The sequence below is a fragment of the Flavobacterium sp. LC2016-12 genome (genome assembly GCF_015351595.1).
Classification (GTDB): domain Bacteria; phylum Bacteroidota; class Bacteroidia; order Flavobacteriales; family Flavobacteriaceae; genus Flavobacterium.
The window spans coordinates 1-57671 of sequence record NZ_JADKPT010000002.1 but is presented as its reverse complement, the minus strand read 5'-3'; the positions used below and the strand labels follow the sequence as shown (position 1 = coordinate 57671).

Annotated in this window: 51 protein-coding genes and 3 tRNA genes (1 of these 54 running past the window's edge); 25 read left to right on the top strand and 29 right to left on the bottom strand. The window is 34.5% G+C overall.

Annotated features, from left to right (window positions below; all coding sequences use genetic code 11):
- Positions 1-1697, top strand: partial view of a DNA polymerase III subunit alpha gene (gene dnaE, locus IRZ99_RS04725; RefSeq protein ID WP_194656181.1) — the 3' portion only. The gene continues 2842 nt to the left of window position 1, outside the view; the window shows 1697 of its 4539 coding nt (coding positions 2843-4539); its start codon lies off the left edge, out of view; it ends in the stop codon at positions 1695-1697.
- A 177-nt stretch (positions 1698-1874) separates the two neighbouring features.
- Entirely contained in the window at positions 1875-2846 is a 972-nt protein-coding gene (locus IRZ99_RS04720) for an outer membrane beta-barrel protein (protein WP_194656180.1), read from the top strand.
- A gap of 183 nt (positions 2847-3029) precedes the next feature.
- Here the strand turns inward: IRZ99_RS04720 and IRZ99_RS04715 are convergent, their stop codons facing one another.
- The 4 genes from IRZ99_RS04715 to IRZ99_RS04700 all read right to left on the bottom strand — a co-directional run bounded on the left by IRZ99_RS04715 (position 3030) and on the right by IRZ99_RS04700 (position 9344).
- Positions 3030-4022: a Gfo/Idh/MocA family protein gene (locus IRZ99_RS04715; protein ID WP_194656179.1), complete on the bottom strand. Its 993-nt coding sequence runs from the start codon at positions 4020-4022 to the stop codon at positions 3030-3032.
- Between the two features lie 286 nt (positions 4023-4308).
- Positions 4309-6417 carry a prolyl oligopeptidase family protein gene (locus IRZ99_RS04710; RefSeq protein ID WP_194656178.1) on the bottom strand — a complete coding sequence of 703 codons (2109 nt, stop codon included), beginning with the start codon at positions 6415-6417 and terminating at the stop codon, positions 4309-4311.
- A gap of 211 nt (positions 6418-6628) precedes the next feature.
- Positions 6629-8836 carry a TonB-dependent receptor gene (locus tag IRZ99_RS04705; protein WP_194656177.1) on the bottom strand — a complete coding sequence of 736 codons (2208 nt, stop codon included), beginning with the start codon at positions 8834-8836 and terminating at the stop codon, positions 6629-6631.
- A gap of 154 nt (positions 8837-8990) precedes the next feature.
- Positions 8991-9344 (bottom strand): hypothetical protein, encoded by a 354-nt coding sequence (locus tag IRZ99_RS04700; protein ID WP_194656176.1) that lies wholly within the window; start codon positions 9342-9344, stop codon positions 8991-8993.
- A gap of 189 nt (positions 9345-9533) precedes the next feature.
- On the opposite strand from IRZ99_RS04700, the gene IRZ99_RS04695 reads away from it, so the two are divergent.
- Positions 9534-10271, top strand: a complete 738-nt coding sequence (locus IRZ99_RS04695) for a porin family protein (protein WP_370527654.1) — start codon at positions 9534-9536, stop codon at positions 10269-10271.
- Here the strand turns inward: IRZ99_RS04695 and IRZ99_RS04690 are convergent.
- Positions 10266-10871 (bottom strand): hypothetical protein, encoded by a 606-nt coding sequence (locus tag IRZ99_RS04690; protein ID WP_228519021.1) that lies wholly within the window; start codon positions 10869-10871, stop codon positions 10266-10268. The two genes, IRZ99_RS04695 and IRZ99_RS04690, sit on opposite strands and share 6 nt — an antisense overlap.
- 284 nt (positions 10872-11155) lie before the next feature.
- Here IRZ99_RS04690 and IRZ99_RS04685 point away from each other — a divergent pair, with 284 nt between their 5' ends.
- From IRZ99_RS04685 to IRZ99_RS04675, 3 genes are all read left to right on the top strand, one after another.
- The gene (locus tag IRZ99_RS04685; protein WP_194656175.1) at positions 11156-13627 is read left to right on the top strand and encodes a bifunctional UDP-N-acetylmuramoyl-tripeptide:D-alanyl-D-alanine ligase/alanine racemase; all 2472 of its coding nucleotides are present in this window, start codon (positions 11156-11158) and stop codon (positions 13625-13627) included.
- A gap of 67 nt (positions 13628-13694) precedes the next feature.
- The gene (gene mscL / locus IRZ99_RS04680) at positions 13695-14075 is read left to right on the top strand and encodes a large conductance mechanosensitive channel protein MscL (protein ID WP_074662737.1); all 381 of its coding nucleotides are present in this window, start codon (positions 13695-13697) and stop codon (positions 14073-14075) included.
- 174 nt (positions 14076-14249) lie between these two features.
- Positions 14250-15239 carry an aspartate-semialdehyde dehydrogenase gene (locus IRZ99_RS04675; RefSeq protein ID WP_194656174.1) on the top strand — a complete coding sequence of 330 codons (990 nt, stop codon included), beginning with the start codon at positions 14250-14252 and terminating at the stop codon, positions 15237-15239.
- A 134-nt stretch (positions 15240-15373) separates the two neighbouring features.
- Here IRZ99_RS04675 and IRZ99_RS04670 read toward each other — a convergent pair whose 3' ends face one another.
- The 7 genes from IRZ99_RS04670 to IRZ99_RS04640 all read right to left on the bottom strand — a co-directional run bounded on the left by IRZ99_RS04670 (position 15374) and on the right by IRZ99_RS04640 (position 22873).
- Positions 15374-15691, bottom strand: coding sequence for a 2Fe-2S iron-sulfur cluster-binding protein (locus IRZ99_RS04670; protein ID WP_007805184.1), 318 nt, complete (start codon positions 15689-15691; stop codon positions 15374-15376).
- A gap of 60 nt (positions 15692-15751) precedes the next feature.
- Positions 15752-16234 carry a hypothetical protein gene (locus IRZ99_RS04665; protein ID WP_194656173.1) on the bottom strand — a complete coding sequence of 161 codons (483 nt, stop codon included), beginning with the start codon at positions 16232-16234 and terminating at the stop codon, positions 15752-15754.
- A 214-nt stretch (positions 16235-16448) separates the two neighbouring features.
- Positions 16449-16688 carry a NifU family protein gene (locus tag IRZ99_RS04660; protein WP_072970266.1) on the bottom strand — a complete coding sequence of 80 codons (240 nt, stop codon included), beginning with the start codon at positions 16686-16688 and terminating at the stop codon, positions 16449-16451.
- A gap of 100 nt (positions 16689-16788) precedes the next feature.
- Positions 16789-17922 (bottom strand): Mrp/NBP35 family ATP-binding protein, encoded by a 1134-nt coding sequence (locus IRZ99_RS04655; protein ID WP_194656172.1) that lies wholly within the window; start codon positions 17920-17922, stop codon positions 16789-16791.
- Positions 17923-18192: 270 nt separating this feature from the next.
- Entirely contained in the window at positions 18193-20619 is a 2427-nt protein-coding gene (locus tag IRZ99_RS04650) for an ABC transporter permease (protein ID WP_194656171.1), read from the bottom strand.
- Between the two features lie 147 nt (positions 20620-20766).
- A complete protein-coding gene (locus IRZ99_RS04645; protein ID WP_194656170.1) occupies positions 20767-21474 on the bottom strand; it encodes an ABC transporter ATP-binding protein in 708 nt (235 codons plus the stop codon).
- Positions 21475-21628: 154 nt separating this feature from the next.
- On the bottom strand, positions 21629-22873 hold the full coding sequence (locus IRZ99_RS04640; protein ID WP_194656169.1) for an efflux RND transporter periplasmic adaptor subunit: 1245 nt from the start codon (positions 22871-22873) through the stop codon (positions 21629-21631).
- Between the two features lie 157 nt (positions 22874-23030).
- Here IRZ99_RS04640 and IRZ99_RS04635 point away from each other — a divergent pair, with 157 nt between their 5' ends.
- Both IRZ99_RS04635 and IRZ99_RS04630 read left to right on the top strand, forming a co-directional pair.
- Complete coding sequence (locus IRZ99_RS04635) at positions 23031-24377, top strand: sigma-54 dependent transcriptional regulator (protein ID WP_194656168.1); 1347 nt, start codon at positions 23031-23033, stop codon at positions 24375-24377.
- 157 nt (positions 24378-24534) lie between these two features.
- A complete protein-coding gene (locus IRZ99_RS04630; RefSeq protein ID WP_194656167.1) occupies positions 24535-25860 on the top strand; it encodes a PAS domain-containing sensor histidine kinase in 1326 nt (441 codons plus the stop codon).
- A gap of 141 nt (positions 25861-26001) precedes the next feature.
- On the opposite strand, the gene IRZ99_RS04625 is transcribed toward IRZ99_RS04630, so the two are convergent.
- From IRZ99_RS04625 to IRZ99_RS04605, 5 genes are all read right to left on the bottom strand, one after another.
- Complete coding sequence (locus IRZ99_RS04625; RefSeq protein ID WP_194656166.1) at positions 26002-26331, bottom strand: MGMT family protein; 330 nt, start codon at positions 26329-26331, stop codon at positions 26002-26004.
- Between the two features lie 285 nt (positions 26332-26616).
- On the bottom strand, positions 26617-27255 hold the full coding sequence (locus IRZ99_RS04620; protein ID WP_194656165.1) for a LysE family transporter: 639 nt from the start codon (positions 27253-27255) through the stop codon (positions 26617-26619).
- Positions 27256-27298: 43 nt separating this feature from the next.
- A complete protein-coding gene (gene trmB, locus IRZ99_RS04615; protein WP_194656506.1) occupies positions 27299-27976 on the bottom strand; it encodes a tRNA (guanosine(46)-N7)-methyltransferase TrmB in 678 nt (225 codons plus the stop codon).
- Between the two features lie 371 nt (positions 27977-28347).
- Complete coding sequence (locus IRZ99_RS04610; protein ID WP_194656164.1) at positions 28348-29730, bottom strand: ammonium transporter; 1383 nt, start codon at positions 29728-29730, stop codon at positions 28348-28350.
- A 262-nt stretch (positions 29731-29992) separates the two neighbouring features.
- A complete protein-coding gene (locus IRZ99_RS04605) occupies positions 29993-30484 on the bottom strand; it encodes a nuclear transport factor 2 family protein (RefSeq protein ID WP_194656163.1) in 492 nt (163 codons plus the stop codon).
- 360 nt (positions 30485-30844) lie between these two features.
- Between IRZ99_RS04605 and IRZ99_RS04600 the strand changes: the two genes are divergently transcribed.
- Entirely contained in the window at positions 30845-31513 is a 669-nt protein-coding gene (locus tag IRZ99_RS04600) for a hypothetical protein (protein WP_194656162.1), read from the top strand.
- A 385-nt stretch (positions 31514-31898) separates the two neighbouring features.
- Here IRZ99_RS04600 and IRZ99_RS04595 read toward each other — a convergent pair whose 3' ends face one another.
- From IRZ99_RS04595 to IRZ99_RS04570, 6 genes are all read right to left on the bottom strand, one after another.
- Positions 31899-32213 (bottom strand): HPF/RaiA family ribosome-associated protein, encoded by a 315-nt coding sequence (locus IRZ99_RS04595; protein WP_026982687.1) that lies wholly within the window; start codon positions 32211-32213, stop codon positions 31899-31901.
- 149 nt (positions 32214-32362) lie between these two features.
- On the bottom strand, positions 32363-32782 hold the full coding sequence (locus tag IRZ99_RS04590) for a very short patch repair endonuclease (RefSeq protein WP_194656161.1): 420 nt from the start codon (positions 32780-32782) through the stop codon (positions 32363-32365).
- Between the two features lie 45 nt (positions 32783-32827).
- Positions 32828-33931 (bottom strand): HpaII family restriction endonuclease, encoded by a 1104-nt coding sequence (locus IRZ99_RS04585; protein ID WP_194656160.1) that lies wholly within the window; start codon positions 33929-33931, stop codon positions 32828-32830.
- On the bottom strand, positions 33928-35187 hold the full coding sequence (locus IRZ99_RS04580) for a DNA cytosine methyltransferase (RefSeq protein WP_194656159.1): 1260 nt from the start codon (positions 35185-35187) through the stop codon (positions 33928-33930). The genes IRZ99_RS04585 and IRZ99_RS04580 overlap by 4 nt, the downstream gene beginning before the upstream one ends.
- Complete coding sequence (locus IRZ99_RS04575) at positions 35184-35405, bottom strand: helix-turn-helix domain-containing protein (RefSeq protein WP_026982691.1); 222 nt, start codon at positions 35403-35405, stop codon at positions 35184-35186. Before IRZ99_RS04575 ends, IRZ99_RS04580 begins: the two co-directional genes overlap by 4 nt.
- Positions 35406-35914: 509 nt before the next feature.
- The gene (locus IRZ99_RS04570; protein ID WP_194656158.1) at positions 35915-38380 is read right to left on the bottom strand and encodes an AsmA family protein; all 2466 of its coding nucleotides are present in this window, start codon (positions 38378-38380) and stop codon (positions 35915-35917) included.
- Positions 38381-38620: 240 nt separating this feature from the next.
- Between IRZ99_RS04570 and trxA the strand changes: the two genes are divergently transcribed.
- On the top strand, positions 38621-38938 hold the full coding sequence (gene trxA / locus IRZ99_RS04565) for a thioredoxin (protein ID WP_012023423.1): 318 nt from the start codon (positions 38621-38623) through the stop codon (positions 38936-38938).
- 210 nt (positions 38939-39148) lie between these two features.
- On the opposite strand, the gene IRZ99_RS04560 is transcribed toward trxA, so the two are convergent.
- Positions 39149-41248, bottom strand: coding sequence for a HAMP domain-containing sensor histidine kinase (locus IRZ99_RS04560; RefSeq protein WP_194656157.1), 2100 nt, complete (start codon positions 41246-41248; stop codon positions 39149-39151).
- Positions 41245-41952 carry a LytTR family DNA-binding domain-containing protein gene (locus tag IRZ99_RS04555; protein ID WP_194656156.1) on the bottom strand — a complete coding sequence of 236 codons (708 nt, stop codon included), beginning with the start codon at positions 41950-41952 and terminating at the stop codon, positions 41245-41247. Before IRZ99_RS04555 ends, IRZ99_RS04560 begins: the two co-directional genes overlap by 4 nt.
- A 192-nt stretch (positions 41953-42144) precedes the next feature.
- Here IRZ99_RS04555 and IRZ99_RS04550 point away from each other — a divergent pair, with 192 nt between their 5' ends.
- From IRZ99_RS04550 to IRZ99_RS04500, 11 genes are all read left to right on the top strand, one after another.
- Positions 42145-42690: a hypothetical protein gene (locus IRZ99_RS04550; protein ID WP_194656155.1), complete on the top strand. Its 546-nt coding sequence runs from the start codon at positions 42145-42147 to the stop codon at positions 42688-42690.
- Between the two features lie 53 nt (positions 42691-42743).
- Complete coding sequence (locus IRZ99_RS04545; RefSeq protein WP_194656154.1) at positions 42744-43337, top strand: DUF4082 domain-containing protein; 594 nt, start codon at positions 42744-42746, stop codon at positions 43335-43337.
- A gap of 338 nt (positions 43338-43675) precedes the next feature.
- On the top strand, positions 43676-43831 hold the full coding sequence (locus tag IRZ99_RS04540) for a hypothetical protein (protein ID WP_194656153.1): 156 nt from the start codon (positions 43676-43678) through the stop codon (positions 43829-43831).
- Between the two features lie 94 nt (positions 43832-43925).
- Positions 43926-44852 carry a DUF58 domain-containing protein gene (locus IRZ99_RS04535; RefSeq protein ID WP_194656152.1) on the top strand — a complete coding sequence of 309 codons (927 nt, stop codon included), beginning with the start codon at positions 43926-43928 and terminating at the stop codon, positions 44850-44852.
- 86 nt (positions 44853-44938) lie between these two features.
- Positions 44939-45012: transfer RNA gene (locus IRZ99_RS04530), tRNA-Asp, on the top strand.
- Between the two features lie 445 nt (positions 45013-45457).
- A tRNA-Asp gene (locus IRZ99_RS04525) sits at positions 45458-45531 on the top strand.
- Between the two features lie 179 nt (positions 45532-45710).
- On the top strand, positions 45711-46532 hold the full coding sequence (locus IRZ99_RS04520; RefSeq protein ID WP_194656151.1) for an AraC family transcriptional regulator: 822 nt from the start codon (positions 45711-45713) through the stop codon (positions 46530-46532).
- A 261-nt stretch (positions 46533-46793) separates the two neighbouring features.
- Entirely contained in the window at positions 46794-48152 is a 1359-nt protein-coding gene (locus IRZ99_RS04515) for a TolC family protein (protein WP_194656150.1), read from the top strand.
- A 146-nt stretch (positions 48153-48298) separates the two neighbouring features.
- On the top strand, positions 48299-49351 hold the full coding sequence (locus IRZ99_RS04510; protein ID WP_194656149.1) for an HlyD family secretion protein: 1053 nt from the start codon (positions 48299-48301) through the stop codon (positions 49349-49351).
- A gap of 1 nt (position 49352) precedes the next feature.
- Positions 49353-50936 carry an MFS transporter gene (locus tag IRZ99_RS04505; RefSeq protein ID WP_194656148.1) on the top strand — a complete coding sequence of 528 codons (1584 nt, stop codon included), beginning with the start codon at positions 49353-49355 and terminating at the stop codon, positions 50934-50936.
- Positions 50937-51214: 278 nt separating this feature from the next.
- Entirely contained in the window at positions 51215-51883 is a 669-nt protein-coding gene (locus IRZ99_RS04500; protein WP_194656147.1) for an HAD family phosphatase, read from the top strand.
- Between the two features lie 86 nt (positions 51884-51969).
- Here the strand turns inward: IRZ99_RS04500 and IRZ99_RS04495 are convergent, their stop codons facing one another.
- Complete coding sequence (locus IRZ99_RS04495; protein ID WP_228519019.1) at positions 51970-52545, bottom strand: DUF1080 domain-containing protein; 576 nt, start codon at positions 52543-52545, stop codon at positions 51970-51972.
- Between the two features lie 87 nt (positions 52546-52632).
- Positions 52633-53106 carry a YcxB family protein gene (locus IRZ99_RS04490; RefSeq protein ID WP_194656145.1) on the bottom strand — a complete coding sequence of 158 codons (474 nt, stop codon included), beginning with the start codon at positions 53104-53106 and terminating at the stop codon, positions 52633-52635.
- A 135-nt stretch (positions 53107-53241) separates the two neighbouring features.
- Here IRZ99_RS04490 and IRZ99_RS04485 point away from each other — a divergent pair, with 135 nt between their 5' ends.
- Positions 53242-53469: a hypothetical protein gene (locus IRZ99_RS04485; protein WP_194656144.1), complete on the top strand. Its 228-nt coding sequence runs from the start codon at positions 53242-53244 to the stop codon at positions 53467-53469.
- A 157-nt stretch (positions 53470-53626) separates the two neighbouring features.
- On the opposite strand, the gene IRZ99_RS04480 is transcribed toward IRZ99_RS04485, so the two are convergent.
- Entirely contained in the window at positions 53627-54151 is a 525-nt protein-coding gene (locus tag IRZ99_RS04480; protein WP_194656143.1) for a hypothetical protein, read from the bottom strand.
- 98 nt (positions 54152-54249) lie between these two features.
- Positions 54250-54331 (bottom strand) — tRNA-Leu (locus tag IRZ99_RS04475).
- A 108-nt stretch (positions 54332-54439) separates the two neighbouring features.
- Between IRZ99_RS04475 and IRZ99_RS04470 the strand changes: the two genes are divergently transcribed.
- The 3 genes from IRZ99_RS04470 to IRZ99_RS04460 all read left to right on the top strand — a co-directional run bounded on the left by IRZ99_RS04470 (position 54440) and on the right by IRZ99_RS04460 (position 57633).
- Positions 54440-55828 carry a dipeptidase gene (locus tag IRZ99_RS04470; RefSeq protein WP_194656142.1) on the top strand — a complete coding sequence of 463 codons (1389 nt, stop codon included), beginning with the start codon at positions 54440-54442 and terminating at the stop codon, positions 55826-55828.
- Positions 55829-56217: 389 nt separating this feature from the next.
- Positions 56218-56640, top strand: coding sequence for a hypothetical protein (locus IRZ99_RS04465; protein WP_194656141.1), 423 nt, complete (start codon positions 56218-56220; stop codon positions 56638-56640).
- Between the two features lie 21 nt (positions 56641-56661).
- On the top strand, positions 56662-57633 hold the full coding sequence (locus IRZ99_RS04460; protein ID WP_194656140.1) for a DUF6624 domain-containing protein: 972 nt from the start codon (positions 56662-56664) through the stop codon (positions 57631-57633).
- The last annotated feature ends 38 nt before the right edge of the window (positions 57634-57671 follow it).

Below are 57671 nucleotides of genomic sequence, written 5' to 3'. Positions count from 1 at the left end.
TTCCGTCTTTCGTTCGAAGAAAGAATGGTGATGAAGAAATCAAATACGATTTAGATGCCTGTGAAGAATATTTAGGAGAAACGTACGGAATTACAGTTTATCAGGAGCAAGTAATGCTTTTGTCGCAATCGCTGGCTGACTTTACAAAAGGTGAGGCCGACGTTTTGCGTAAAGCGATGGGTAAGAAACAAAAGGACGTACTGGATAAAATGAAGCCTAAGTTTGTGGAACAAGCATCGGCAAAAGGACATGATGCAAAGGTTTTAGAGAAAATCTGGAAAGACTGGGAAGCATTTGCGAGTTACGCCTTCAACAAATCACACTCGACTTGTTATGCCTGGATTGCATACCAAACCGCTTATTTAAAAGCGCATTATCCAGCGGAGTACATGGCTGCGGTACTTTCGAATAACATGAATGACATCAAGCAGGTTTCGTTTTTCATGGAAGAGTGTAAGCGTATGGGCTTACAGGTTTTAGGTCCGGATGTAAATGAATCGTATTATAAATTTACAGTAAACGACAGTTATGCTGTCCGTTTTGGAATGGGTGCTATCAAAGGTGTGGGTTCCGGAGCTGTAGCAACAATTGTGGAAAACAGAAAAGACGGAAGATATAAATCAATTTTTGATTTAGCGAAACGTATCGATTTACGTGCCGCCAATAAAAAAGCAATTGAAAACTTAGCTTTAGCAGGTGGTTTTGATTCCTTTGAAGGAACAACAAGAGCACAATATTTTCATGATGATGGTGATGGAATTACCTTTTATGAAAAGGCGATGCGTTATGGATCGAAGTTTCAGGAAAATGAAAACTCATCTCAGGTAAGTTTGTTTGGAGAAGCCAGCGAAGTTCAGATTGCCGAACCAGTTGTTCCTCCATGTGAAGACTGGAGTACCATGGAAAAATTGGCTAAAGAGAAAGAAGTTGTCGGAATTTATATTTCGGGACATCCTTTGGACGATTTTAGATTTGAGATGAAATACTTCTGCAACGCCCGATTGGAAGCGTTGAAAAGTATGAATGAATATGTGGGGAAAAATTTAAATTTTGCAGGAATCATCAATAACGTACAGCATCGTGTGGCCAAAAACGGAAAAGGCTGGGCGGTATTTAATTTAGAAGGATATGATGAAAGTTATGAGTTTAAGATTTTTGGTGAAGAATACTTGAAATTTAGACATTTCCTGATTCAGAATAACTTTGCTTATTTGAAAATTTTAATAAAAGATGGCTGGGTAAACCACGATACAGGTAAAAAGTCTGATCCAAGACTTACGTTTGTTGAGGTTCGACAATTACAGGATGTATTGGAGGCTTTTGCTAAAAAATTGATTCTGCTGTTGAATATTAAAGATTTACAAACTGATTTTATTCATACGCTGAGTCATTTATTTAATGCTTATAAAGGAGATAATTCGGTGACTTTTGAAATCATGGAATTAGAAAAAATAAAACGCTTAGTTGAGGTGGAAACCAATACTGATTTTGAAGAAACCGAAGAGGCTGTTTTTGTCGATGAAAGTGAAGATGCAGATTCGCCATTAGAGGAAACCAAAATTCAGGAAGTAAAAGAGGTTGAGGAAATTAAGGTAGTGACCAAGTTAACGATGCCAAGCAGAAGATTAAAAGTGAGAATTTCGACAGAGTTATTACAGGAATTAGAAAAACTTCAGATAAATTTTAAGCTGAATTAAATTTTAACAGTTAAATTTTAGAATTATGTAAAATTTTTATGTTAAAAATATGCATGCATAATACTTTTTTAGTAATATTGCCCCAAATTACAACGTTTTCGTTCCAAGTCTAACTTTGCAAACCAAAAAAATATGTTAAAATATTTTATGTTTGCATAAATTAATTAAATCAGAATTATGAAAAAGAACCTATTTTTATTAGGATTATTAGTTTGCTCTATGGCCACAATGGCGCAAACAGAAAAAGCAGATAAACCAGAAAGCTGGTACTTTAAATTAGGAGGATCTTATTTTAATCAAACTGCTTCGACAGAATTTCCAGAAGTTGGAGGTCAGGCACCAAACAGAGATGTTTATCAAGGTACTCTAACAAATAATAAATTGGTTTCAAGAGAAGGTATTACAGGTTCTTTTGGACAAGGTTTCAGATCTGGAATTACTGCTGGTTATCGTTTTTCTACACGTTTAGGAGTTGAGATGTCTGCTAACTACTATATTAGTAATAGCAAGACAATGGCTCAAACTACTGATAGACTTTATGGTTTTAACCCTGCAAATAACGTAGCTACTTACATTAGTTTCACAGCTGATGGGCAAATTAAGGCTTTTGATTTAGCACCAGCTATTGTAATGTTTTTAGGTGAGGCTCATGGTTTTGAACCTTACACTAAAGTTGGAGTTATTGTTCCAATTCACGGTACATTAGATATTAAAACGGATAGAGAATTAGTGTCTTATGTTGGTAATAACGTAGTAAGTACATCTAATATTTACTCTAAAGATGTAGTAAAACCAAATCCAACAATTGGATTTATGGCTGCTTTAGGTACATCTTATAAATTAGGAAAACACATTTCTGCTTTTGCTGAATTAGAATACCGTAACTTTACTGTACACGGAAAAACTAAAGAGACTACTGAATATACAGTGAATGGACAAGATGCTTTAGCAACTAGAACTACATCACAAATTCATACAAATTACCACGAAAAATTAGATGTAAATTCTAATAACCCTTTGTTTAATCCAAATACAACTACAGCAGATACGGCAGATACTACACGTCCTAATGATAAAATGGACGAATTAAGTTCTTATGTTGGAATCTCTGGTTTAGGTTTGACTTTAGGTCTTAAATACAGCCTATAATTCTAAAGAAATTTATAGTTTATAAAAAAAGGATATTCATTTGAATATCCTTTTTTTTTGTTTGTCCTCCTGAGGAACGAAGGATCACACAAGAAATTCCGCAAAGTGAGGTACCAATCTTTGTCGAGCTACTAGTGTGATCCTTCGTTCCTCAGGAGGACAATACTAGTCGACAAAATCATTCTATTTCGAATTCCTAAACTCCTTCAAAACTTCATCCATAACCCAAGTTGTTCTGGCTGCAGAAGTTCCTTTTGATGGATTTATGCCTTCATTACCTAAAAGTTCTGCAACTACAGTTTCTATAAGAGGTTGTTGAATATGCAAAGGATTTTCAATCGTAATACTTTCTTTTTCTCCGTTTGGATATTGAATATGAATAGGATCGTTCCCGAAAGTTGAAAAAGAAATCTTTCCTTTATTGCCCACAATTTCAGTATTGTCATAACGTTCGAAACTGGCGAAATTCCATAAGCCCGTTCCGTGAATTCCGTTTTCGAATAAAAAGGACATCGAAACCGAATCTTCGGCAGGATAAGCTTTAAGCTGAGAACTTGCGTAACCACGAACAGATTTGATCGGACCTAAAACAAAATCAAGAAAATCTAAAGTATGACAAGCTAAATCAACAAATATTCCGCCACCTGAAATATGCGGTAAAACTGTCCAGGGCAAATTAATTTCGTCATCATAACGCTGTTCAAAAGGATGGTATAAAACGCAATTTACATGTCTAACAGTTCCAATTTTATTCTGATCAATTAGCTCTTTTATTTTTAAGAATCTTGGTAAACTTCTTCTATAGTACGCTACAAATAATGGAACATTGTGCTCTTTACAAACTGTAATCATCTCGTTGCATTCTTCAAATGTCAAAGCCATTGGTTTTTCTACATAGACAGGTTTTCCTGCTTTGGCACACAAAATAGTGTATTCTTTATGAGAGGATGGAGGCGTAGCAATATACACGGCATCAACTTCAGGATCGTTGATTAAATCTATAGCATTAGAATACCATTTTGGAACATTATGACGTTTGGCATAATCTTCGGCAAGTTTGGCATCTCTTCGCATTACAGCAACCAATGCAGAGTTTGGAGTTTTTTGAAAGGCCGGGCCACTTTTAACTTCCGTTACATTTCCACAACCTATAATTCCCCATTTTATGATTTTCATCTTTCGGTTTTTTAGTTTTTCAAATTTAAGCGAAAAGGATTATTTAAAAAAGGTTCGCCACGAATTCACGAATTATTTTTTCACGCTCCCGATAGCTATCGGGATAAAAAGATTTAAGCAGATGCACACAGATTTTTTTTCTTTTAAAATCAAATTAATCTGCCTAAATCTGCAGAATCTGCGTGAAACAAATTCTAGGCAGTCTTGAAAAAAATAGCCACGAATTCACGAATTAAAATCAATATTAATTCGTGAATTCGTGGCTAAAAAAAACTTAAGCTTTACTTTATTTTTTCGGCAAAGCAGTAAAGTCCATATTGTAAAGCGTGAACGCCTGTACATCTACATTTTCCTGAATAGAGGCTGCAACCGATTTTCCTGCTCCGTGACCTGCTTTTACATCAATACGAATTAAAACTGGATTGTCTCCAGTTTGTTTGTCCTGTAATTCAGCAGCAAATTTAAAACTGTGTGCCGGGACAACACGGTCATCATGATCACCAGTTGTAACCATTGTTGCGGGATATTTAACTCCAGGTTTTACATTTTGAACAGGAGAATACCCTTTTAAATATTCGAACATTTCTTTATTGTCCTGAGCTGTTCCATAATCATAGGCCCATCCTGCACCAGCTGTAAAAGTATGGTAACGCAACATGTCCATAACACCCACTGCTGGCAATGCTACTTTCATTAAATCCGGACGTTGAGTCATTACGGCTCCAACTAATAAACCTCCGTTAGAACCTCCTCGAATCGCTAAGAAATCTGATGAGGTATATTTTTGAGCGATTAAGTATTCACCAGCCGCAATAAAATCATCAAACACATTTTGCTTTTGAAGTTTTGTTCCTGCATCATGCCATTTCTTTCCGTATTCACCACCACCTCTTAAATTAGCAACCGCATAAACGCCTCCATTTTCCATCCAGACAGCATTTGCAATACTGAAACTTGGTGTCAAACTAATATTAAATCCACCATAACCATAAAGAACCGTTGGATTTTTACCATTTAATTTTAATCCCTTTTTATAAGTAATAATCATTGGGATCTTAGTGCCGTCTTTTGAAGTATAGAAAACTTGTTTAGATTCATAATCTTCACTTTTGAAATCAACTACCGGTTTTTGATAAATTTCAGATTTGCCTGATTTTGGTTCTAATGAATAAATTGTTCCCGGTGTCGTGTAGTTTGTAAAACTATAGTATAAAGTTTTTTCGTGTTTTTTTCCTCCAAACCCACCTGCAGTTCCTACTGACGGTAGTTTAATCTCGCGAACTAATTTTCCATTATAATCGTATTGTTGTACGAATGAAACCGCATCTTTAGTATAGTTGGCAAAAAAGTATCCACCACCCGTTGAAGGCGATAAAATGTTTTGTGTTTCTTTGATGAAATCTTTCCAGTTTTCCGGTTTAGGATTACTCACATCAACCGTTACAACACGTTTGTTAGGAGCATTTAAATCGGTTTCAATAAACAATTTGCTTCCTTCATTTTCGATAATGGTGTTATCACTGTTGAAGTTGTCTATAATAGTTACAATTGGACTGTTTGCAACTGTTAAGTCTTTGATGTATAATTCGTTTCCATAAGTAGAATTTGAAGCTGAAATCACTAAGTAACGATCATCTTCCGTTACATATCCACCAACATATCTTCTTTTTTGATCTGCTCCAAAAATAAGTTTGTCGTCTTTTTGCGAAGTTCCCAATTTATGAAAATACAATTTATGCTGATCTGTTTTAGCAGACAATTCGCTTCCTTTTGGTTTATCATAACTTGAATAATAAAACCCTTCATTACCATGCCATGAAATGCCGCTGAATTTTATATCGATTAAAGTATCTTCTAAAACTTTCTTAGAAATAGCATCAATAATAATTACTTTTCTCCAGTCACTTCCGCCTTCAGAAATGGCGTAAGCCGCTTTTGATCCATCTTTAGAAAAATCCATTCCACCAAGTGAAGTTGTTCCGTCTTTAGAAAAAGTATTCGGATCTAAAAAAACTTCTTCTTTTCCATCAGAACCTTTTCTGTAGATTACCGATTGATTCTGAAGTCCGTTATTTTTAGAATAATAAGTATATTTTCCTTCTGTAGAAGGAGCGCTTATTTTTTCATAATTCCAAAGTGTTTCCATTCGTTTTTTAAGTTCATCACGAAACGGAATTTTATCCAAATAGCTATAAGTAACTTTGTTTTCAGCTTGTACCCAGGCTCCGGTTTCGGCAGATTTATCATCTTCAAGCCAGCGATATGGATCACTTACTTTAGTGTCAAAATAGACATCGACAGTTTCACCTTTTTTTGTTTCCGGATATTGAATTTTATTTTGTCCAAATGAAATTCCTGCAGTTGTAATTGCCATTATAAGAAATGTTTTTTTCATTGTTTAAGTTTAGCGGTTGTAACAAAAATAGTGGTTTTTGTGTTATAGAAAGTGATTTAACCACAAAGAGCGCAAAGATTTTTCCTATGCTTGGTTTTGTAAAAACACAAAGTTCACAAAGCTTTGTGTTGATTCTAACTTTGTGAACTTTGTGTTTTCTAAAGATGTTTTTAAATAAAAATCTTTGTGCACTTTGTGGTTAATCTAGCTGCTACAGATTAAAGTTAACGCCCAAAACGATGTTTCTTCCAATATTAGGAATACCGTCTGTTTTTAATCTTGAAAGGTGTGCAATGTATTCTTTATCAAATAAATTGTTTCCGTTCAGGTTAACATCAAAAGCAGTTTTACCCAATTTTACCGTTCCTCCAAAACCTAAGTTTACTAAAGTATAACCTTTTGAAGCCGTTTCAAAACCACTCACATTGTCTTGGTTAAAAGTTGAAGAAACGTTTAAAGTTGCAAAACCTTCCTGAAACCAATCTTTAATTTTGAATTCGGTTCTAATGGTATTATTCCAATTATTAGCCGGAATTAAAGGCAAATAATCTTTATTGTCTTTTTTACCTGTTACAGTTTCAAAACTTGTCTCAAAATGCAACCAGTCTAAGGGATGCGGGTGAAAGTGCAATCCGGCTTCACCACCAAACAATTGTGCGTTATCCTGTACATAGGCAAAAACGTCATTATCATCGATAACATCTCCGGTTGGCGAAGTGTAGATGTAGTTGTTTACGTGGTTGTAAAACCCGTTTACGAAGAACTCAAAATGCGAATTTTTATATTCTAAGTTTAAATCGGTCTGAACGTTTTGCTCTGTTTTTAAATTCGGATTTCCAATTTCATAACGATTGGTTCCTTCATGAACTCCGTTTGAAGTTAATTCGGCTAAATTGGGCGCTCTAAATCCTGTTGCAACATTCAATCGAAGTGTTAAAGGCTCAGCTAATTTGGTTTTATATCCTAACGATGCATTAAAGCTGTCGAAAGATCTGTCTAAAGCTTCAAAATAACCTTCTTCACCTGAAATTCCGTGTTCTTCAGAAGTTATATTTCTATTGTCAAAACGCAATCCGGCTTGTAAAACACTGTTGTTCCATTCGTAATTCGCCGTTCCAAAAACACCAAAATCATTTGTAGTGGCATCCGGAATCAAAAATTCTTCACCAAAATTAGTGTTGGTCTGATGCATTCCCTGAACACCCAAAATCGTTTCAATTTTGCCCATTTTTGGGAAATGATACTTCGCGTTGTAATTGAAAGTATTCAGTTTCATTCTTAAAGAAGCGTCATTGCTGTCTTCAAATTCGCTTCTGTCATTGGCGATATAGCCTAAATCAACATCTAATTTTGAGTTTTCAAAAAAGATCACATTGTTTAAACTTAACAAATGATTGAAAATTCCCTGTCTTGGAAATAGGGTGTTTTTACTTGAAGACTGCTCTCCAATTCCGTCTTCTGGAATTCCAAGATCTAACTTATTGTAGTTGTATCTTAAAACACTGGAAAAACTTGAATTGCTATATCCGATTCCGGTTTTAAAATCGGTTTCGTTATAACGAGAATTTGTTACGCGGTCGCCATCGGCAATTTTATAATCGGAGTGCGTATTGAAACTTCCTCGCGCTAAAAATTTCCAATTGTCTGTAGATGTTTTTAATCCAATTGATGAGTTGCTTCCTTCTGTATTAGTGAAATATTTTTGACTGAAATTAGCTTTGAAAGTTCCAGCATCGGCAAATTTTTCAGGATTGAAATACAACACACCGCCCAAAGCATCAGAGCCGTATAACAAGGAAGCTGGTCCTTTAATAACTTCAACACTTTCAATTCCGGCATCGTTTAATCCTAATCCATGTTCGTCTCCAAACTGTTGATTTTCGATACGAACACCTTGAGAGTAAACCAAAACACGATTACCGCTCAAACCTCGAATAACCGGTTTTCCGATAGAAGTTCCGGTTGAAATCTGAGAAACTCCCGGAATGGTTGCCAAACCTTCAATCAAAGTTGAAGTTCCTTTTTGCTGTAATGTTTTGATGCTTTCATGCTCAATTTTCATTACGTTTTGCGATTGCAATTTATTAAAAGGGGTTGAAACTACAACTTCATCCATTTCTAAAATAGATTCTAAAAGTGTAATATCAAGTGTGTTTTCTTTTACTAATTTGGCAATGGTTTGATTCTGATTAGCATATCCAACATAAGAAAATGCAAGACGAAGACTTCCGTTCGGAAGATTTTTCAGTTCGTATTTCCCGTTTTCATCTGTTGTAGTTCCTTTATGTAATTCAGGAGCATAAACGGATACTCCTGGTAATGGTTGATTTTGAGCATCGGTTACAATACCTGAAACCGAATTTTGTGCAGAAAGTATGCCTGAAAACCCTAAAATAAGGGCTAATATGATTTTTTTCATTTGAAAATGATGCTATAGTTTAATTGAATTTTCTTGAGAATAAAAACAGAAATCAAAGCAAACTTGCCAATCCTGATAAGTATCAAGATGGAAAATTTATTTTTCGTCGAATTTTATAATTAAGAATTTGGTTTTATTTCGAGTATTTCGAAATCTAAGAAACTATAGCTGCGGGTGGGCCACGTAATAAATAAGCACTTCGTGAAAATGAAAAAACACTCTCAGGAATGGTAAAGAAATAAGGAATTTCTTTATGAAAAGTGCGAAACTGAAAAGCAAAATCTTCAGGAAGAATATAACTTCCAAAAGCAAAATGACAAACGTAACACAAATCATAATTATGATGCTGATGCGTTATTTCGCCACTTGGATCACTATAATCGTGATGACATTGTTTTTCTGAAAGTTGCTTTACAATATGCTCATAACTGTGTATCGACTGAAACAATATTGAGAACAATATTGTCAGCGCGAAAGAAACACTTAATATGAGCTGCTTTTTTTTCATGCAGGACAAAGGTATAAAAGAGCAATGAAAAATTGACTCATTTTTCGGATTCTGTTGCTGATTTGTTGAAAATAGTGCAACAAATAGTTTTATTCGTCGTGAAAAAGAGAATAATTACTTTCAAATGGTATCCTGAACTGGCATTATATTATATTTGTGTGAAATAAATCTACTTTAAAAAACGTTTATTTGAGAACCACTTTAAAACCAAAATACAATATGCGATTCCTTTTAAGTTGTTTGTTTTTAATTTCGTTTTTCAATGCTTTTTCGCAGGAAGAAGTGAAACCTGAAATAAAACCAGTGGTTAAAATTGATTCCTTATATCGTGAAGATCAGTTTTATTTTACGATAACTTATAATATGTTAGTTCAGGGACCTCCAGGCTTAAAACAAGATAAATTTTCTGCTGGATTTTCAGGAGGTTTTCTACGTGATTTTCCCATCAATGAAAAAAGAACTTTTGCAATAGCACCTGGTTTAGGAATAAGCTATCAGAATTACTATCAAAATCTAACCATTTCAACAGCTACGGACGGATCATTACTTTATGGTGTTAACAGCTACGACGAATTTGTTTCGAATAGATTTCGACAATATTCAGTTGATTTACCAATAGAATTCAGATGGCGAAACTCAACTTTTGAAAGTACTAAATTCTGGAGAATTTATACCGGAATAAAATTCAGTTATGTTTTTGCGGCTAAGTCAGTTCTAAAAGACGGAGAGAACACTTATAAAATAAAGAATAATCCAGACTTGAATGATTTTCAATACGGAGCTTACATTTCCGCGGGATATAATACGTGGAATATTTATGCCTATTATGGTTTAAATCCGTTGTATAAATCTTCTGTAAAAACTATAAACGGAGAAAGTGTCAATATGAGAACATTAAACCTTGGACTGATTTTTTATATTCTATAGCCACAAATATAAAAATAATAACTGCGGTAAAACGCCCAGTAATAAACCTATCATTAATTCTTTGGGCGTGTGCGCTTCCATTTCTAATCTTGAAGAAGCCACAACTCCGGTCATTAAAATTAGAAAAGCACCCCAATAAGGATTTTGCATTTGTAAATGAATGTTTAAACCAATCACAAAAATGGTCAATCCGCTGATGGCCATAACATGCAGACTTGCCTTTATTTTAAAAAGGGAACATATCAAAGCTAAAATTGTACTGAATAACGCACCAAGAAAAAAGAAATGAAGTTCAGGATAACGTGCAATTACAATACTTCTTTTTACGAGAAGAATATATAAAAAACACTGTAAAATAAGCGGAATTTTACGTTGCGATGTTTCAGGAACCATCACAGAATTTACGTGTCCAGTTGAACGAAGCAACAAGAAAAACAAGACCGGAACCAAAAAAGTTATAATAAGAATCTGGAACAACACATAATATTTCTCCTGATTGGTAAAAATATCTCCCTTGCAAAATAGATAAAACAAGGTAGCATATATCGAAATAAAAATCGGATGCAGGATATAGGAGAATAGTGGAAGTATCTTTTTCAAAACGCTATATTTTGTGGTATTCAACAAATATAATAATGTTTTTTACTGCGAAATATATAAATTTTCACAAATTATCTTTAAAATATTTTAAGGCTGTGTGAAAAACAATTCAAGCTTTAGTAACTGATTTTTTTATGAAGGTGCCAAAAAATAATTCGTGGAAATTTGTGCAATTCGTGGCAAACCTTTTTCTTTTTTTACTTTCCTTCAAATCCAATAATTAGTGAAATTTTGTGAATTTCGTGGCAAACCTTTTTCTAAATTTGACAAAAGAAACTTTCTAAATGAGCATAAATTTAAAAAACCTTATTTCAGTTCTGGATGCCAAATGGATTGGTCCTGATACTGATGTTTTTATTGATCATATTTCTATCGACAGCCGCTCGTTGCAAAACGGATCAAAAACATTATTTTTTGCCTTATCTGGTGCTAATAATGATGCTCATTTATATATTTCGGAGTTGATAGAAAAAGGTGTTCAGAATTTTGTAGTGCACCACATTCCCAAAAATAGTGAAGGGAAAGCCAATTTTTTGGTGGTAAAAAACACGCTCAAAGCTTTGCAGCAATTTGCAAGTTATTATCGTGATCTTTTCGATTTCCCTGTAATAGGATTAACAGGGAGTAACGGAAAAACGATTGTAAAAGAATGGCTTAATTTTTTATTAAGCCCCGATTATAATATTATAAGAAGCCCGAAAAGTTATAATTCTCAGGTTGGCGTTCCGCTTTCTGTAATTGCCATTAATGAAAAACATAATTTGGGTATTTTCGAGGCCGGAATTTCGACGGTGAATGAAATGGGTAAGCTCGAAAATATCATCAAGCCTACAATTGGTGTTTTAACCAATATTGGTCCTGCACATGATGAAGGTTTTGAAAAGTTAGAACAGAAAATCAAAGAGAAGTTATTGCTTTTCAAAAAATCTAAAGTTATTATTTATCAAAAAAATGAGCTTGTTGATCTATGCTTAAAAGTATTTTCTAAAGAATATCCAGTAAATGAAAGAGCTCTTTTTTCCTGGAGTTTTAGTGATAGTACTGCCGATGTTTTTATTCTCGAAAAGGAAAGTAGAAACGAAAGAACAACTGTTCAGTATCAGTTCCAGAATGAATTTTTCGATTTAGAAATTCCGTTTAGTGATTCGGCTTCGGTTGAAAACACGATTTCTTGTTTATTGGTTCTGCTTTATTTTAATTACGATTTTGATACGATACAGAAACGTATCAAAATGCTGTACCCGGTTGAAATGCGTTTAGAGGTAAAGAACGGAATCAATAATTGCAGTATAATTGATGATAGTTACAGTTCCGATTTTCAGTCGCTTAAAATTGCTTTGGATTTTCTGGAAAGTCAGCAAAAGAAGAACGCAACAAAAACCGTTATTTTATCTGATATTTTCCAAAGCGGATTTTCAAATGAAGAATTGTATTCTAAAGTGGCGCAACTTATCGCTGATAATAAAGTCAATCGGGTAATTGGAATTGGAAAGACAATCACATCTTTTGTAACCAAATTTCCAAACATTGTCACATTTGAAAACACAGCCGAATTTATTTCGAAGTTTGAAAGTTTAAATTTCAATAACGAGACAATCCTGATTAAAGGTGCAAGATCGTTTCAGTTTGAAGAAATTGTTTCTTTGCTTGAAGAAAAAACCCATGAAACGGTTCTGGAAATTAACTTAGATTCCATTAGTCATAATCTGAATTTCTTTAAAGCGAAACTAAATCCTGAAGTAAAAATCATGGTTATGGTGAAAGCTTTTGGATACGGAAACGGAGGTTTGGAAATTGCAAAATTACTGGAACATCATAAAGTAGATTATTTAGGTGTGGCTTTCGCCGACGAGGGAATCTCTTTGAAAAATGGCGGCATTAAATTGCCAATTATGGTTTTGAATCCGGAATCGACCAGTTTTCCTTCGATTATTCAATATCAGTTAGAACCTGAAATTTACAGCATTAAAGGATTAAATGCCTTTTTGAAAATTGCACGCGAAAAGAATCTGAAGGATTTTCCCATTCACATAAAACTAGATACAGGAATGCATCGTTTGGGTTTTGAAGAAAATACACTAGATGAATTAATTGCAACTTTAAAAGGAAATACGACAGTAAAAGTTAAAAGTGTTTTATCGCATTTGGCAACAAGTGACGAGATGAAACATTATGATTTTGTAATTTCTCAGATAAATTTATTCGAAAAATTGTCTTCAAAATTAATTTCAGAATTAAATATTAATCCAATTCGTCATATTTTGAATACATCCGGAATTAGCAATTTTCCAAATGCACAATATAATATGGTACGATTGGGAATTGGTTTGTATGGCGTTTCCAATGATCCATCGGAACAAAAATATTTAGAAAACGTAAGTACTTTAAAATCGATTATTTCTCAGGTTAGAACAATTCCTGGAGGCGACAGTGTTGGTTATGGCCGTCGTTTTATGGCTGAGAAAGAAACAAAAATTGCCACAATTCCAATTGGATATGCTGACGGAATTTCGAGATTATGGGGAAATCAGGTTGGTTTTGTTACTATTAAAAATCAAAAAGCATTTATCGTTGGAAGTGTTTGTATGGATATGCTAATGGTAGATGTAAGTGAAATTGATTGTAAAGAAGGAGATTCGGTTATAATCTTCGGCGACAGCCCAACGGTAATAGAAATGGCAGAGGCTTTAAAAACGATTCCTTATGAAATTTTGACTAGTATTTCGCAACGTGTAAAAAGGGTATTTTTCCGATAGTTTACTGGGATTTTAAAGAAAATTACGTATTTTCGATATCTATTAATCACTACTAAAATATACAATTATGGGATTTTTTTCAGAATTTAAGGAATTTGCAATGAAAGGCAACGTGGTTGATCTGGCTGTCGGTGTAATCATTGGAGCTGCTTTTGGTAAAATTGTAAGCTCATTTATCGAAAATGTAATTACGCCCTTGCTATTGAAACCAGCTTTAGATGCCGCGCATTTATCTACCATTGAAGAATTAACCGCTTTTGGAGGAGTAAAATATGGTCTGTTCCTTTCGGCTGTGATTAACTTTATAATTGTGGCTTTTGTATTGTTCTTAATTATTAAAGGAATAAATAAAGTGAAGAAGAAAGACGAAGTTGTTGCACCACCAGCCGGACCAACACAAGAAGAATTGCTTACACAAATTAGAGATCTATTAAAAAATAAACAATAATATACTATACCGCTACACTAAGTCTAATTTAACCGTTCCTTAACTGGGGCGGTTTTTTTTATATTTGTTTAATTTGTAACATTTTGTTATTTTTTGTGAAGCGTCTTGTTTTCACTTTTATTATGTATACTTTTGCATTATAATTTAGATTTAATTCATACTAAAAATATAAAAATGAGAATAGCGGTTGTAGGTGCCACTGGTATGGTTGGCGAAGTAATGCTGAAAGTTTTGGCGGAAAGAAATTTTCCGGTTACAGAATTAATTCCTGTTGCATCTGAAAGATCAGTAGGAAAAGAAATTGAATATAAAGGAACAAAATATAAGGTTGTAGGAATGCAAACAGCAGTTGATATGAAAGCTGATATTGCCGTTTTCTCTGCCGGAGGTGATACTTCATTAGAATGGGCACCAAAATTTGCTGCAGCCGGAACTACTGTTATTGATAATTCTTCTGCGTGGAGAATGGATCCTACAAAAAAATTAGTAGTGCCAGAAATCAATGCTTCAACATTGACTAAAGAAGATAAAATTATTGCAAACCCAAATTGCTCAACTATTCAGATGGTATTGGCATTGGCACCTTTGCATAAAAAATACAACATTAGAAGAATCATAGTTTCTACTTACCAATCTATCACCGGAACTGGTGTAAAAGCAGTAAGACAATTAGAAAATGAGTATGCAGGAATTCAGGGAGAAATGGCTTATAAATACCCAATTCATAGAAATGCGATTCCACACTGCGATAGTTTTGAAGAAAACGGATATACTAAAGAAGAAATGAAATTAGTTCGTGAAACTCAAAAAATTCTTGGTGATAACACGATCAGAGTAACTGCTACTGCAGTGCGTGTTCCTGTTGTTGGAGGACATAGTGAAGCAGTTAATGTGGAGTTTACCAATGATTTTGATGTAAACGAAGTTCGTGAAATTTTACACAATACTGATGGAGTAGTAGTGCAGGATAATTTAGACACTTTCACTTATCCAATGCCACTTTATGCTGAAGGTAAAAATGATGTTTTTGTTGGAAGAATCCGTCGTGACGAAAGCCAGGAAAATACATTAAATATGTGGATTGTTGCTGATAACCTAAGAAAAGGAGCAGCTACAAACACAATCCAAATTGCTGAGTATTTAATTGCAGCAGGTTTGGTATAAACTAGAGATTAAAGAAAATTGTTATAAAGGGAAGGCCGTAATTGCAGCAATGTAATTACGGCTTTTTTGATGCTTTTTATCAGTACAATATTGTCATAAAAAAAGCGAGAATCTGAATTCTCGCTTTTTTATTTTTAATATTCTGGAGCCAGTTCTAATTCCAGTCCTTCTAATTCTGTAGTAATTGGGATCTGACAGCCTAAACGACTATTAGATTTAACATAAAATGCCTCCGAAAGCATGGCTTCTTCATCATCGCCCATTTCTGGTAATGCAACATCATTTAGAACATAACACTGACAAGAAGCACACATGGCCATTCCGCCACAGGTTCCTTCAACAGGAAGTTCGTATGCCTTGCATAACTCCATTATATTCATTGCCATATCAGTTGGAGCTTGTAACTCGTGTATAACTCCTTCTCGATCTTTAATCTTTATTAATACATCCATTTTAATTATTTGGAATTTTCTGATTTAGGATTTAATAACGTGAATAAATCCTGTATTGTTTTAACTAGCTGATTTAAGGCTAAATGCGTATTCTCTTCTGTTACCTTCTTTCAGGCGCATTTTTACCCCGATGATATTGCCGCCTTTTTCTAAAACAGTAACAACTGCCATAACAGAATAATAATCTTTATCTGATTGAAAAATTAATGTTCCTTCGTAAGTAGAGTTTAAAACTCCTTGCTTATCTGTTTGTGCAGATACTTTTCTTGGATGAGCAAACTCAGCAGCACTATAAGTGGCTTTATTTGAGAATTTTGCTTTTCCTTCGCAAAAATCATACAAAAAGTCATAGTTTCCAACTCTAAAAGTACCTTCTTCACCAGCTCCGGTTGTTGAAAAAACAACTTGTCCTGAATATTGAAAGTCAGTCCACTCTTCAGATTCGTTTAACCACGCTTTATCTGCAATTAGGGTTTGGCCTTGTTGAGCATAATTTACAGAAACAAAAAACAGTAATAATAAAAGAGCGTAATAATTCTTCATAAATTTAAGATTTAGGGTTATGTTACAAATTTAAGTTAAATCTGTAAGAATTAGTTAACTAAAACTCTTAAATCTTTATGTTGTTTTTTATTAATTTCGCAATATTACATGCTGTTTTGTATGTTTTGTTTACAATTTGTAAAGTAAACATGCAAACGAACTATTATTCTTGTTAATAGTTCACAGGTGTAAAGGCGCGAAAAACGCTGCTTTATTACATTATGTTTACCACAGTTTCGATTTGTGGAGCATACTTTTTTATTGTTGTTTCAACACCTGCTTTTAGTGTCATTTGATTTACGCTACAGCTAATACATGCTCCTTCAAGACGAACTTTTACGTGTTTGTCATCTTCGATTGAGATTAGTGAAATATCTCCTCCATCAGAATTTAAAAACGGTCTAATTTCATCTAGAGCCAATAATACGTTACTTGTTAATTCTTCTGTTGTCATAATTTTATGTGTCAATTAAACAATGTGCCAATTAGAAAATGAGATAATTAGATAATTTTCTAATTGGCACATTTTCTAATTTTCTCATTATCTCAATTATCTATTTTTTCTTTACTGCTGAACATCCTGCCATAGTTGTAATTTTAATGGCTTCTGTTGCTGGTAAACTATCGTTTCTGTTTACTGTTTCTTGTACTACATTTCTTGTAATTTCTTCAAAAATAGTTTCAATTACAGAAGCTGTTTGTAAAGCTGCCGGACGACCGTAATCTCCTGCCTCACGAATGGATTGTACAATTGGAACTTCTCCTAAAAATGGAACATTTAAATCTTCAGCAAGGTTTTTAGCTCCTTCCTGTCCAAAGATATAGTATTTATTGTCAGGTAATTCTTCCGGTGTAAAGTACGCCATATTTTCAATAATACCCAAAACAGGAACATTTATGTTGTCCTGCATGAACATGGCAACTCCTTTTTTAGCATCTGCAAGTGCCACGGCCTGAGGTGTACTAACTACAACAGCTCCGGTAATTGGCAATGATTGCATGATAGAAAGGTGAATATCTCCAGTTCCCGGAGGTAAATCGATTAGCATGAAATCTAATTCTCCCCAATCTGCATCAAAGATCATTTGGTTTAATGCTTTTGCAGCCATAGGTCCTCTCCAGATTACTGCCTGACTAGGTGCTGTAAAAAATCCAATAGAAAGTATTTTGATTTCAAAGCTTTCAACTGGTTTCATTTTTGATTTTCCGTCAACGGTAATCGAAATTGGCTTTTCGTTTTCAACGTCAAACATAATTGGCATTGAAGGTCCGTAAATATCAGCGTCTAAAACTCCAACAGCAAAACCCATTTTGGCAAGTGTTACGGCAAGGTTTGCAGTAACTGTAGATTTTCCAACACCACCTTTACCAGAGGCAACGGCAATAATATTTTTGATTCCCGGAATTGCTTTTCCTTTTATTTCATTAGGATTTTCCTTCGCTTCAACTTTAATGTTTACTTTAACTTTCGCATCAGGAGATACCAATTCGTGAATTGTTTTTTTGATATCATCTTCCGCTCTTTTTTTAATGTGCATTGCCGGTGTATGCAATAATAAATCTACCACAACTTCATCACCAAAAGTAATAACGTTGGCAACAGCACCGCTTTCAACCATATTTTTTCCTTCTCCAGCTATGGTGATTGTTTCCAGAGCTTTAAGAATTTCTTTTCTATCTAATTTCATTTTTAATGTAGGTGTTTCTATTGGAGAAACGTATTTAAGCACTATGTTTATTTAAACTCGTTTCAGACTGCAAAGATAACAGATTATGTTCGGATTTCTGCCCTTTTTGAATCGTATTTATTGATATCGAAATTATTCAAAATGATACTATTGCGCTTTTTTCGCCCTTTATTAAAGTTTGTATAGCCAGCCAATTTAATTTTAGAAGAAAAAGAAACCCTCCAGATTAATTGAATCTGGAGGGTTTCTTAAAAAAAATGGTCTACAAGTTTATTCGTATTTTAAATATTTTAAAATGTCTATTTTGGTTACCTGATAGGCTTTTGCCAAAACAATCATTAAAGTCAAAATCAATAAAGAAACTAGTGCAACACTAAACGGCACAACCGAAACATTAATTCTGAAAGCAAAATTCTCCAACCATTTTTGCAATAAAATATAAGCTGGAACAATTCCGATTAAGAATCCCATCAGGCAAAAAATAACATATTGTTTTGATAATTCTTTAAGCAAAATATCTGTTTCTGCACCTAATGTTTTTCTGATGGCAATTTCTTTCAATCTTCTTTCCATCGAAAATGATGCCAAAGCAAACAATCCAAAAATGGCAATAATGATAACTACAAGATTCAAAATAAAGAAAACATCTTTTTGTTTTACCTGTTCTTCATAGGTTTTGGCAAAACCTTTATTTACAAATTCATAATCAAAAGGATAATCCGGATTTACATTTTTCTCCCAATAACTTTTTAATTGAGCCAGCGTTTCACTTAAATTGTTTGGAGAAACTTTTACATAAACATTCTGAAAATTGTTCCATTTTAAAGTTTTCGTATTAATGAAAACCATTGGAGGTACTTTGCTTTGAAATCCCGTAATGTGAAAATCCTTTACAATTCCGACAACCTTAAATTTTAAATTTCCTTTTTCATTTCCCCAGCCAGAACTTATTATAGTATTAATGGGATTTTTTAAGTTTAATGTTTTAGCCAGAGTTTCGTTAATCAGCCAGTTGTTGATTGTGTCTGAAGCAAATTTTGGTGACAAATCGCGACCTTCGACAATCTTAATTTTCATCATTTCCAAAAAGCCAAAATCCATTTCAACATTTCGAGGCTGTACAAAAATGCCATTATGTGTAAGACCAGAGCTGGAATTGGTGCTGTTCCCAAAAGTACCTGCAAAGGTAGACACCTCCTGAACTCCTGATATCTTTAGGACTTCTTGTTTTGTGGTTTGATATTTTTGTCCTTTTGTTTTGTAATCCGGATAGTTAAATGGAATTCGGATAACCTGATCTCCGCTGAACCCCAAATCTTTATTCATCATATAATCAACCTGAGAATTGACAATCAAAGCTCCAATGATAAAGAATGCTGCAATTCCGAATTGAAAGATAAGCATCGAATTCCGAATCCAAATACCGCTTTTGCTTCTTGAAAAATTGCCTTTTAGTACTTTTAAAGTTTCAAAATTTGAAATATAAATAGCTGGGAATATACCCGCAAGAATAATTACTAATCCAAATATAAAAATAAGCTGCAGGTAAAATTCGCCGCCATTCATAGTCAAAGATTTCTTTAAAAAGTTATTATAGTAAGGCAATGAAAGTTCTACGATGGCTAAGGCAAATACAATAGCCAGAACTACAATAATAGCTGTTTCAAAAATAAACTGACTGATAATCTGGTTTTTTGAAGCACCTACAATTTTACGAACACCCACTTCTTTAGCCCGTTTTATGGCAGAAGCCGTTGCCAGATTAATATAGTTTACCAGTGATAGAACCAGAATTAAAATGGATAATCCTGCCATTATATATAGAAGCTGTAAGTTCCCTCTGCCTTCAGGAGTCGATTGTCCGGAAGCTTTTGTACCATGAAGGCGAATTGTTTTCAGCTGATCGAGAATAATTTTAATTTCACCATTTTCTTTGATGTATTGCTCTGGAGTCTGGCCACTTTCTTTAGCATCTTTTAAAGTTCTGTTTACATAATTTACGTTATGCATTTTCTTTAAAACTACCGCAATATCACTGTTCTTTTTGGTTTTAATCATCAAACCATAATTAAAGTTTCCCCATTGGTTTTGATCGCCTTCACGAACTACCCCTCCAAAAACATAATTAGGTTCGACAGTAGATGGTTTTATCAAACGGTAAACCGCTTTTACCGTATAAGATTGATTTTCATAGTTAATAGCTTTTCCAATCGGATCTTGATCGTTGAAAAGTAATTTTGCCTGATCTTCTGAAATGGCAACGCTGTTTTTCTCTTTCAAAATGTCTTTTTTCGAACCTTTTATAATTGGAAAAGGGAAAAAATCGAAAAAGTTATTGTCAGATACCGTGATCTTTTTGTCTATTAATTTTTTATTTTGGTATTTAATTACAGATTCGTTGTACCAAATATTCATAAAGCAAATTTGCTCAATTTCAGGAATTGTTTCTTTACAGGTATTCCCAAAAGGGATAGAACTTGTTCCCCAAGTGTCGCCAGTTGCACCTATTACATTAAGTACCTGATATACATTTTCTTTTTCAGGATTCCATTGATCGTATGCGTGTTCGTTATTCCAATATATAATGGCGAAAATAACGCCGGCAATTCCGATGCTTAATCCTAAAACATTTAAAAACGAAAACAGTTTGCTTTGCTTTAAATGATAAATAAATATTTTAAACCAGTTAAAAATCATGGTGTATTTTTTATAGTTGTTGTTAGTTTTCCTTAAAGATCTAAAAAGGTTTTTTAACCTTGTAGTTTTTAGATCATTGCTAATATTTGACAAACCAATCCAATTAGGATTGTGATTGCAGTTACAATAAATTTTATCATCTTGAAATTATTTAGCGTCCATAAAAACATCCACATTTCTCTGGTTTAATCGTTCAGAGAATATCACACCATCTTTCATATGAATCGTTTTTTGCGAAAACGAAGCATCATAATCAGAGTGGGTTACCATCAAAATTGTCGCGCCTTTTGCGTGCAAATCCGTTAAAAGTTCCATTACCTCATTTCCATTTTTACTGTCCAGGTTTCCGGTTGGCTCATCGGCTAAAATGATTTTTGGGTCGTTTACCAAAGCTCTTGCAACCGCAACTCTTTGTTGTTGACCTCCCGAAAGCTGTTGCGGATAATGTTTCAAACGATGAGAAATATTCAATTTCTCGGCAATAGCCTCAATTTTTTGTTTTCTGTCTGATGCTTTTACGTTGTTGTAAAGCAAAGGCAATTCGATATTATCGTAAACCGAAAGTTCGTCGATCAGGTTAAAATTTTGGAAAATGAATCCGATGTTTTCTTTACGAACCTGCGCTCTTCCTTTTTCTTTTAGACCGATCATTTCCTGATCTAATAATTTATAACTTCCGTCATTAGCGCTGTCTAAAAGCCCGATGATATTTAGTAAAGTCGATTTTCCACAACCTGAAGGTCCCATGATAGTTAAAAAATCACCTTTTTTAATTTCTAAAGAAATACCGCTTAAGGCTGATGTTTCTACTTCTTCTGTTCTAAAAACTTTGGTTAAATTTTGAATTGTTATCATAATGGTAAAGGTGTTAAAAATGTTATTATTCGTTTTTTGATTGATGATTTTAATTGATGATTGAAACTCTTTATTAATTGTGAATTGTGAATTGTGAATTGTGAATTGTAAGTTGTGAGTTGTGAGGTTTGAAACCTGAAACTTGAAACCTTTTTTATTGAGAACTAATCGACAACTCCTCAACATCCTTATAATCCGTGTAAGAAGAAGTAATCACTGATTCGCCTTCTTTTAGTCCTTCCAGAATTTCATAATACGAAGGATTTTCCCTTCCTAATTTGATGTTTCTTCTTTCGGCTTTATTTCCTTTTACTACAAAAATCCATTTTCCCGCCGTTTCCTGATTGAAGCTTCCTTTTGGAACTACTAGCGTTTTGTTTTTCTCTGATAAAATCAGTTTTACGCCAAAACTAAGTCCGTCTTGCAAAACGATTTCTTCTTTAGAAGTGAAAGCCAGTTCCACTGTAAAGTGCCCGCTTTTTACTTCCGGAATTACTTTAGTCACCAATACTTCCAATGTTTTTCCTTTAAATTCTACCTGACCTTTTAAGCCTTCACGAACTTTTTCCAAATAGAATTCGTCAACATCGGCAGCCAATTTGTAGCCTTTTTTCGAATCGATTTTTCCAATGCTTTCTCCTGCCTGGAATGTTTTTCCCAAAACAGGTTCAAAGGAAGTTAATCGTCCAGTTTCCGGAGCTGTAATCAAAAAGTTCTTTTTGTTATTTCTTAAAATATCCAAACTTTTTTCCATCGTTTGAATCGAGCGATTGATTTGTGAAATCTGAATTTGATTGGTTTGTTTTTCTTTTTGAATACTTTGTTGAATGGTTCTTTTGCGCTCTTCCTGAAAACGTAAACTTTCTTTGAATGTATTCCAGTCGTTTTTCGAGATTACTTCTTTTTCGTATAATCTCGCATTCATATCGTATAATCTTTTGGCGTCGTTATAATCGTGATCGATCAAAACCAAATCTTTATTTAAATTTAATTCCTGATTTCTGATGTTCAGTTTTCCGGTATTCAAATTATTGATTTGCTCAATAATTGCTGTTTCCTGAGTCAGATAATTCAGTTCTGTATTCGGATTGTACAAGCGGGCTAAAGATTGCCCTTGGGTTACCATTGCGCCATTCTCCACAAAAATCTCTTTTACAGATCCTCCTTCTGTAACGTTCACAAGCATTACGTTCAAAGGTTCAACTTTGGCTTGAAAAACCACAAAATCTTCAAAAAAGGCTTTTTCGATTTTTTGAATTGATAGTTCTTCGGCTTTTACATTTAAACTTCTTTTAGTGTTAAACGAAAAAAAGATGATGACAGCCAAAGCTAAAAAAACTCCAATTGCTATTGTGAGATATCTAAATTTTCTATTTTTACGAGGAATTACTTTGTCCATTTTATAAATAATTTGTTGATTACCAATAGGTAAATACTGTGCCACAAAATTTATTATTTGTAAAGCCTTGATTTTAAAGAAGCTTTAAAAACCATTCAAAAAAAGGAGTGTTCGATAATGAACAGTTGACCGTTCGAAATCGGACAAAAAAAGACAGATGCGAAAAAAATTAGCCCAAATATTAATTGTTGACGATCAGGAAGAAATTCTTTTTTCGGCAAAAATGATTCTCAAAAAACATTTTGAAACCATTTTTACGACAAATAATCCTAAAAAAATCATTTCTCTTTTAAGCGAAAATGAAATAAATGTGGTTTTATTGGACATGAATTACCGAATTGGTTTTGAAGATGGAAGAGAGGGAATTCATTGGCTAAAAGAAATTAAAACACTTTCGCCTCAAACGATTGTGATTTTAATGACGGCCTTTGGTAAAATTGAAACCGCTGTTGAAGGGATAAAAATTGGTGCTTTTGATTATGTTTTAAAACCCTGGCACAACGAAAAACTACTGGAAACTATTGATAAGGCTGTCGCCGAAAGCAGAAAAAACATTAAAAAACCGGTAGTCGAAAAAACCGAAAAAAGATATTTTGTCGGCACTTCCCAAAAAATAAAACAAGCCTATTCTATTGCTGAGAGAGTGGCCAAAACCGACGCCAACGTTTTAATTTTAGGTGAAAACGGAACCGGAAAATATGTTTTTGCCGAGTTTATTCATCAACATTCTGAACGAAAAAATCAACCTTTTGTTCATGTTGATTTAGGTTCTTTGAGTGATAATTTATTTGAAAGCGAACTTTTTGGATACGCAAAAGGTGCTTTTACTGATGCCAAAGTTGATACGCCGGGAAGATTCGAAATGGCTTCTGGTGGAACTATTTTTCTCGATGAAATCGGCAATATTCCATTGCATTTGCAAGCCAAATTATTACACGTTTTACAAACTAAAACTGTAACGCGTTTGGGAGAAAGCAAACCAAGACCTCTAAATGTCCGCATTATTTCGGCCACAAACAGCGATATTAAAGCCGAAGTAAAAAACAAAACTTTCCGTGAAGATTTGTTGTACCGCATCAATACAATGGAAATTCAGTTGCCATCCTTGCGAGAACGAAAAGATGATATTGTTCCGATGGCTAATTTTATCCTTGATCAGATTGCCGAAAAATACAATCAGGAAAACTGGCAATTTGAAGAAAATGCCGGCCCGTATTTAGAAAAATATCCATGGAAGGGAAACGTCCGCGAAATGGAAAACAAGATCGAACGCGCTTTGATTTTAGCCGATAATAATACGATTACAGTTCACGACTTAGATATTTTAGATTTTGAAGAAGTTCAGGAAAATGATGAAAATCCTCTTTCTGAAATGGAAAAAACCGCGATCGAAAAAGCCTTATTCAAACATCATGGCAACATCAGCAAAACTGCCGAAGAATTAGGTTTGTCAAGAGCCGCTTTATATAGAAGAATAGAGAAATACGATTTGAAAAATACTTAAGCACTGGGTTGATTTTACCGCAAAGAGCGCGAAGTGTTTTTTTTCGGTGCGTTTACTGTGAACTATATTAAGTTCGCAAAGCTTTGTGTTGCGAACTTTGCGTAAACCCTTTGCGACCTTTACGGTTAAATTTATAAGCATTATTAAGAAAAAATAAATGAAAAATTGGAAGTTTTATAACGCCTTATTTGTGAGAGTCTTGTTTGTCATGACGCTCTTCTTCTTTTGCGTTTTTCTGATCTATAAAATGTTTTATTACAATGCCATTTTATTCGGACTTTTTGCTGTTGTAATGTTGTTCGAAATGTATTTTTTCGTAAAAAACCAATTACTGTTTTACGACAGAACATTGCTTTCGATACTTCAAAAAGACTTCTCGACCAATTTCCCCGAAGAGAATAAAAAAGAGAATTTCGAAAGCTTATACCTTTTGTACGATGCTTTAAAAATTCAGCAGCAGGAACAGACCTCAAAAGAATTAGTCTATCAATCGATCTTAAATAGTATAGATACCGGCGCTCTGATTTTAGAAAAAGAGAATGACGAATGGAATATCTTTTTGATGAACGATTGTTTTTCTAATTTATTCAAAGTGCCAAAAGTGAGTCATTGGAGTTACTTAAAAAACTATTTGCCATCGCTTTGCAACGAAATCGAAAAGTCTGATTTTGCCGAATTAAAGTCGGCTATTTCGATAAAAATTGAAGATCAGGATCTGCAGACTTTTATGCTTCAAACATCGCTTACTAAAACCTATAATAAAGAATATTTTATTATTTTATTGGATAGTATTCAGCGTGTCATTGAGAAAAAGGAAAAAGAAGCCTGGATCAATTTGATGAAGATTATCTCGCATGAATTAATGAATTCCTTAACGCCAATACGCGCACTTTCGCAGAATTTACTCCAAATTGTCGATCAGGAAAAACTGGAAGAAGATGATTTTGAAGACATCAAAAGCAGTATTTCGACAATCATAAACAGGAGCGATCATTTACAGGTTTTTGTGGAGAACTACAGAAAACTGGCCATGCTTCCAACGCCAACGAAAGTGATGACGCCAATCAACGCGCTTTTTGATGATTGCCTCCGAATCATGAATCCGATTTTAAAAGCAGAAAATATTGAATTGATTAACGATATAAACAGTTCCCGTTCGATTTTGATTGATAAAAATCAGATGGAGCAGGTGATTATCAATTTGATTACGAATAGTATTTATGCCTTAAAAGAGAAACAGGAAAAGAAAATGTTTCTCTCCAGTTATACCGAAAACAATCGTTTCTTCATCACGATTTCGGATAACGGAAAAGGAATTGATTCTGAAATTCGAGACAAAGTTTTTCTACCCTTTTTCACTACCAGAAAGGACGGCGCCGGAATTGGTTTAACACTTTCTAAAAACATCATTGAAGCCCACGGAGGTTATCTAAGCTATCAAACTGATGAAGATAAAACAAGTTTTGTTATTTGTTTGATTTAGGATTTTTTCTTTCCTGCAAGGTTTTCAAAACCTTGTAGGTATCAGTATTAACGGGTTAACTTTTAATTGATAATGATAAAGAATGTAAACCTACAAGGTTTTGAAAACCTTGCAGGAAGTTCTAAAATGAACTTATATCACTTATATGGTGGAAACATCCGGCGTCCAAAAGTGTTTATCTAAATCTATAATTTGATTGTCCACGACTTCAATACCCTCGCTTTCTAAAAGCTGCTGCATTAAATTCGTTCCGTCAAAATGGTGTTTTCCGGTTAAGAGTCCTTTTCTATTGACAACACGATGCGCCGGAACATCATCCCTATTATGACAGGCATTCATCGCCCAGCCGACCATTCGGGCAGAGCGCGCGGTTCCTAAAGCCTTTGCAATAGCACCATAAGAAGTCACTTTTCCGTACGGAATTTGTCTGGCGATCTCATAAACTCTTTCAAAAAAATTATCTTCAGCCATAGGTTGTTTTTTTGCCACAGATTAGAGGAGTAAAAAGATTTTTAAAATTAGTTTCCCGCAGATTCTGCAGATTTGAGCAGATCAAATATAAATCTTTTTAATCCTTAATAATTTGAATATTTTACCAAATAGAAAAGATAAGTTTAGTCAAAAATATATCCCTTTAAATCTGCCTGAATCTGCAACCCGAGCGATAGCGAACTGGCGAAGCAAATCTGCGTGAAATATTTTTTACCACACAAACAAAAATCATTTTAATCCTGTAATCTGTGGCAAACTAAATTTTTATCCAAAATAGTAATTTAAAATATTAAAAAGAGTAACCACAGCAACCAAACCCGTAATGCTTCCAATAATAGTATTCATGTTGCGCATCAGGTAATCGGTTTTCTTTTCTATTTTTCCGAAGAAGCCGATGTAACTGTACAAAGCAGCAAACGAACCCAAAACAGAACCCATTACAAAAGTAAAAATGATATTGCTTTCAAACACAAAAAGATGGTAAGAAGCTAAAGTAACACTTACCAAAACGTAATACGGAATCGGGAAGAAGTTCAGGCCTGAAAGCAACATTCCTAAAAAGAAACGGCTTTTTTTACTGCTCTTTTTGATTTTTGATTTCTTTTTGGCTTTCGGTTCTTTGGCGATAAACAGAAAATAAATCGTTAGAATTGAGAAAATAACAAATCCAACTTCACGCAATAAAGTCACAACATCCGGTCGATTGTCGATTACATGTGCAAATAAAAGAGCAACATAAACCTGAAAAAAAATCACGACAAGCGCCCCTAAAACAAACCATAAAGCATTTTTTCTTCCCTCTTTCAAATTTACTTTTGCTGCGGTCATGTTGATTAAACCAGGCGGAATAATCCCAATGAAAGCGGCAATAAAACCTGAAAGTAATGGAGTAATTAAGACCATTCAGTTGTGTGATGGGTTAGTAAAATCGGTTTTTAAAATTAAATTAGTCTTTAATTTTAAAACGAATATACGTAATTGCCTTGTTAATTTCTAAATATTGTTTTTCATAAAAGGTCTGAAAAGCAGTAACTTCTTCCGGACTTCCTTCATTTGTATACACATTATGATTCGCATATAAAACTTCGTGACCTTCACCGTGAAGCAATCCAAGAGTATAACCGTGCATGAATTCACTGTCGGTTTTAAGATTTACGACACCGTCTTTTTTAAGGATTTTTTTGTACAATTTCAAAAACTCAGAATTTGTCATTCTGTGTTTTGTTCTTTTGTATTTGATTTGCGGATCCGGAAAAGTAATCCAGATTTCGTCCACTTCATTTTCATTAAAAATATGATCAATCAATTCGATTTGAGTTCGAATAAACGCAACATTATGTAATCCGTTTTCAACAGCGGTTTTAGCACCTCTCCAGAAACGGGCTCCTTTAATATCAATTCCGATAAAATTTTTGTCTGGATATCTTTCTGCTAATCCAACAGAATATTCTCCTTTTCCACATCCTAATTCTAAAACTAATGGATTATCATTTTTAAAGAAATCAGAGTTCCATTTTCCTTTTAAAGGCATTAAATCGCCTACAACTTCTTCTCTAGTTGGTTGAAAAACGTTTTGAAATGTTTCGTTTTCTCTGAATCTTTTTAGTTTATTTTTACTTCCCACTTTTACAAAAATTTTCAGCAAAATTAAGGAATATAAACGAATGAATCAGGCAGAATGGTTTAAAAACTAGAATATAATTCCTTGCTGGTGTATGTAGTTTGTTTTTTGTCACTCCCGATAGCTATCGGGATTCACAGATTAAGAAGATTTTTAAAATTCAGATTCTGTAAGCTGGTGTAGTCGCTACGGGACATTAATTGCGGTCGTATTTATTTTTTCTACCAACATTTAACTCCTAAAGGAGTATATCTCGTAGAGATTATATGTTGGTAGAAAAATAGTCGCCACGCCGAACATTGTCCCGTAGGGACTATATATTTTAAGATAGAAAAAATCTTTTTAATCTGTGAAATCTGTGGCAAACCTAACTTTTACCCATAATGCGGTTCTGTAATTGGTTTTGATTTTGGATCTAAGGTTTCATCGTGTTGTGATAAATCCAATCCGATGTGTTCTGATTCTTCTGAAACTCTTAGCGGAATAATAAAGTTGGTTACTTTGAATAAGAAATAAGCTCCGAAGAAAGTAAAAATAGAAACCAATACCAACGCCATCATATGATGTCCGAAAACATTCCAGCCTCCGTGTAGCAAACTTGCATCTTCGCCATGAGCGAAAATAGCCGTCAGGATCATTCCCATAATTCCGCCAACTCCGTGACAGGCAAAAACGTCAAGCGTATCATCAAATCTTTTGGAGAAACTACAATTTACAACAGAGTTTGAAACCAAAGCGGTAACAAATCCGAAGAACATGCTTTCAGGAACCGATACAAATCCTGCAGCAGGAGTAATGGCAACTAAACCTACTACAGCACCTATACAAGCTCCTAAAGCCGATACTTTTCTACCATTCATACGGTCAAAGAAAACCCAGGTTAACATGGCTGCTGCCGATGAAGTGGTGGTGGTTGCAAAAGCCATTGCAGCAGTTCCGTTGGCTGCAAGAGCTGAACCCGCGTTGAATCCGAACCAGCCAAACCAAAGCATTCCGGTTCCTAATAACACAAACGGAATATTGGTTGGAATATGGTCGCTGTTTTTTCTTTTTCCTAAAACCAGAACTCCGGCCAAAGCTGCGAATCCAGAACTCATGTGTACTACTGTTCCTCCGGCGAAATCTTTAACGCCAAAATAACTTCCTAAAACTCCTGTCGGATACCAAACGGCGTGACATAAAGGAGCGTATATGAAAATGGTAAATAAACTGATGAAAATTAAATAAGAGATAAAACGAACGCGCTCTGCAAACGAACCGGTAATAATGGCCGGAGCGATGATCGCAAATTTCATTTGGAACAAAGCAAAAAGCATAAACGGAATCGTACTCGCTAATTTTTTATGTGGTAAAATATTAACGTAATCCATAAAGGCAAAAGTGGTCGGATTTCCGAAGAAGCTGTAAAAGTGCTCTCCAGATCCAAATCCGATTGGATCTCCAAAAGCTAAACTGAAACCAACGGTAACCCATAAAAGTGTTACAACGCCCAAACAGATGAAACTTTGCAACATGGTTGAAATCACATTTTTCTTGCCTACCATTCCACCATAGAAAAATGATAATCCCGGCGTCATGATTAAAACCAGACAACAAGAAGTTAACATCCAGGCAACATCGGCAGGAACGATTTGGTCTAAAGTGCCAAATTCTGATAGTACATAATTATTCTCTGTAACTGTTGGCCAAAATGCGCCCGTAATACAAACTAAACTTATAATAATAAAGGAAATGATCCAGCGTCTTTCTATTTTCATTTTTCAAATACTTTATTTAACCCTATTTTTTTTGGGGTCAAAGTTAAAAAAAAATAAAGATTTTGATTTTGAGGGCTGTTAAAATAGAGGTAGGTGTTTGATTTTAGTCAATTTTGTAAAATTCATATCCTTTTTTTGATAGAATTGTATTTCTGAATCAAAAAAAAGAGTCCAAATTGCCAAATATGTTATAATTAAATTGCTATCGTGACTTGTAACGTGCTATAAAAGTTACGTTTATAATAAGAAAGTTCTAAAATGTTTATTTTTTTTGAAGTTTCGCAATCAATGCGTCTTCGATTGGCGCTTTTATTTTAATTGCGGCATCCACTTCGTCATTCGGAACCGTCATTGATAAAACGTATTGCTGAATTTTCCATTCTTTTCCCACTTTCACCAAAACACCAGAACCGCGACAGATTTTCATTTGTGTATTTAGTAATTCATCAAACCACGCAACCTTTCCGGTTTTGTCAAAAAAGATATGACGTTCCAGAGTCGTAAAATTCCAAGTTCTGCCACTTTTGAAAAAAGGCTGCGCCCAAGTCTGAAAATCTGGTTTAACCCAGTTCTCTGTAGCATCTGTCCCAATGAAAATTGCATCTTCGGTCATTGCATTAAAATAGTCTTCAAATTTCACATCGGCAGCGGCTTTGTGCCAGGCATCGAGTGTTTTGTTGATTTTTTCTTTTTCAGCATTTTGTGCATTAGCAAAAACGGTCACAAACAATAAAAGGATAATTGATTTTTTCATGGGTTTGGTTATTTGAGTTAAAGGTAAGAAAAAATCTTTTTAAAGGTTCAGAGGTACAGAGAGGCAAAGGTTCAAAGGTTTTTTAAACTTTGCGCATAATATCTCTCGCAAAGTCGCAAAGTCGCGAAGTTTTATTTTAAGTTTTTATATTCGTTATCACATAAGTAATATAAGATCGTATTAAACATTGCGCATAAATTAAGCGCAAAGCAATAAAGACTTAAAGAAAGCTTTTAAAAAAAAACTTTGCGACTTTGCGAGATTAAAACGACAAAGCAAAGCAAAACTCAAATTCTCTTACATAACTTATATAGCGTAAACATTCATTTACTATATTTGAATGCTTTAAAATACCACATTATGAATTCGAAAATATTTATTAGTTCGATTGTTATTACTTCTTTAATTTTTGTGTCTTGCAAAAAGGAATTAGAACCTCAGGAAAGTACACCCACTTCTGAATTAGTTAAATTAGGATTGGTAAAAGATACGGCAAAAGTCAAGTCGGTAGTAGAGGCACCACAGCCACAGACCAATCCGAATACGGTATTGGGTGAAACAAAAGGAATGAATCCGGCACACGGACAACCGGGACACCGTTGTGATATTGCAGTAGGCGCGCCGTTGAATTCGGCACCAACGCAAGGACAAACGGCAACTGCTCAACCAACACAAACGGTACAGGTAAATCCGAATCAGAAAAATATGGTGACCACAACAACTGTTGCGGCTCCTGCAAAAGTGGCGAAAGGAATGAATCCGTCTCACGGACAGCCAGGACACAGATGTGATATTCCGGTTGGAGCGCCTTTAAATTCTCCAGTTGCAAAAACAGCTGCGGCAACTTCAACGCAAAGCGGAAGTAGCACACAAAGTTTTACCGTTACACCACCACCAGCAAATACAAACGCAGTTCCGGCTTTATTAAGTACCGAAGCGCCTAAAGTTGCCGAAGGAATGAATCCCGCTCACGGACAACCAGGCCACCGTTGCGATATTGCAGTAGGTCAGCCATTACCAAAGACGTAGTTTTTTTTTCCACCATATAAGTGATTATAAGTTCATTTAATTAGGGTGTTTACTTTGCGCTAAATTTGTAAATAGTAGAAGGTCATATAAGATTGAACTTAAATTAAACGCAAAGTCGCGAAGTCGCAAAGAAAATAAACTTTGCGGCTTCGCGACTTTGCGAGAGATATTATGCGCATACCTAATATAAACTTATATGACTTATATGGTAAAAGCGTGAGAATTGATCTCCCATAAGCAACCTAATATGTACTTATATCATACAGCATAAAAAAATAAGCCCAAAGTAATTAAATGAACTTATAATCACTTATATGGTGGAAAATTAAGCGCAAAGTTATTAAATGAACTTATATCACTTATATGGTGAAAAAAACGTTTGTTATTAAAATGTTTTCTGCTTTTCGAAAGTAGTTGTCAATGTTTTTTTGGCTTTAGCCAAAGCACCACTAAAAGCTTTTTCAAGTGTATCTGAGTGTTCTGTAACGGTTATGGGTTGTAGTTTTGCTGTGCGGACTTCGATTACACATTTCTTATCGTTTAAACTGAATTTCTCGCCATTTTCGTCTCCAAAATGTACTTCAACGCGGGTGATTTTTTCTTCAAAACGTGTTAGCCCTTTTTCTAATTCTCCAGAAAAATAAGCTTCTAATCTTTCGTGTCCTTCGATGTTTTTGTCGGTATTGATTTGAATTTTCATATGGTTTATATTTTAATGATTATTCTCAAAGCTATCTTTTTTAAGATGAAAAGCCAAGTGAGTTAAGGAAACATTATGAAAATAATGAAAGGTTCTTTTGCTTGGTTTTGTCAGGCTGAGCGGAGTCGAAGCCCCGCAACAATGAGAAGCTAAATATTCTGTCTTTCGCTAATTGCCTTCTGAATTTCAACTAAACACAAATCCAGATTCTTTTTAATATCAGTACTCCAAAAACGAAGAATTTTCCAGTTTTGAGATTCTAGATACGCATTGACTTCGATATCTCTTTGCATATTTCTTTCGATTTTTTTGATCCAGAATTCGGGGTTGGTTTGAGGTTTTTTTCTGGTTTCCCAATCTTTTCCATGGAAGAATTCTGAATCTACAAAAATGGCAATTTTGAGTTTTTTAAATGTGAAGTCTGGTTTGCCGAAGACTGTTTTATTGTTTTTTCGATATCTGTAACCTAGATTCCATAATGCTTTTGCCAAACGAACTTCTTCTTTGGTATTGGTGCTGCGAACAGCTTGCATGTTTTTGGATCTTTGTTCTGGAGTTAATTTATCCATATTTAAATAGTAAAAGAAACTATCTAAATATAAGACGATTTTAAACTATTTTGTGAATCTAATTTGTAAATTAAGTTTAAAAAACAACTTTCCATCTTTTCTATATAAATCACCGAATTTATGTTTGTTTCCACCTCCTGTTTCAAGTTTTGTATTATTTAAAAGATAGTTTTCAAAGTCATTTTTATTATAAAGGTGATAGCAGAGGATGTCACCATCCTCTTTTACAATTAAGTAGCCTCCTGTAGTATCGTATATGCCGCTCCATACTCTAGAAGGCAGCATACCTAAGGCGACATCTGTAAGGAAGCGTTTAATTTTGTATCTGTAAAACTCATGATTATTAGTTTTGTCAAAATTTAAAGGATTCTCTACTTCAAGAATATTAATTAATTCTGTTGTTAATGTTGCTTTTCCGGAATAATAATAAACTAATATTTTTGCTAATATTGATGGGAGCAAACTGTCAATTAGTATCAAGTTATTAGAAAAAATTGGTTTTTCAATTGCTTTAAAGAGTAAAGTTCCATTTTTTTCAAAGATGTTTTTTGTTCTCTTTTTTACATCTTTTAATAATTTTGATCCTCTCTTAATAAATAAAGAGTTTATTTCATTGATTTCTTGATCATTAATTTCAGTATCTATGACTTCAAAAGTGAAATTTGAAAGTTGCGAAGCATTAAAAAGTGTAGCAGCTTCTCCTATTTGTGATTTTATACTGAAACCAAGGATTGGTTGTTGGTTTGTGTGCTTGTCGTGAATAACTATTGTTATATCTGTCTTTACAGAAGAGCCTGCTTTTATTGATACACAATTTATGCTATGCATAAATTCTTCAATTTCTTCATTTTCATAGCCTTTACCAGATTCTTTGGTACCTTTAACAGTATTTAATAGTGTAATGGCTTTCTCCTTAAAAGTTTCAATAGGAATTCGTAAAACTTCTTCCTTTCCTGAAATTAAAACAATATCATCAAGAATGGAATACTCGAAATTACCTGTTTTTTCAGTACGTAAGATTTTAATTATTGGATAGAAAACATTAGGGATTTTTTGAATATTTTCGTCACCAGGAACTAAAATTTTATCGCTTAGTAATTTGAATAAAACATATATTTCGCTCCATTCACCTATATTTCCTGATTTCATAATTTATTTTTTATCAAATCAATTATTTTTTCAGCAGTTGCTTGTATTGCAGGAACGGCAACCGAATTTCCAAATTGCTTGTAAGCAGAAGCGTCAGCAACAGGAATTATGAAATTATCAGGAAATCCTTGTAGTCTTGCCCATTCACGAGGAGTCATTTTTCTAATTCCTTCGCGATTTACTTCACCTTTTATATGTGTGGTCGGAGTGAAATCTTTTATTCTGTTGTCAAGTACTAGGTTTCTTTCACGACCCATTCCTCCAACTAAAATTGAATTTGAAATTTCATCGTCTTTGATAATCGAATATCCAAATCCGTTTCCTTTATTAGCATGTCTTTCTTTATGATTTTTTAAAGTTTGTAAATATTGAGTTGACAAGTAATATTTTGTTGGAACAACTTTCTTTTCTTTTACACTTTTGAATGTTACTTTTTCTTCAAAAGGTTCAGGATATTTAAAAGAATCAATATTCAAGTCCTTTCTAAATCCAACAATATAAATACGTTCTCTGTTTTGAGGAACACCAAATTCTTTAGCATTCATAATTTCAGGTTCGGGAACATAATATCCCAGATCATTTCTAAGGACATTTAAAATTGTTTCTAAGGTTTTTCCTTTATCATGACTTTTCAAGCCTTTTACATTTTCTAAGAAAATTGCTTTTGGTTTTTTGTCTTTAATAATTTTAGCGACATCAAAAAACAACGTTCCCCTTGTGTCTTCAAAGCCACCTCTTTTTCCGGCTATTGAGAATGCTTGGCAAGGGAATCCTGCACACAAAACATCAAAATCTTTTGGGATATAATTTTTGGTTCTCTCTTTTGTTATATCTCCAAAAGGAGTCTCTCCAAAATTTGCTTTATAAGTTTTTTTTGCATTTTCATCCCATTCTGAAGTAAATACGCATTTACCACCCAAATTTTGTAGTGCTAATCTAAAACCACCAATTCCGGCAAAAAGATCAATAAATTTGAAAGTATAATCTTTAGGAGTTGGAAAAGGTACATCTTCAACTTCGAATAATAATTGTTGTAATGCAGAATCGGAAAGAATGTTTAGTTTTTCTTCCTCGTTTTTGTATTCTACAATTTGTTTTAAATATTCTACTGCTTCTTCTTTGAAATGATCTTTAACTCCATTGTCATAATTGTGCAAATAATGAGTTAAAACAGCTTTTCGATTATCATCTTCTTCGATAAAACGAATTTTAAATTTTTTACCATCAAACTCATCAATTGATATTTTCTCTTTCATTTCTTAAAATTGTTATCGTTAAAAAAAGCTCCAAAATCAGTGTCAAGAGCTGTGATTATTTTTTCTATAATTTCTATTGAAACATTCCGTTGACCTTTTTCAATATCTGAAATGTAGTTTCTGTCAACGTTAGAAATATTGGCTAAATACTCGATTGAGTATCCTTTTTGTTCTCGAAGTTCTTTGACTTTGAATCCGAATTTTTCTTTGATATTCATAGTTTATAAAAATAGTTTTGTGCGTACAATTGACCCGCGTACAATTGACCTCATTAAATATTAGTTTTCAACTCGATATTAACCATGGTTTTGACTTTTGATGTATAAAAAAACGCCAATCATTTCTGACTGGCGTATATTAATATTTCTAAATCTTCTTATGAAACCAAGTCCCCTAGCCCTGATAGAAGCGGTATCCTTTTTAGGCCATCGGAAATGTCTCGTTTACCGTAAACGATCTGCCTAAAAAGATACAAGTGGATAGCAGGAAATAGCTCCTAAAGAAAAAGAAATTCCAAAATTTTGAATTCAATTCTTTATTTCTTGTGTGCTTTAGTGCCAATCTTTGTCGAGTTTCTTGCGAGGATTTCTCCTTCGTCGAAATGACAAGATTGCGTGGTACTTCTCTATTTTTAGACTTTAGTGTCAATCTTTGTGGAGCTTGTAGTGCGACTCTTCGACTTCGCTCAGAGTGACAAACTGTGCCTTCTATGGAATAATAAACGAGGTTATTTCTCTTTCTTATTCTTATCCTTCTTCCCCCATTTAATTTTCATTTTCCCACCATCATCAACGGCAAGTAAATGCAGGACAATTCCGCGGTCGCGCACGGCGTCGCGTTCGGCTTTGGTGGCGAGTTTGGCGTCGTCTTTGGAGTTTCGGAGTGGGATGGTGAGTGCCATATTGGTGCCGCGGCCAAAGGAATAAACACCTTCGGCATCGAGGTTGAGAACGCTGGAACTTATGGTGAGTTTATTGACGTCGACCAGTTCGCCGCGAAGTTTGCAATTGCCGGATAAATCGCTGAAAGTGATGTTCTCGACATCGCGAAACGGAAACGCAAATTTCCCGATTTTAACGATTGGCTCAAAGTTTATTAAAGCACCGTGACTGACCTTGAAATTCAGGCTTCCGTGTGTTGAATTCGGGACCAATTCGCCGTTATGGATCATTCCGGTCATATCGGTATTGCTGGTGAGCTGTCCGCGAATATTATTGGGCGTAAATGATTTGATTCCGAAGTTATTAAACGACTTTAAAAATTGCGTAATATCAACCTGATTAACCTGTGCGTTGGAAGCGAAATTGTAATTTTTGCCATTTGGAGAAAGCGTCGTACTAAAATTAATGCTTCCGCCACACGTTTGCAGCGAACCATTTTTGATGACCAATCGCGAATCGATCATCTGAATCACCGCTTTTGTATTGGTTGCGGTCAATTTATTGTACGTGATTTTATCGGCTTTGAGGTTAATGTCGACAATGCATTTTTCGATCGCGTTGCGCAACTGGTTCGACATAGAAGGTTTTTTGGCAGTGACTTTCCTTTTTTGAGAAGTGGCCAAAACACCCAGAAATTGTTTAACATCGATACTTGGGCAATAGATATTCCAGTTTACGACCATTTTTTCAGGGGCATCGTAATACAGATTCAGGAAATTATTGATTTTTCCATCTATAAAAATGGTGTTGTTTTTATGTTTGTAAGCAATTTTATTAATGATCAAAGCCTCTTGCGTAAATTGTAGCTGAACGTTTATTTTTTCTGCATTAATGTTTTTGGGAATAAAATGGAAGGAGACATTTTTAACGTCTACATTTCCAATAAAACGCGGTTTGGTAATGTATAAATTGACAATATCAAACTGAAATTTAAGGTTGAGCGTGGCGTGGCCTTCGGTAAAATGAATCCATTTTTCGGTGTTTTCTTCGTTCATAACCGGAAGATCAAAATCAGAATTCACGACTCCCGTAGCCAATGGTTTTTCGAGATTGTTGATGGATAATTGCGCAATTTTAAGCGGCACATTTCTGTATTTAGCAGAAAAACGGGTTAGAATTACAGCCGAATTCGCATCGCTAAAACCTTCTTTTGGTTTGAAATTGTTGGTAAAAATACCTTTGAAATTACAATCGGTCAGTAATCCATCGGGAATGCTGAGTTCGTTGTTGTGCACTTCGGCCTGAACGACAATTCGAGGATCACCTTCGGCATTAAAATCGCCTTTGATGTCGCAATTCACATCAATTTCCTTTTTCAGATTAAAATGGTTCAGCTTAGAACTGATGTTTGCCGATAATAAATTGGAAGCATTTTGCCATAAAATTGTAGTGCTAATGTTGATGCCGAACAGCGCGCTGCCTTTGGCTAAATTGAAAAAAGCAACAATGTCAAAGGAATCGGATCCAATTTTTAAACCATCTGTTTTTACATCTATTTTTTCTTTTTCGGCCGAATAGGTAACGGCAAAAGTGCCTTTGAGACGTTTCTGTTTGGCGAAACTTCCGTGAACGGTATTGAAGGCCAAACTACCAATTTGAGTATCCAGAAACAGATCGGTTTTCCAGTCGTCTCCGTCGTAATCTACTTTCGATTTTAAGCTGGCGACGTCAAAATCGAATAATTTGTGGCCAATGCGATTGTCGAGAATAAAATGAACATTGTTGAGGTCGATTTCGTCAATCGTGGTTTCGCTGTCCGATTGGGTTTCGGGTGTTTTTTTCTTTTTCGGTTTAAAAATATCCGAGTTAGAATAACCGTTTTCGGCTTTATAAAGATATATCTGAGCGTCGTTGATCAGGATTTTATGAATGTTGATTTCCTTTTGCAGTAAACTCCAAACGTTTAAACGGACTTCTATTTCTTTGGTTTTTAATAAAGTATGTTTGTGGGTTTTCCATTGTTTGTCTTTGAGTTCGACATCTTTTAGAGCAACTGTAAAATTGGGCAAACCGGTTAAAAATTTATATTGGAAATCGCCAATATGAAAATCACCGTTTATATTGTCGTTGATTTTGGTATTGATTTTGGCCATTATTTCGGTTTTGTTCTGATTGAAATAAATCGATAGTCCGGCACCGGCAATTAACACTAATGCGACAAGTCCTAAAACAAAATATCCAAAGCGTTTGGCGTATTTTTTAAAACCGGCTGATTGTAGAAAGTTTTTTATTCTATGTAAAGTTGCTGTCATAGGAACGAATTTTCTCAACATTAAAGATAACATAAAAATTAATGTTATTTTAATAATTTGATATTCAATTTATTGTGGTAAAATGTTTTAGGAAATCCAAACATGTAAATTATATAATTAATGACAATACATTTATAATCAAAACTAATTTGGGAATGGTGTTTCATTCGTATTTAATTTTTAAATTTGTACTCTAGTTTGAAGATTAATAATTCAGACGTAATTTAAACCTAAGATATTATGGCATTAGCAATAACAGATGCTACTTTTGACGAAGTAGTTTTAAAGTCAGATAAACCAGTAATGGTAGATTTTTGGGCAGCATGGTGCGGTCCTTGTAGAATGGTTGGACCAATCATTGACCAATTAAGCGACGAATACGCAGGTAAAGTTGTTGTTGGTAAAGTGGATGTGGATGCTAACCAGGAATTCGCTGCAAAATATGGTGTGCGTAACATACCAACCGTTTTGGTTTTTCATAACGGTGAAGTTGTAGGTAAACAAGTAGGAGTTGCTCCGAAACAAACTTACGCAGATAGTTTAGACGCTTTGTTATAATCGTAAGATTATAATTGATATAAAAAAGGTTTGGCGAAAGTCAAGCCTTTTTTATTGGGCTTTTTGCCACTCCCGATAGCTATCGGGATAAAAAGATTTTGTTTCACGCAGATTCTGCAGATTTTAGCAGATTCTGCAGATTTATTTAAAAGCATGTATTTAAATCTTTTTTAAACTTTCCTAGTAAATAAATAATCTGCGCAAATCTGCTTAAATCCTTTTTAAATCTGCGTGAAAAAATATAATAGTAAAGGTAGTTCCGGAATCTGATTTTGAAATGACTTTAATTTTAGCGTTAATTGCTGTTGCTAAATCACGGATTAAATGCAGGCCCAAACCAGATTTGATTCCGATGACTTCTGAGTCGTCGTACAGCGCTTTGAATTTTTCCTGCGTTCCGCCGGGGCCATTGTCGGTTATGGAGAGAAAGGTTTGATTGCTTTCTTGCCAGGCTTTCCAGATTATTTTTCCGTTTGAAGTTTTATCAAGAGCTTTTATAGCGTTTCCGGTCAGATTTCGGATGATGGTTTTTAGGTAATTTTCATCTGTATTTAAGATGATGTTTTCCGGATCTTCAAAGGAAATTTCGATATTTTCAACACTTGAAAAATGTTTTTGAGTTTCTTCAAATAAACCGGAAACCGGAAAAGTATGAAATTGAGGTTTGAAGTTTTCCATTTGTCCTTTGCTCCACAATAAAATATCTTCCATTGATGATAATAAATTTTCGGCTCCGGTAATTACTTTAGTTTGCATTCGTAAAGCAGTTGCTTCGTCTATCAGTTCCGGACTTTCTTTTTGAAGATGTAAAAAGTGAATTAAGTTCGAAACCGGACTTCTTAAATCGTGGTTTAAAATACCAAAAAATCTTGCTTTTGTTTTATTGGCTTCGTCTAATTCGGCATTCAGAAGTTGTAATTTCTGATTGGTTTTCTTTCGGTTCTGACTTTGTTTAAATAGTAAAAGCAGAATAATGCCAACCAGTGCCAATCCGGAAATGAGGAAAATGCGTTGTTTTTTGGCATCTGCAATCTGAATGTTTTTAATGGTATTTTGAGTCGAGAGGTTTTTTATTTCCTGACCTTTTGCCTTGTTTTGAAAACGGGCTTCGGCATTGGCAATATTTTGCTTCGCTGACTCGAGCATCATCTCGTCATTGGCCTGACTGTAAATCTCGTTGTATTTGTAGGCTTCTTTCCAAAGCCCTAAAGCGGCATAACTTTGAGCTAATTTTTTATTGATGTTGACGTACGATTCTTTGTCATAGGTATAAGCATTTTTGGAGGCCAATGTCAAAATTTCGATTGCGTTTTTATAGTCTCCTTTTTCATATAAAACCCTTCCCATAACGGCATTGGCTTCCATAATAATATCATCGTCGTTTGATTTTTGACCCAATAAAACTGCTTTTTTAGCATAATAATAAGCCGCATTGGTCTGGCGTTCGTTTACGTAATATTCAGACAGGCTTCTGTTGGCAAAACTCAAATTAAGGAATAAGGAATCTTTTATTGTTGGGTAGGTATAAATCAGCTTATAATATTTTTGAATACTGTCGAACTTTTTCATCGGAACAAAACATTGCAAATAGTAGTTGCACAAAAAAGCACTTACATAAGGAGAACTTTTGACATAAGGCTTTGCTTCATGTAAATATTCGAGTGCTTTTTCATATTGTTTCATTTTAGTGTAAGCCGCCGCAATTTGACTGTATGAAATTCCGATATTTTCTGTATTGGCAACCGTTTTTGAAATTTGTTTTTTGTAGACAATGGCTTTTAATTGATAATCAATAAAAGTTTCATATTGTGCATTGTTGAGGTGATATTCGGCTATGCTTCCGTAAAGAACTGCTTTTGTGTAGGTGTTTTTTGTGGTATCTACTACTTTTTTTATGTAATCGGCCAGATGCTTGTTTTTAGAAGTTTCATTTAGCGCATAATACATATAGTTAAGGCGCGATAAAGCAATTGTCAAATTTTTAAGGTGTCTGGCGTCTTTAGCATATTTCAGAGATGCTTCATAATTAACTAATGCTTCCTTGTATTGATTGTTACTGAACTCATAAGCATATCCTTTGAAATAATAAAATTTACTCAGAAAGGCCGGGTATTTTTGCGAAAGCTTTATCCCTTTTTCTGAAGCTGCCAAAAGTGCTGAATAATGTTCTGCATTTTGAATTTCATTACAGTATTTTACCCAGGCTAGAAGTTTTTCTTCTGGGGTTTTATAGCGTGCTAAATTGGGTTCCCGCTGTGCAAAGGCAGCGCATGTTATAAAAAGCAATAACAGGAATCCCAGTTTTTTCATGAAATAAAGTTTAGGTTTTCTTTATAACTTCTTCCGACCGGAATAGCAATATTGTTGTTCAAAATGATTTCTGAAGTATTTATTTTTTGTATAAATTGTTTCTGCACCGCAAAGCTTCTGTGAATTCTAATGAAAGACTGAAAATGATCTTCTTTCAAAAGATTTCCGATACTCGATAAAACACAATGTCTCTTTTTATTAGTAATAATTAGAGTGTAATCCTTTAAGGCTTCGAGATATAAAATTTCGTGCAGTTTTACTTTTGTTTGTTCGTGGCCTTCTTTAATATAAATGGTATCGCCGCCAATACTGGCTTCAAAAAGAGAAGCTTTCAATTTGATTTCCATAAACTCTTCAATACGGCTTACGGTTTGCGAAAAGCGATCTAGTTTTAAAGGTTTCACAATAAAGTCAAGCGTTTCGATTTCAAAACTTTCAACAGCATGTTCCGGATGCGCGGTTATAAATATACAAACCGGAATTTCTAGCGCTTTTTTTCTGAATTCTATTCCGCTTAAACCGGGCATATCAATATCGAGAAACAAGATATCAATGTTTTGTGTGTTTATAAAAGGGAGTGCTTCTTCAGCCGATTCAAAAACGCCCAAAATATCCAGAACAGGAAATTTTTTAGCAAACGATAGCACCGTCAGCCTGTCAATTTCGTCATCGTCAATAATAATACAGGTGTATTTTTTGGTCATTTATTTGGTTTTTGCGTCGTCTGTCTATTTAAAATGTCGTCTGTCTATTAGTGGTTTTTAGGCCGATTTTAATCCTGCAAATTTGTCTCGTAATACTTCATCAGCAGAAAAGAAATAGGCTTTTGACTTTTACAAAAATAATGCTATTGAATTAAATAAGAACCATTTAATAAATTTTTAAACTAAATTATTATGAAATTTTCAAAAACCATTTTTACCATTTTATTAGTTGCCATTTCTACCATTTCATGCAGCAGCGATGACGGAACCGACGGAACCAATGGAGTTGACGGACAGCCAGGTGCACCCGGAGCAACAGGAACAGCTAATGTTATTTATAGCGCATGGATCAATGCTCCAACAGCCGCTGCCGAAAATATAGACGGAACTTCCGGGATGTCTACCACTATTAATGCACCAGAACTATCCGATGAAATTCTTTCAAAAGGAACCATATTGGTTTATGTGTCTTTTGGGTCTGGCACCTTCACAGTACCATACACCTCCACTGCAGGCGGATTTGTTAATACCATAACCGCAATTTCTACTCTTAAAAAAATCAAATTGTTTCGCTTTAGACATGATCAGGGAGGAACTGTAAACATTCCGACCTCACTATCATGGCGCTATATTTTGATTCCCGGTGGCGTTGGTGCTGCAACGGCTAAAGCTGCAAAAGCAGATTATGCTAAAATGAGTTACGAAGAAGTTTGTGCGCATTTTAATATTCAACCTTAAGCCTTGAAAGAAAAAACCATTGAACGAAATAATAACATTCAAATTATAGTATTATGAAAACTTTAAAAATCCTTTTTACCATTTTATCAATCGCAACTTTAACCATTTCCTGCAGTAGTGACGACGACAAACCAGAGGAAATTAAATATAACGAAGAAAACCCTTTAGACGCTTATATGGCGGGATCTGGATTCAGCCAAAAAGCGGTAGATCAAAAAAATGTAGGAATTTATGAATATGGTTTTAGTTTTAAACCCACCGTAACAGGGAAAATTAACGCTTTGATTGTGAAAATTCCAGATGTAAACAGCGCACTACGAATTACTTTGTGGGATGCAGCGACGAAAACAGTTATAAAATCGGAAACTATAAATGTACCTACCGCGAATGTTACAGTAGAAAAAGCAATAGCTTCAATTGCACTAACTAAAGACAAAGAATATTTTTTCACGGTAAATAGTGACGACTGGATTAACAGAACAAAAACCGACGGATCTGCGGCAACTTATCCTATCGTTGCCGGAAATATTGTTATTACGGGTTATGCTTTTATCTCAAGTACGGCAGCGGAAACTATTTTTCCTACCAACGCGCGCAATACGTATTATGCCGGAGATGTAACTTTTAAATTTCAACAAACTGAGTAATTTGTTTTTGGATAGCTTGAATTAGTAAGTTTGGGAAAAGGTCTGGCAATCGTCAGGCCTTTTTTTTAAGTTTTTTTTGCCAGTCCAGGGCTCTCGGGACAAAGGATTGGAATGATATTGTTTCACGCAGATTTAAAAAGATTTAAGCAGATGCACACAGATTTATTTATTATTAAAATCAAAATTAAATCTGCTTTAATCTGTAAAATCTGCGTGAAAAATTTTACGACTAACTTTTTAAGCAATATCAAATTAGTGGAAATTTGTGTAATTAGTAGCAAACATTTTAATCCGTGGTAAACATTTTTTATTTTTAACGAATCTTATATTTCTTAAAAATGAAAATCCGCTACAGCTTTCTTTGTTTTTTCGCTTTCCTTACCATTGGTTTTTCTCAGTCGAAACAAAGAGGAAAACTTGTTTTAGAAAATGGTGTTTCAGAGCAAATGGCTATTCGTCAAAATATGCTTTTAATGAAGTGCAGCATTTCTTAAAAGAAAACCCTAATTTTAGTCCGATATTAAAACGAAAATTATTTCAGGCGACAGACGGTTTGTACCGCGCCCAAAATATTAAAAAAGAAACCGAATGAAAATTGAATCGGAAATAGAGAAAGTCTCCAGTTTTCAGCATCTCGAAATGCTGGCGAATCAGGTGGTAGAAGGTTTTATATCCGGAATGCACAAGAGTCCGTTTCATGGCTTTTCTGCCGAATTTGCCGAGCATAAAGTCTATAATGCGGGAGAAAGTACCAAACATATCGATTGGAAATTATTTGCCAAAACCGATCGTTTGTACACGAAACGTTTTGAGGAAGAAACCAATTTACGTTGTCATCTTATTGTCGATAATTCGTCGTCGATGCATTATCCGGAACTAAAATCGAATCAGCCTTTTTATGAAAAGAAGATTGGTTTTGCAGTTTTGGCATCGGCCGTTTTGATGAATATTTTAAAGAAACAGCGCGATGCTGTTGGCTTAAGCGTTTTCTCAGACAGCTACGAATATTATGCTCCCGAAAAAGGAAGTGATCGTCACCATAGAATGCTGCTCAATAAACTGGAACAATTATTAGAACAGCCAAAAGTTAAAAAGAGCACGGATACGATTACGTACCTGCATCAGATTGCGGAGAAAATGCACCGCCGTTCGATGATTATTCTGTTCACCGATATGTTTCAGTCAGAAGACGATGAAAAGCTTTTTAATGCGCTACAACATCTAAAACACAACAAACATAAAGTGGTTTTGTTTCATGTAGTTGATCATGAAACCGAGCTGAAATTTGATTTTGATAACACACCAAGGAAGTTTATTGATGTGGAATCAGGTGAAGAAGTGTCGATTTTTGCAGATAATGTCAAAATGGAATATGAAAAAAGGGCAGAAGCGTACTTTAAAAACCTGGCTTTGACCTGTGCGAAGAACCAAATTAAGTACGTTCCGGTGAATGTTGGTGATAATTTTGAAAAAATACTGACTACATATTTAGTTGAAAAACAAAACTTTGGCTAAGAATTTTAAAATATATTTAATTTTTTTTATCAAAACACTTGCAGAAATGAAATTCTGTACTATCTTTGCAACCGCAATAACGCAGAGGTTTGGTAGTTCAGTTGGTTAGAATACATGCCTGTCACGCATGGGGTCGCGGGTTCGAGTCCCGTCCAGACCGCAATATTGGGAAAAGCCTTTCTTTTAAGAAAGGCTTTTTTGCCCAAAAACGGTATCTAAGATTAGTTGTGTTGTTTGCTACGACTTTGTAACTCGTAGCTGGTTTAGTAGTTAGACCAATGAAAAGCTTTCCACTTTTGTGGATGGCTTTTTTGATTTAAGACATATTGGGATTGTGGTTTAACCGCAGAGTTCGCAAAGATTTACGCAAAGGTTCGCAAAGTTTATATATAGCTTTGCGAACCTTTGCGCTTTTAACCTTGCGTTCTTTGCGGTTAAATTTTGTATTATTTCCTCTAATAACATATAATTTGGTCGTGATAGTTTAAAAATTTAGTTTGGAATTTATTTAAAATCAGAGGATTAAAAATTTCTCAATTTTTATTCGCAAAAACCCTTGCAGAATCAAAGTTCTGTTGTATTTTTGCACTCACAATAACGCAGTTGGTTTGGTAGTTCAGTTGGTTAGAATACATGCCTGTCACGCATGGGGTCGCGGGTTCGAGTCCCGTCCAGACCGCAATATTGGAAGAAGCCTTTCTTAACGGAAAGGCTTTTTTTATTTTAGGAAGTCTTCTAAATAAATCCCAAATAAAAAATTCCAAATCCCAAACGACCAATGTACTAATTGGAATTTGGGATTTTAAAATATTGGAATTTAATTTTCCCTACATTTATATATCGCAAGAAATTATTTAAATGGAACGATCAACATTCAAAATAGACAAGTACTACCTCACAAAAGTAGATGCTGATAAAAAAAGCATTTATTGTCATCATGATTTGATGGGAGAATTGTTGGTTCCGACGCACAAACACGATAAAGCACAAATGCTGTATGCCGAAGGCGACGTGGTTTTTGTAACTACCGAAACGAAAAGCTATTTTTTACCGGCAAGACATTTTATCTGGATTCCGGCTGGGGTAGAGCACAGCATTCAGCCAAAGTCGGAAAATGTGATGATGCGAAATCTATACTTTCCAGTGGAGAAGGATGAAGATGTCTTTTATAAAAAGGAAGGTATTTATCCGGTGAATAATTTACTGCTTCAAATGATGCTTTTTACCAATCAATGGAACGGTGATTTGAAGAAAGGTTCTCCGAACTTTACAATTGCCAAAGCGATAAAAGCAATTCTTCCTCAAATTTGCACTAACAATCTGCCTTTGGAATTACCACAGCCAAAAGACAAACGACTAGGGAAAATCCTTCGACATATCGAGAATAATTTAGGAGAAACAATTCTCTTTTCTGAAGTTGCCCATGAATTCGGTTATAGCGAACGCTCTTTGTATCGCTTGTTTCAGAAAGATCTTAAAATGTCCTTCATTCAATATTATACTATCAGAAGAATTCTGAAAGCAATCGAATTGCTGTTGGACAGAAAACTTTCGGTCAAAGAAGTGGCGCTAGAGGTTGGTTATAGTAGTGTACCGACATTCAGTAATACCTTTTTTAAATTCCTTGGACAAAGACCTTCTGATTACTTAAATGGGGAAGATGTTTTAAAAAGCAGATAAAAAATATTTTTCTCGCAGATTTAGGAGATTTCGCAGATAAAAAAGAAAAAAATCTGCCGAATCTGCTAAATCTGCGAGAGACTTTAAAATAATAATTACCACTTCTTAATTTGTAATAAATTGTTTTCCAGTGTTTTATTATAACGTTTTCGAAAATAACAATTTTAACATTTGTCCGAAATGAATATGTTATTGACTTTTTAGAATTATCAGTCAACAAAATAATGTGGGAACTTTGCACCATAATTTATTTATGTACTCATGTTCCTTAATAAAACAACAAATTCTACAGAAGATTGTTTTCTCAAAATCCTGCTGTTATTTCTAATTGTATTCACATTCAATAATGTACAAGCACAGGAAATTCATTCGGTTTCATTAAGTGAAGCCTTGAAATTAGCTAAAGAAAACAATAAAAAAATCCTCAGATCTCAATTAGAGACTACGCTCTCAGAGCAAAACATCAAAGAAAGAAAAGAACTCCGTTTGCCGGACATCGAATTAAACGGAGAGTATTCCAGAATTACGAATATTACCGAATTCAAAGGAAGCGGTTTCTTAAACGGTAAAGAAGTTACGAAGGCAATTCCTGAAATTTATCAGGTGAATTCCACTTTTACAATGCCCATTTATGCTGGAAATAAAATCAATAACGCCATCAAAATTGCGAATCAGGAAAGTGAAATTGCCAAAATAAAAACAGAAAAGACTGAAAATGATATTGAGTTGGAAGTGGTTGCCAACTATTTGGCTATTTATAAAATGATGGAACTTCAGAAGATTTTTGAAGAGAACATCAAAGAAGAAAAAAGCCGATTGAAAGAAGTACAGTCGCTTCAAAAACATGGTACGCTTACCAAAAATGAAGTCATTAGAGCCGAATTACAGCTTTCGGATCGTGAATTAAATGCGCTTACAAATTCCAAAAACATAAAAATTGCGCTTCACGATCTGAAAACTTTAATTCAATTTCCGGAAAACGAAGAAATCGCGATTGATACTACGGCCAATCTGGATGAAATGCAAGGTTTAGATCCGTATGACTTTTATTTGAGTAAAGCTGCTCAGAATGAAGAAATGCGAATTGCGAGTCAGGAATTAGATATCAAAAAAACGGAACTAAAATTGGTTAAAGGCAATTATCTGCCAACCGTAAACTTCTTCGGGAATTATGGTTTTTACTATCCGAACTACAAATTTTTTCCGCCAAATCCGTATTTGTACACTTTAGGGCAAGTGGGTATCGAGGCGCATTTTGATATTTCGGCTTTATATAAAAACAAAACCAAAATGCAGCAGGCCAATACCAAAATCGAATGGCAGCAAATGCAGACTGAAATTATTAAAGATGAAATTCAGGATAAGCTATACAAAGAGCATACACAATATCAGGAAATCCTTGAAAAATTTGTGGTTGTAGATAAAGCTTTGGATTTAGCGAATGAAAATTACCGCATTGTAAAGCTGAAATACTTAAATCAATTGGTTTTAATAACGGAGATGGTCGATGCTGATAATGCTTTATTACAAGCGAAATACAACAAAGTTTCTACCCGATTGGATGCTGTTTTGAAACATTACGAGTTGTTGCATACGGCGGGGATGATGCCTCAGAGCTAGATTTTAAGAGGCAAGAAGCAAGAGACAAGATTTTAGACTTAAGAGGCGAGATTTTGGAAAATAGAATATAGAGAATAGAATATAGAATATAGAATATAGAAAATAGAATATAGAGAATAGAAAATAGACAAAAATATATAGAGTTTATGGTTAAGATAAAAAATGAGACTAGAAGAAACAGAACGTTTCATATCATAATAACAAGTATTGCTTGTGCTCTTGTGGTGAGCGGGGTTATTTTGGGGATTTGGTTTTATGTTTTCAACAGCAATCACGAAGAGACAAATGACGCTCAGGTGGAGCAATATGTAACGCCTATTATGTCTCGAATTACGGGTTATGTGCAGGAAGTTCGTTTTGACGAAAATCAGTTTGTGCATAAAGGTGATACTTTGGTTGTGATTGATAACAGAGAATACAAATCAAAATTGAATGTGGCGCTTGCCGATGTTCAAAGCGCGCAGCAAAGTAGTGTTGTGGCTGAGAAAAATGTTGCGACAACAGCGAGTACAACGGCAATTGGAGAATCACAATTGGAAGCTTCGAAATCTAATCTTTGGAAAACAAAATTAGAATACGAAAGGTACAAAGCTTTGGTAAAAGAGGAAGCGGCAACTTCGCAACAATTAGAAAAAGTAAAAGCCGATTACGAATCGGCACAGGCGCATTTTCAGGAGATGAAGGAAAGAATTCATTCTTCTAATTTAAGTACATCCGTTGCTGAAGCCAATGTTCCTACAACACAGACTAACATTGCTTCTCGACAAGCTGTTGCTGATAATGCGGCATTATTTCTTTCCTACACGATTATCACAGCGCCTTATGACGGTTGGGTTGGAAAACGAACTTTACAGCCGGGACAATTGGTAAAAGAAGGTCAGTCTTTACTTTCGATTGTAAGCAAAGAAAAGTGGATTACAGCCAATTTTAAAGAAACACAATTGCAATATTTAACCGTTGGGCAAGAAGTTAAAATTGAGGCTGACGCAATAAATAATAAAGAATTTAAAGGAATTATTACTTCATTATCGCCTGCGAGTGGAGCTAGATTTTCTTTGCTTCCTCCGGATAATGCAACAGGAAACTTCGTAAAAATCGAACAAAGAATTCCGGTTAGAATTCAGTTAAAAGATAACGACAAACAAACCGACTTTTTAAGAGCCGGAATGAACATCACCGTTATCGCCGAACACCACTAAAATGGAAGATAAAAGTATTTTTAAATCCTGGGTTCCAAAATGGGCAATCATTATTATTTTGTTTGTCTGTTTGTTGCATTCCATGATTTTATTGGGAGTTTATACTTCAAACGTAACCTACGCGGCAAGTTTTCTGGACATCGAACCAGAAGATTTGCAGTTTGCGATGTGCGTAACCTACGGAACTTTGCTGGCGACAATTTTGATCGAAAGCCGATTTTCGAGTTTTTTTCCTGCCAAGAATTATCTGATGGCGGTGTATTCCGTAATCGGAATCACGATTATTTCATCAGCCTATATTACCAATTTTTATCTGTTTTTACTGCTGCGAGTTGCCGAGGGAATTTTAATGGCGCTTCCGGTAATTACGATCAGACAATTGTTGATTGAACAGTTTAATTCTAAAAACGCCATTATAATTGGTTTCTCCTTTTATTACGGTTCACTGTTGTTATCAACGCCGTTTATTATGAACATTGCCGTTTGGTTTCTGGATCATTACGATTGGAAATACATGCTGTATGTTTCAGGCGGACTTCAGGTTTTGAATGTTTTTTTGATCTTGGTTACTTTTCGTGGACATAGAATCACAAAGAAAATTCCGCTGTATCAAATCGACTGGTTGAGTTATATTTTAGTTTTAACTGCTATTCTTTGCGGCGCTTACTTTTTTGTTTATGCCGAGAAAAAATACTGGTTTGAGTCTTCTCAAATGGTTCTGAGTTTGATAATTTCCATGATATCGGGAGGGTTATTCATCTTTAAAGAGCTTTTAGTAAAAAGACCGACTTTTAATTTCGAAGTTTTTAAATATGCCAATTTGCGAATTGGGTTTCTATTGTTTTTCCTTTTTTACATCAGCAGAGCAACGCTGAGCCTTTGTCATTCGGTGATGTTTTCTATTTGGAATTGGGATCCGTCGCGCGTTGCGGGCGTGCAATACATTAACGGATTAGGAAATGTAATAGGATTGATTTTGGCTGCTTATTTTCTAATGAAATCGGTATCAACTAAAATCATTTTTATAATTGGTTTTTCTTTGATTGCGTTGTTTCATTTTTGGTTTACATTTCTGTTTGTACCCGATGTAGCTTTATCCGATATTATCATTCCGTACGTTTTACAGGGAATTGGCGTTGGATTTTTATTCGTTCCGTTAATCTTGTTTACGACATCTTCCGTTCCGGCTAAAATGGCTGTTTCTTTGGGAATTGTCGGTGTTTCTGGACGTTTTTGGGGAAGTACGATCGGGTTTTGTGTGATGCAGAATGCAATGGTATTCCTGAATAAAAAGCACTTTTTAAAACTAAGTCAATTTGTAACTGGCGAAAGCCCCGAAGCACAACAAACAATAGCGTCAACAGCACAGAGTTTTATGGCAAAAGGATATTCCGCAGACAATGCGAATACTTTGGCCTTGAAAAAAGTTTTCGGAACCATTACCAAACAAGCCACTTTATTGGCCGATATGGAAATTTATACGATTGTGGGTTATGGTTTGGTAGTTTTGATTATTCTTATTGCATTAAATCAGCATTTAAGGCAGACAATGACTTTGGTTAAAAGTAAGATTTGGATTGGGTAAGTTTTTTTGTTTCAGGTTTCAGGTTTCAAGTTTCAAGTTTTTCCTCATTTTTGTCATTTCGAGGAACGAGAAATCCTCGCGAGAAGCTCGACAAAGATTAGATATTCGTTGCGGAGTTATTTGCGAGGATTTCTCGTTCCTCGAAATGACAAACAGTACGTTCAATCCATTTATTTAATAACAAATCTTTATCAATCTCTGCGAAAAACCTCCGCGATTCTCTGTGAAATAACCCTATATTACCCTATCTTGCGACCGTTAAAAAAACAAAATATACAATGAAGCAGCAATGTGTTATTTTTGATATGGATGGCGTGATTTGTCACACCAATCCACATCATGCAAAAGCTTTCGAGGCCTTTTTTGATAAATATGAAATTCCGCACTCAGAAGAAGAATTTGAAGAACATATGTACGGAAAACATAACGGTTATATCATGTCGCATTTCTTCAAGCGTCCCATTACCGGTGAAGAACTTATAAAACTGGAAGACGAAAAAGAAGGAATGTTCCGTGAGGTTTATAAAGATAAAGTCGAAACGATTCCGCATTATTTGGATTTTTTAAGCGAATTGAAATCTCGTGGTTTTAAAACGGCGGTTGCAACATCTGCTCCACGTGCGAATCTGGATTTGATTGCCAATGTTTTAAAACTAGATGAAAAAATGGATTCGATGCTATCAAGCGAAGACGTAAAACAGCATAAACCAAATCCGGAAGTATATTTAAAGTCTGCAGAACGTGTTGGCGTTGCTCCTTCGGACTGTGTTGTTTTCGAAGATTCTTTTTCGGGCGTTACAGCTGGATTAAATGCAGGAATGAAAGTAGTTGGTGTTTTGAGTACGCATACCAAAGAACAATTGCCTCCGTGTGATTTTTATATAAATGATTATAGTGAGGTTAATGTGGATAAGATAATTGAGTTACTAAATCCCAATACAAAGTAATAAACACACTAAGTTTCCGCCACGAATTCACGAATTTTTAAATTAATTTGTGAATTCGTGGCGGAAAAAAACTTTGCCGAAAAGTATTATTTCGAAATCTCTTTTATCGTAATATTCCTGAAATCAATTGGCGAACGCTCATAATTCAAAGAAATTTTCCCTTCTGTAGAAGAAGCATCCGTACATTCATTTACTAATTTTCCGTTTAAGTATTGCTTAATTTTCCCGTTGAAAGATTTAATAACAACGGTATTCCATTCGCCATACGGATTCTCGTTGGCTATAAACTTAGGAGAAACGACACTTGCAGCGGCTTCAATTGATTTCCCATTTACTTTTGCTGTTACCTGATCCAGGAAAATAAAGTCTCCGGTAGTATTTTCTTTTATTTGAAACTGAAATCCTTTTGGCCAGATTTTGTCAGCCGCGTCTAAAGGAATATTATACATTACACCGCTGTTTTTTGTGCTGGTTGTTTTGTATTGCTCTTCCAGATTCCATCTGTATTCTAATTCTAGTTCAAAATTTTTATAGCTTTTTTTGGTCATTAAACAGCTATTCTCATTTCCATGCATGCGAATCATTCCGTCGTTAAACTCATAAATATCTGATGGCTGCTGTTGCGCTGTATTGGTTTTCGTAAAAGCGTACCAATCATCCATTTCTAAAACTTTTCGTTGAACGAGACAGGAGCTTAAAACAAAAAGAAGAATAATAGCGAAAATTGATTTTTTGAGCATATCCAAAATTTATCTGTTTTTAACTTTCAAAAATACTTCATTTCTAAACCAATTTTCATCTTCCTGAGTTTCAAAAATTAGTTTTGGAAGAAAAAGTGTCTGACCCTTAGAAATATATAAAAGATAAAGATCTTTTAATTCGAAAACTTTTATAAAATTCTGTACATCGATTGTACCTTCTGATATTTCACCCATACGGGAAATGATTCTATCAGGGAAAATTTCGTATTGTCTTTCTTTAAAAATAATTTTGTTTTCCTTTGAATTTGCAAAACTCCAATATTTATAGATCGTAAGAACAGGATACATGAATCCAACAACTATAATAAAAAAGCTAAAAGAATCTTTTTTTCCGGTAAAAAGAACTATAGCGGAAAATATCCACATAAAAGCAAATAACCATCCTCGTCTTTTTAATTCAAGTCTAACAAGGAACATGAAGTATTCTTTTTTGGTAAGTTGAAATTTTTTGGTTTTAATCATTGGTAGCTTTTTGGATTTGTGGTAAATTTAAAAATAGATTTTGTATATGAAAAAAATAATTAGAATTGAACGCATATATGAGTTCAAATGAAATAAAGTTCGAATGATTTTTGCAATATTTTAAAATCTAAAATTATGACCACAAATCATCTTTCAGAAGAAGTTGAAGCCCGATTAAGTGAGTTTTTTACAAAGACTATTAATCCAGAAGAAATGGCAAAGACAATACGACAAGTAAATTATGTTCTTTCGTTATGCGCAATGAGAAGCTGTGAAACTGTAGGAACAGAATTCAATAATCTTGAAGATAATTTTTATTGGATGAATAAGTTGGCGGAAGTTTTGGATCCTTATTTGGAATAAAAGAAAAATTAAGATTTGTTTTTCCGCACCGTTTTTGCCACTGTATTACCTCGCTTTTCAAGGGATTTTATCCGTTCATCGCGGTTAAATTCACCTTGGTTTTTCATTTCATCGAAAGCCAATAAATTATCTTTTTAATCAATAGAAGTTTGTAAATTTATGACATCCAGTGGCCAAATCCCGTTATAATAGTCCAAATGCCATTAACTTTTTTTAGAAAATAACTCTGACCATAAGAACTGTGAAGAGATTTTGAGTAGACGATAGAAATAATACAGTTTTCAAAGCCATTGTCAAAGATAGGTTTGCTAATCAAGATTATGTTTTGTCTTTTATTTGTATTCTTAAATATTAGTTCTATTTCTTCTTTTGTTAAACAATTAGTGTTTTTGATATAGTCTAATTGTTTTATTAATTCTGAATTCCAAACTTCATTAGTATTGATATTATTCTTTTCAAATTCCTGTAGTGTGCTTTCAGATATTACGAATCCTTCATTTTCTTCTTTGAATTCTTTGATATTAAAGGACGTATTTGGTTTTTTACATTGTATATAAATTATAGATTTATTTTTCTCAATCTCATGATCAATTATTTTTTTAAATATTTCGTTTTCTGATTTATTCTGAGCGAAACTTAAAGTCGAAATTAGAAGCAAAAATATTTTTAAAGCTTTTTTCATAAATATTGATTTCAAATAAGCGTAAATTTATATGATTCATTTAAAGTAAAAACGAAGTAAAACAAAAAAGCTTCTGATTTCTCAGAAGCTTTTTTCAGTGCGGATAATAGGACTCGAACCTACACGCCTTGCGGCACCAGATCCTAAGTCTGGCATGTCTACCAATTTCACCATATCCGCGTAATTGTGGGTGCAAAGATAAGCATAACTTCGAATTTTCAAAGCATTTTTGAAAAAAAATATTAATTCTCTTTTTTGTATTTTTGAAATTCTATAAAAATCTTTTAAATGGAAAATATTAAGTCGTACGTTCAACAACATAAAGATCGCTTTATCAATGAGTTGATCGAATTATTAAAAATTCCGTCGGTTAGTGCCGACACTGCATATTCGCAAGATGTTATCGACACAGCAGAGGCTGTAAAAGAAAGTTTATCAAAAGCAGGCTGCGATTTTGTCGAAACTTGCGATACTCCGGGTTATCCAATTATCTACGGAGAGAAAATAATCGACCCAAATTTACCTACCGTTTTAGTTTACGGACATTATGATGTTCAGCCACCAGATCCAATGGAATTATGGACATCGCCACCATTCGAACCTGTTATCAAAAAAACTGAGATTCATCCTGATGGAGCAATCTTCGCGCGTGGTGCCTGCGACGACAAAGGTCAAATGTACATGCACGTAAAAGCATTAGAATATATGGTACAAAGCAATACTTTGCCTTGTAACATAAAATTCATGATCGAAGGTGAAGAAGAGGTTGGTTCAGCAAGTTTAGCCTGGTTTGTAGAACGCAATCAGGAAAAACTGAAAAATGACGTTATTTTAATTTCAGATACCGGAATGATTTCGAACCAACAACCGTCAATTACGACAGGTTTAAGAGGTTTGAGTTACGTTGAGGTTGAAGTTACAGGTCCTAACCGTGATTTACATTCAGGTTTATACGGTGGAGCAGTGGCAAACCCAATTAATATTTTGGCTAAAATGATTGCTTCATTGCACGATGAAGACAATCATATTACAATTCCGGGTTTCTACGATAAAGTTGAGGAATTATCTGCTGAAGAAAGAGCTGAAATGGCAAAAGCGCCTTTCAGTTTAGAAAAATATAAAAAAGCCTTAGACCTAAACGATGTTTACGGTGAAAAAGGCTATGTAACCAACGAACGCAACTCTATCCGTCCAACGTTAGACGTAAACGGAATCTGGGGCGGTTACCAGGGTGAAGGAGCAAAAACAGTTATTGCAAGCAAAGCTTTCGCTAAAATCTCAATGCGTTTGGTTCCAAATCAGGATTGGCATGAAATCACAGAACTTTTCACTAAACATTTCACAAGTATTGCTCCGGCTGGAGTTACGGTAAAAGTAACGCCGCATCACGGTGGTCAGGGTTATGTAACGCCAATTGACAGCATTGGGTATCAGGCAGCAAACAAAGCATACACAGAAACGTTTGGAGTTCCTGCAATTCCGGTTCGTTCAGGAGGAAGTATTCCAATCGTAGCTTTGTTCGAAAAAGAACTAAAAAGCAAAACCATCTTAATGGGATTCGGTTTAGATTCTGATGCGATTCACTCGCCAAACGAGCATTTCGGAATCTTTAATTACTTAAAAGGAATCGAAACTATTCCGTTGTTTTACAAGTATTTTGTGGAATTAAGTAAGTAAGAATTTGCCACTTTGTCTCTTTGCCACAAAGGCGCTAGGGCACAAAGTTTTTTAAGTTTAGATTCTTTGTAAAGATTATAAATATTCTAAATCCGTTCAGAAATGAGCGGATTTTTTTATGGGCGTTCCCTTCGGTCGGGCTATCCGCTATATTCCCGATTAACAAAAACTACGGCAAAAATGCCTTGTTTTTCTAAATCGGGAGATACCGCTCCTATCCCTAACGCACACTCAGGTAAGTTCAGGTTATCTAGTTCTAAGCTAAAAAACCTCAGAACCTTAGCAACTTAGCCCCTCAGAACCTTTTTTCAAAAAAAATACTTGCACATTAAATTTTTATCTCTACATTTGTAGAGCAACATCTATAAGTGTAGAGTAAAAACATTCAAATGCAGAAGCTTTTCATATTATTATTTTGTGGGACTATGTTTTTAAGCTGTAAAAGCAAACCCATCAATCAGAAGATCGATCACAAAAAAGAAGGTGTTTGGATTGACGACTACGTGCAAGACAATGTCAGATACAAATCGTTTGAATATTACAAACACGATGAACCGGTAAAAAAGTGGAAATCCTACATTGGAGGAAAAATCTACAAAACAGAGAAATATAAAAACGGAATCTGTACGGTTAAATATTATTATGAAAACGGAAAAGTACAATCAACAGGAAAAACAAAAATGGAAAGTAATTCCAAAGAAACACATTGGTTTTACTTTGGAGATTGGAAATTCTATTCTGATAAAGGAAAATTAACCGAAATCAAAAAGTATAACAACGGCGAATTAATCTCGGAGCAAAAAATAAAATAAACCACTAAACGATTTAAATTTATGAAAAAACTAATTGCTTTCTTTTTTATTACATTGAATGTTGGATTGATGCAGTCTCAAACCTATAAAGAATTTGTTGCAAAAGGTGATGATGCTTATAAAGCGAAAGATTATAAAGGATCTGTTGGCTATTATGAAAAGGCATTTAAAATAGAACACAAATCAGCTACAGATTTATACAATGGTGCGTGCGCTGCAGCTTTGAACAATGATGATGAGAAAGCTTTTAAGTGGCTGGATTTAGCAATTGATAATGGTTATGAAGACATTGCTCACATAAAAATAGATAACGATTTAGAATCGCTGCACAATAAGAAAGAATGGACAAAGACAATAGATAAGCTTCAGAAGAAAATGGATATTTTGAGCGTTAACTATGATAAGCCCCTTCAAAAAGAACTTTTGGATATTTATGCAGAAGATCAGGGTATTCGTGGAGATTTTATGAAAATTTATAAAGCGCCTAATGCTGATAAAAAGAAAATCGACAGCATAGGTAAATTAATGGGCAAAAAGGACAGCATCAATCTGATCAGGGTAATGAAGATTTTAGATGAAAAAGGCTGGGTAGGAAAAGATGTTGTGGGATCGCAGGCCAATCAAACTTTGTTTTTGGTTATACAACATGCAGATTTACAATATCAGCAAAAATACCTTCCAATGATGAAAGACGCTGTTAAAAAAGGGAACGCCAAAGCAAGTTCTTTGGCTTTACTTGAAGACAGAGTTGCTCTGAGAGAAGGTAAAAAACAAATTTACGGAAGTCAGGTTTCCTATCATCCAACTACCAAGATTCCGTTTGTTTCTCCGCTTGAAGATCCTGATAATGTTGATAAAAGAAGAGCTTCTGTAGGGTTAGGAACGATGTCGGATTATCTTAAAAATTGGAATGCTACCTGGGATGTGGAAGCGTATAAAAAAGAACTTCCGGAATTTGAAAAACTGTTAAATCAGAAAAAGAATAAAGAATAAAGAATAAAGAATAAAGAATAAAGAATAAAGAATAAAGA

Coding starts and splice junctions, on each gene's coding strand:
- IRZ99_RS04720 (WP_194656180.1), top strand. CDS start 1,875: ATGAAAAAGAACCTATTTTTATTAGGATTATTAGTTTGCTCTATGGCC.
- IRZ99_RS04715 (WP_194656179.1), bottom strand. CDS start 4,022: ATGAAAATCATAAAATGGGGAATTATAGGTTGTGGAAATGTAACGGAA.
- IRZ99_RS04710 (WP_194656178.1), bottom strand. CDS start 6,417: ATGAAAAAAACATTTCTTATAATGGCAATTACAACTGCAGGAATTTCA.
- IRZ99_RS04705 (WP_194656177.1), bottom strand. CDS start 8,836: ATGAAAAAAATCATATTAGCCCTTATTTTAGGGTTTTCAGGCATACTT.
- IRZ99_RS04700 (WP_194656176.1), bottom strand. CDS start 9,344: ATGAAAAAAAAGCAGCTCATATTAAGTGTTTCTTTCGCGCTGACAATA.
- IRZ99_RS04685 (WP_194656175.1), top strand. CDS start 11,156: ATGAGCATAAATTTAAAAAACCTTATTTCAGTTCTGGATGCCAAATGG.
- mscL (WP_074662737.1), top strand. CDS start 13,695: ATGGGATTTTTTTCAGAATTTAAGGAATTTGCAATGAAAGGCAACGTG.
- IRZ99_RS04675 (WP_194656174.1), top strand. CDS start 14,250: ATGAGAATAGCGGTTGTAGGTGCCACTGGTATGGTTGGCGAAGTAATG.
- IRZ99_RS04670 (WP_007805184.1), bottom strand. CDS start 15,691: ATGGATGTATTAATAAAGATTAAAGATCGAGAAGGAGTTATACACGAG.
- IRZ99_RS04665 (WP_194656173.1), bottom strand. CDS start 16,234: ATGAAGAATTATTACGCTCTTTTATTATTACTGTTTTTTGTTTCTGTA.
- IRZ99_RS04660 (WP_072970266.1), bottom strand. CDS start 16,688: ATGACAACAGAAGAATTAACAAGTAACGTATTATTGGCTCTAGATGAA.
- IRZ99_RS04655 (WP_194656172.1), bottom strand. CDS start 17,922: ATGAAATTAGATAGAAAAGAAATTCTTAAAGCTCTGGAAACAATCACC.
- IRZ99_RS04650 (WP_194656171.1), bottom strand. CDS start 20,619: ATGATTTTTAACTGGTTTAAAATATTTATTTATCATTTAAAGCAAAGC.
- IRZ99_RS04645 (WP_194656170.1), bottom strand. CDS start 21,474: ATGATAACAATTCAAAATTTAACCAAAGTTTTTAGAACAGAAGAAGTA.
- IRZ99_RS04640 (WP_194656169.1), bottom strand. CDS start 22,873: ATGGACAAAGTAATTCCTCGTAAAAATAGAAAATTTAGATATCTCACA.
- IRZ99_RS04635 (WP_194656168.1), top strand. CDS start 23,031: ATGCGAAAAAAATTAGCCCAAATATTAATTGTTGACGATCAGGAAGAA.
- IRZ99_RS04630 (WP_194656167.1), top strand. CDS start 24,535: ATGAAAAATTGGAAGTTTTATAACGCCTTATTTGTGAGAGTCTTGTTT.
- IRZ99_RS04625 (WP_194656166.1), bottom strand. CDS start 26,331: ATGGCTGAAGATAATTTTTTTGAAAGAGTTTATGAGATCGCCAGACAA.
- IRZ99_RS04620 (WP_194656165.1), bottom strand. CDS start 27,255: ATGGTCTTAATTACTCCATTACTTTCAGGTTTTATTGCCGCTTTCATT.
- IRZ99_RS04610 (WP_194656164.1), bottom strand. CDS start 29,730: ATGAAAATAGAAAGACGCTGGATCATTTCCTTTATTATTATAAGTTTA.
- IRZ99_RS04605 (WP_194656163.1), bottom strand. CDS start 30,484: ATGAAAAAATCAATTATCCTTTTATTGTTTGTGACCGTTTTTGCTAAT.
- IRZ99_RS04600 (WP_194656162.1), top strand. CDS start 30,845: ATGAATTCGAAAATATTTATTAGTTCGATTGTTATTACTTCTTTAATT.
- IRZ99_RS04595 (WP_026982687.1), bottom strand. CDS start 32,213: ATGAAAATTCAAATCAATACCGACAAAAACATCGAAGGACACGAAAGA.
- IRZ99_RS04590 (WP_194656161.1), bottom strand. CDS start 32,782: ATGGATAAATTAACTCCAGAACAAAGATCCAAAAACATGCAAGCTGTT.
- IRZ99_RS04585 (WP_194656160.1), bottom strand. CDS start 33,931: ATGAAATCAGGAAATATAGGTGAATGGAGCGAAATATATGTTTTATTC.
- IRZ99_RS04580 (WP_194656159.1), bottom strand. CDS start 35,187: ATGAAAGAGAAAATATCAATTGATGAGTTTGATGGTAAAAAATTTAAA.
- IRZ99_RS04575 (WP_026982691.1), bottom strand. CDS start 35,405: ATGAATATCAAAGAAAAATTCGGATTCAAAGTCAAAGAACTTCGAGAA.
- IRZ99_RS04570 (WP_194656158.1), bottom strand. CDS start 38,380: ATGACAGCAACTTTACATAGAATAAAAAACTTTCTACAATCAGCCGGT.
- trxA (WP_012023423.1), top strand. CDS start 38,621: ATGGCATTAGCAATAACAGATGCTACTTTTGACGAAGTAGTTTTAAAG.
- IRZ99_RS04560 (WP_194656157.1), bottom strand. CDS start 41,248: ATGAAAAAACTGGGATTCCTGTTATTGCTTTTTATAACATGCGCTGCC.
- IRZ99_RS04555 (WP_194656156.1), bottom strand. CDS start 41,952: ATGACCAAAAAATACACCTGTATTATTATTGACGATGACGAAATTGAC.
- IRZ99_RS04550 (WP_194656155.1), top strand. CDS start 42,145: ATGAAATTTTCAAAAACCATTTTTACCATTTTATTAGTTGCCATTTCT.
- IRZ99_RS04545 (WP_194656154.1), top strand. CDS start 42,744: ATGAAAACTTTAAAAATCCTTTTTACCATTTTATCAATCGCAACTTTA.
- IRZ99_RS04540 (WP_194656153.1), top strand. CDS start 43,676: ATGAAAATCCGCTACAGCTTTCTTTGTTTTTTCGCTTTCCTTACCATT.
- IRZ99_RS04535 (WP_194656152.1), top strand. CDS start 43,926: ATGAAAATTGAATCGGAAATAGAGAAAGTCTCCAGTTTTCAGCATCTC.
- IRZ99_RS04520 (WP_194656151.1), top strand. CDS start 45,711: ATGGAACGATCAACATTCAAAATAGACAAGTACTACCTCACAAAAGTA.
- IRZ99_RS04515 (WP_194656150.1), top strand. CDS start 46,794: ATGTTCCTTAATAAAACAACAAATTCTACAGAAGATTGTTTTCTCAAA.
- IRZ99_RS04510 (WP_194656149.1), top strand. CDS start 48,299: ATGGTTAAGATAAAAAATGAGACTAGAAGAAACAGAACGTTTCATATC.
- IRZ99_RS04505 (WP_194656148.1), top strand. CDS start 49,353: ATGGAAGATAAAAGTATTTTTAAATCCTGGGTTCCAAAATGGGCAATC.
- IRZ99_RS04500 (WP_194656147.1), top strand. CDS start 51,215: ATGAAGCAGCAATGTGTTATTTTTGATATGGATGGCGTGATTTGTCAC.
- IRZ99_RS04495 (WP_228519019.1), bottom strand. CDS start 52,545: ATGGATGATTGGTACGCTTTTACGAAAACCAATACAGCGCAACAGCAG.
- IRZ99_RS04490 (WP_194656145.1), bottom strand. CDS start 53,106: ATGATTAAAACCAAAAAATTTCAACTTACCAAAAAAGAATACTTCATG.
- IRZ99_RS04485 (WP_194656144.1), top strand. CDS start 53,242: ATGACCACAAATCATCTTTCAGAAGAAGTTGAAGCCCGATTAAGTGAG.
- IRZ99_RS04480 (WP_194656143.1), bottom strand. CDS start 54,151: ATGAAAAAAGCTTTAAAAATATTTTTGCTTCTAATTTCGACTTTAAGT.
- IRZ99_RS04470 (WP_194656142.1), top strand. CDS start 54,440: ATGGAAAATATTAAGTCGTACGTTCAACAACATAAAGATCGCTTTATC.
- IRZ99_RS04465 (WP_194656141.1), top strand. CDS start 56,218: ATGCAGAAGCTTTTCATATTATTATTTTGTGGGACTATGTTTTTAAGC.
- IRZ99_RS04460 (WP_194656140.1), top strand. CDS start 56,662: ATGAAAAAACTAATTGCTTTCTTTTTTATTACATTGAATGTTGGATTG.